This window comes from Actinoplanes sp. DH11 (genome assembly GCF_020873875.1).
Lineage (GTDB): Bacteria > Actinomycetota > Actinomycetes > Mycobacteriales > Micromonosporaceae > Actinoplanes.
In genome coordinates this window covers 1-40,580 of sequence record NZ_JAHWGU010000051.1, presented here as the reverse complement: position 1 = coordinate 40,580, position 40,580 = coordinate 1, and the positions used below count along the sequence as shown (strand labels likewise).

The following is a 40,580-nucleotide window of genomic DNA, read 5'->3' as shown; positions in this document are numbered from 1 at the left end:
GCCTCTACGCCTACTGGACCGGCCACCACCTCCAAACCCCACACACCAGCCACCTCGCACGCCTACAACCCACCCCCTAACCACAATGGGCAACAGAGTCGCTAGCGCTACGAAATCGCTGTGATCAAGGGGTCGAAACCGCGATTTCGCATCGCTAGCAGATCAACATCGCCGCGCGGACCCAACGCGGCCGACCGCGACTACTTGTCCAGGGACCGCAACAGACCGGGGGGTAAGCAACCACCACGCTGCGTTTCCTGCCTCGCCGGCCGCTTCAACATCCCGGGCACCAGGGTCCACACCGTCCCGCCCTGCGTACCAGCACAAACCAGCGGAAAGGCCCGTACCGCCTACTTGACAAAGACAATCAGGACGCCCACAGAATGTGATCAAATCGCCAGCGCCACGGGCCAGCGCCACCGGCCAGGGCGACCGGCCAGCGCGACCGGCCAGCGCGACCGGCCGGGGCGGCCAAAGGCGGCCCAGGGCGCCGCAGCCGTCACCGCGCCGCCGTGCCAGGCCCGACCCCGCTAGTACGGCCAGCTGCGCGAAACGCTTCGCAGCAACCGCACACACGAGCCGAATCCAACCAGCTGGTGATCGTGGCAACTGCCCGCCCGCCATCGGGGAGCACCGGCCGGATCGCGGACGATACCGGCCGCCCACGCCCGTTGAGGGGGATTGCCGCCGCCGCTGGGCCGGGAGCGGCTAGATGGCCATGTCCACGAAACGCGACAGGTGCAGCTGCGCGGCCACGGTGACGGTGTCGGTGGGGCCGTTACGGTGTTTTGCGACGATGAAGTCGGCCTCGCCGGCGCGCGGGGACTCCTTGTCGTAGTAGTCGTCGCGGTGCAGCAGGATCACCACGTCGGCGTCCTGCTCGATGGAGCCGGACTCACGCAGGTCGGACAGCTGGGGGCGTTTGTCGGTCCGCTGCTCGGGACCACGGTTCAGCTGGCTCACCGCGATCACCGGGCATTCGATCTCCTTCGCCAGCAGTTTGAGACCACGGGAGAGCTCGGAGACCTCCTGCTGACGGCTCTCGGTCTTCTTCGGCGAACTCATCAGCTGGAGGTAGTCGATCACAAGCAGCCGCAGGTTGTGCCGCTGCTTGAGCCGTCGCGCCTTGGCCCGGATCTCCATCAGGTTCATGTTGGGGGTGTCGTCCACGAAGATCGGCGCCTGGCTGATCTCGCCCATCCGCCGGGCGAGCTTGGTCCAGTCGTCGTCGGAGAGCTGCCCCGACCGGAGGGTGTGCAGTGGCACCCGCGCCTCGGCGGAGAGCAACCGCATCACCATCTCGATCTTGCTCATTTCCAGCGAGAAGATGGCACTCGCGTGGCCGCTCTGGATGGCCGCGTTGCGGGCGAAGTCCATGCTGACCGTCGACTTACCGAGACCGGGACGGCCGGCCACGATGATCAGCTGGCCGGCGTGCAGCCCGTTGAGCAGGCGGTCGAGATCTTGGAAGCCGGTCGGCACACCTGTCATCACGCCACCGGCGGCGCCGACCGCCTCGATCTCGTCGAGGGTGGGCTGGAGCATGTCGCCGAGGGCTGCGAAGTCCTCGCTGACCCGCTTCTCGGTCACGTCGTAGATGGCCTGCTGCGCAAGATCGACGATGTCGTCGACGTCGCGGCCACCGTTGCCACCGGTGCCGTACCCCAATTGCACGATCTTCGTCCCGGCCTCGACCAGGCGGCGCAGGATGGCGCGCTCCGAGACGATGCGGGCGTAGTAGGAGGCGTTGGCCGCGGTCGGCACGCTCTCGATGAGGGTGTGCAGGTAGGGCACGCCGCCGATCCGCTGCAGCTCGCCGGAGTCGGCGAGCGCCGCCGCCACGGTCAGGGCGTCGGCCGGCTCACCTCGCCCGTACAGATCGAGGATGACGTCGTAGATCGTCGCGTGCACCGGCCGGTAGAAGTCGCCGACCTTGAGGATCTCGACCACGTCGGCGATGGCGTCCTTGGAGAGCAGCATGCCGCCGAGCACGCCCTGCTCGGCCGCCACGTCCTGCGGCGGGGCCTTGTCGAAGCCGGCGCCACCGCCGCCACCGCCACCGCTGGAGCTGCCACCGCTCTTGAAGTTGCCGCCGGCCGGCTGAGACGGCGGACGAGACTCCGGCCTTGCGTCGTCGGTGATCGACACCGGGAGACTCCTTCCGCCGGTCATGCCCGCTGCCCCTGATCGAACAACCTGGGTACGACACTTTCGGTTGAACCTCGGGCCCAGTTCAGAAGAACTTTCCGATCAATTTCGGGACCCGGGGCTGGACCACTGTACGAACCCGGCCGCCACCTGCCCAACAAGCGGACGGGCGAGCCTTGGGACAACCTGTGGACAGCACCCCCTCTCCCTGTGGGTAGCCCTGTGCACAGCATGTGGACAACTCCTGGGGACAGCGCGGGTACCCGTACCTCAGCAGGGGTTTTGTCGTCCCCACCTGTGGAGGGCAGAAAAGGTTCCGGATCAGGGGAAATATCGTGCGGGGTGAGCAAACCGTCGCGCTGAGGCGTTGCGGTTCGGCCCTGAGCACGTCACCCTTTCCACGTGGACCAACGGGAGTGGGACTACGGCGCCCGCATGTCGCGCGATCGGCGCGCTGCGGAGGCTTGGCCCACCCGTGAGCCCGAACCCGAGCCTGAACCCCGCTGGGCCTCACTCACCGACACCGGCAGCATGGCCCCCAGCGACGAGGCGCTCACCTGGCAGCGCCGCGCCGACGACTGGGCGGAGAAGGCCGAACTCGAGGTCTACGGCGGTGGCGGGCACGCCGTCGAGCAGACCGGGAACCACTGGTCGGACGTCGCCGCCACCGGCCGCACCGCCCTACCGGCGGAAGGCACCGGCTGGCGCACCGAGACCGCCGAGTGGCGAGCCACCGGCGCGCGCTGGCGGCAGACCACCGAGTGGCGTTCGTCGACCGGTTCACACGTGTGGCGATCCACCACCGAGGCGTGGCAAGCCGAGCAGGAACTCGCCGACGAGCGGGCCGCCATCCCGGGTACCGCCTGGCCCACCCCCGAGGCGGAGGAGACCGGCGACGCGCCCGCCTCCTGGCAGCGCCGGGCCACCACGCCGGTCGAGCAGACCCCGTCCTGGCAGCGCCCTTCCACACAGACCCCGTCCTGGCAGCAGCCGTCCACGTCCACTCCCTCGTGGCAGCAGCCCTCGACGTCCACTCCCTCCTGGCAGCAGCCGTCCGCCTCCACTCCCTCCTGGCAGCAATCGTCCGCAACACCGTCCTGGCAGCAGTCCGGTTCGACGCCGTCGTGGCAGCAGTCCGGCTCCACCCCGGCCTGGCAGGCCGGCGACCCGGGTTCGTCCCGGCGCGGTCGCGCCGCCGACGATCCGCCGGGTGAGAACACCACCGGCCTGGCGCGCTGGGAACGCACCGACGCGCCCGGCTGGCAGACCTCGCCCGCCGAGGACGCACGCCACCTGGTCCGGGAGGACGATCGTGCGGCCTGGCGCCGCGATGCGGCGTACCAGGAAGGTCCTCGCCGCGGCCGCCGCCGCGCCCCCGAGCCGGACGCCGCACCCGCCGGTGGAACCGGCTGGTCAACAGGATCAGAATCGGACAACTGGGCCCGCCACACCGACACCGGAAGTATTTCCCCCTTCGGTGCGCCCGCACCTTCCGCAGCCTGGGACGACGCTTCAGGGTCCGGGTCGCGGCGCGGGCGCCGGGCGACAACCCCGGTGGAGTACGCGCAGACGCCCTCCGACACCGGCTACCTGGACGACGCGGGTCGTGCCGACGCGGCAGGTCCCGCCGGGTACGACCGCCCCGAGCCGACCCGCTCCGACACACAGGCCGGTACACCGCGCTCGGACACCCGGGCCGGTGCGCCCCGCTCGGACACGCAGGCCCGGGGCGGACGTCCGCGGCGGTACAACCAGGGCACCACCGACTGGCGCGAGGACACCGCTTCCTGGACCGCCGAGCCGGACACCAGCAACTGGACGCGCGACCCGGACACCGGCCAGTGGAGCCGCGCCGAGGACGATCCGCGCGTCCTCGCCTGGCGCGCCGAGGCAGCCCGCCGCGAAGCCATGAAAGGCGATGATCCGGAACCGGACACCGACGACGCCGCACCCACCCGGGCCGGCCGCCGGTCCCGGCGCGGTCGTGGCACTGCTCCGGACGGTCCGGCGGGCGGCGTACCGGGCGGTCCGCTCCCGAGCAGTGACGCACCCGGCCCAGCGTGGCCGACAAGTGCGGTTCCGGACGAACCGGCGCAGAGCGGCTCGCGGGGGATGGCCATGCTGCCGGCCCCGCGCAGCAGCATGCCCAGCGACCGCACCAGCAGCAGCGTCCCGAGCAGTCGCCCGCGCAGCGCAATGCCGGGCGACGTCCCGTGGAGCGGCGCCCCGGCACCGGAGGGCGACCCCGGCCGGTTCCGCTCCGGCGGCTCACCGGCGGCATCCGACGATCCGCCGGGCCGCCGGGCACGCCAGGAGGGGTACGCCGCCGCACCACCCACCGGCGGTCGCCGCCGCGCGTCCGAACCTGATCAGACCGGTCGCGACGCTGCTCAGCCCTATCCGGGTGCCGGTCGGCCCTATCCCGATGCCCGCCAGCCGTACCCCGACGCGTACCCGGGCGCCGCCGAGCCGTCGTACCCGGACATTCGCGATGCCCCGCCCGGCTCCCGCCAGGCCCGCCGCCGTGGCGCCGACCCTGCCGACACCTCCGCCGAAGGTTGGCGTCAGGGCCCGATGCCACCGCGCCGCGAGTTGCCGGCCGGCGGTCCGCAGCGACCCGAACCGGAGATTCCGGAACCGCGCCGCGAGTCCCCTTACGGATCGCCACGCGCCCTGCCCGCCGGCGGCTCCCCACGAGCCACGTCGCCCTCACCGGCGTCCGGGATGCCCGCTTCGGGCGCTTCCTACGGCAGCTCTGACTTCGGCCGCGGTTACAGCGGTAGCGGTTACGGCGGTACCGGCTCCGGTCTTGGTCATGGCAACTCTGACGACGGCGCTTTCGGGGCCGGTCCCGGCGCTTTCGGATCCGATCCGCGTGGCACCGGCACCGATCGCCGCCCCGACCCGGGCCCCCGCGATCTGCCCGCTCCGGACCGGGCCTGGCCGGGCACGACACGTCCGGACGCACGGGACTCCGCACGGGGGTACGGCGCCGCCCGGGCACTTCCCGCCGGCAACTCCTGGGACGAGCGGTCCCGCGAGGCCCCCGCTGAGGGAAACACCCCCCGCGACGATCGGCGCGGCCAGTCCTGGGACGACTCGCGTACGGGCTCGCGCGGCCCCGCCTGGCAGGACGACTCGCGCACGGCACCGGGCGGCGCTCCGTGGCAGGACGCCTCCCGTGCCGCCCGGCGCGACCCGGACGGCGGCACATCCTGGCAGGACGCCTCCCGGGGGAATCCCAGCCGACCGGTGAGCGGCCCGTCCTGGCGGGACACCACCGGCGGCATGCCGTCCTCGCGCGACGCCGGCGACCGCCCCGACGAGGCCTCCCGCGGCGGTCGCCGCAGCGCTGCCGACAGCCCGTCCTGGGCCGACACCTCTCGCGGCGGATCGACCCGCCCCGCGAGCGGCCCGGCCTGGCAGGACTCCTCGCGCAGCACCCCGGCCTGGCAGGACTCCTCGCGCAGCACCCCGGCCTGGCAGGACTCCTCGCGCAGCACCCCGGCCTGGCAGGACTCCTCACGCAGCACCGCGGCCTGGCGCGACGAGCCCGGTGGCGCCGGCGCTCGTCCTGACGACCAGCGTGGCCCCGCCCGGCAGGAGAGCCCAAGCACGCCGTCCTGGCAGGAGGGTTCGAGCGGCCCGTCCTGGCGCGACGGCTCTCGTGGGCCTTCCCGGGGGGACGAGCGCCGGCCCACCTACGGCGCTGCCCGCGAACTGCCCGCCGGTCCGGGTGCCCGCCCGGTCAGCGGGCCGGCCTGGCCGGACCCGATGGGCGACGAGGGCCGCCGGCCCGGCTACGGCGGTGCCCGCGAACTGCCCGCCGGCTCGTGGGACGGCGGCGCGCGTGATGCGGCGAGCCGATCCGCTCAGGGGACCTGGGATGACGGACGGAACCCGGGCTACGGCACGGCCGACCTCGATCCGGCCGCACCCTGGCAAGGTGCCGCGCGACCGGCATCCGGGGTGCCTGATGCCTATCGGGGCGGGGAACAGCGCAAACCGGCGTACGGATCCGGCGAGCTGACCGCGGGTGGTGCGGCCTGGCCGGACCCGCTGGGCGGAACGCCGCGCCGGCCGGGCGCTCCCGGATACGGTTCGGACGCCGGCAGCGACAGTCGTGACGAGCCGCCGGCCGGTGGCGCGTACGGCGTGAGCACCGACCCCGCCGACTGGCTCGCCACGGAGCGTGCCGGTCGCCGGGGTGGACCTGGGTACCGCGACGGCGCCGGGCAGGGTGGTGAGACCGACTGGCGCCAGTCACTCGCGCAGCAGAGTGACCTCGCGGAGGGCGAGTCCCGCCGCTACGACACGTCGGACTTTCCCCCCTTTCGGCCCAGCGGGTCCGCAACGGTCACCGGATCGTCGAATCTGGCCCTGAGCGCCACCTCGGTCATCTCGACAGCCCCGGACGACGCCGGCACATCCGGCCGGCCCGGCCCGGCCACGCAAACCGGTACCGGCACACGAATCGGTACCGAAGCACGAACTGGCACCGCCGCCCGGCCCGGCCCGGACACGCCGTCCTGGGCATCGGCAGGCCCGGAAGCCGACGTCGACACCTCGTGGCCGCCCCGGCGCAGCACCGGCGCGTTCCAGGGCACCGGCTCCTACGAACGGCGGCCGGTCACCACGGGCCTCGTCGCGAGCGGCGGCACCGACCTGCTCGACCCGGACGACGACGAGGAGGACGAGCAGGCTGCCGGTGGGCCACTTGCGGCTGTCGGTTACACGGTGGTGTGGTACGGCGTACCCGTCGTCCTCTTCGTCGTCGGCATGTTCCTGCTCAACAGCGGTCAGCGGAACCATGCCCTGGAGACGCTCGCCGACGCCGCACCGGAGTTCGCCATCTCGCTGGCGCTGAGCATCGTGGTCGCGATCGGCCTGCGCTGGGCCACCAGCGCCTGGAAGGCCGCAAGCGTGGGCCTGGCCGCGGCAGTCGTGGGTGGCGGCCTGGCCACCGTCCTGAGTTCCGCCATCACCGGCAACAGCCTGAGCTAGCCGCCCGGGACGAGGGCAGCAAAAAGCGCGCCGGGCCACAGCCCGGCGCGCTCTCGCAGTGCGGTGTGTTACTTGGCGGCGACGACGTTCACCGGGAACGTCGCGGTCACCTCGGGGTGCAGCTTGACCGACACGTTGTAAGCACCCGTGGTCTTGATGTGACCCGGGAGCTCGAGACGGCGACGGTCGAGAGCCGGACCGCCGGCGGCCTTGACCGCGTCGACGATCTCGGCCGGGGTGATCGAGCCGAACAGACGCCCGCCGTTGCCGGAACGCGCGCTCAGCGTGACCTTGAGGCCGGCCAGCTGGCCCTTGACCTCGTTGGCCTGGCCCAGGTCACGGATCTCACGGGCCTCACGAGCCCGCTTGATGACCACAACCTGCTTCTCAGCGCCCTTGGTCCACTGGATCGCGAAACCCTGAGGCAGCAGGTAGTTGCGGCCGTAACCGTTCTTCACCTCGACGATGTCGCCGGGGGTGCCGAGGCCGGAAACTTCCTGAGTGAGGATGATCTTCATCTCGGTGCCCCCTCTCAGCGCGCCGTAGCCGTGTACGGCAGGAGCGCCATCTCACGGGCGTTCTTGACCGCGCGGGCAATCTGCCGCTGCTGCTGGGAGGTCACACCGGTGACGCGGCGGGCACGAATCTTGCCGCGGTCGGAGATGAACTTCCGCAGAAGCGCGGTGTCCTTGTAGTCGATGTAGGTGATCCCGTCCTTGTCGAGCGGGTTCACCTTCTTCTTCGGCTTGCGAAGCGCAGCAGCCTTGGCCATTGCTCTTAACTCCTGAACTCAAGAAAGCCCGAGGGCTTAGAAGGGAGGCTCATCGTCGAACGAGGAGTTGCCGCCGCCGGAGCGGCCGCCACCACTGGAGGCGGGCGCAGCCGTGGCCCAGGGGTCGTCGAAGTCGCGGTTTCCGCCGCCGCCCCCGCCGGTGTTCCCACTGGGCTGCCGGTTGCCACCACCGGAGGCGCCGAAGCCGCCGCCCCCGCCGCCGCCGGACCGGCTTGCCTTCTGCACCTTCGCCGTGGCGTAGCGCAGAGACGGGCCGATCTCGTCGACCTCGAGCTCGTAGACGGTGCGCTTCTCGCCCTCACGCGTCTCGTACGACCTCTGGCGCAGGCGACCCTGCACGATCACCCGAGCGCCGCGCTGCAGCGACTCGGCGACGTGCTCGGCAGCGTCACGCCAGATGTTGCACGCGAGGAAGAGTGGCTCGCCGTCTTTCCATTCGCCCGATTGCCGGTCCAAGGTCCGCGGCGTCGAAGCGATGCGGAACTTGGCGACCGCCGCACCCGACGGGGTGAAGCGCAGCTCAGGGTCATCGGTGAGGTTCCCGATGACCGTGATGGTGGTTTCTCCTGCCATGACTTCTCCTCGCCGCTTTCAGTCGTTGCCGCAAAGGGTCTCAGGACCCTCTGACAAAAACGCCTCAGCGGGTCTCGGGACGGATGACCTTGGTACGCAGGATGGACTCGTTGAGCCGGAGCTGACGGTCCAGCTCGGCCACGGCCTCGGGGGTCGCCTGAAGGTCGACGACGGCGTAGATGCCCTCGGCCTTCTTGTTGATCTCAAACGAGAGCCGGCGACGGCCCCAGACGTCGAGCTTCTCCACCGAGCCACCCGCGGTCCTGATGACGTTCAGGTACTGGTCGAGCGACGGGGCGACGGTGCGCTCCTCGAGCGAAGGGTCGAGGATCACCATGAGTTCGTAATGACGCAAGACATTCACCTCCTGTGGGCTGAACGGCCACGGTCTCTCCGTGGCAGGAGGTCTTGTGTCGTACGCAGAAGAAAGCCGTGGGTGACTTGAGCGCCCACGGCGAACACACTGCGAACCGAGCCAGCATACCCACCGAAGGCGTCCGGCCCAAAAACGGACGACCCCGTCCGAGGACGGGGTCGTCTGCGAAGAGCCGCGGGGCGTCCGGTCCGATTCGTTGGGTGGGACCTGGGGAGGAACGACCACACCGATGAGGTTGGACGCGTACGCCCCGCGGAGCTTTCAAGAGGGAGCTTACGACATATTCGCGCGAGATGCACGTTGTGACACGATTGCCCGAATCGCGGCGATTGAGACGCCGAGAACGCAAGTGAGCGCGGTGAGGCCGAGCAGCCCGATCGGCCGGCCCTCGCGGATCGGGCCGACGGCGGCGACCGGCTCGGTACCGGGCGAGTTCGACGGCTCCTCGACCCCCTGCACCGGCACGCCGGCGTCCTCGTCGCCGAGTGGCGTCTCGGCCGGCCCGGCGGCGGGTGCCGAGGCCGCGGCGGTCACCGGCGCACCGGCAGCCGCCGAGCTGGGCACCAGCCGCTGCCGGTCGCCGAGCGGCATGCCGGCGAAGGTGGGCGCGCCGACTCCGCCCGTACCCTGCGCCGGAGCCTTCGCCTTGACACGCTGATCGGTGCCGCTCTGCCCCGCTGTGGCCGCGCGGCTCGCGGCGACGGCGGGCCGCGCCCCGGACGGCTCCCGGTTGCCGGGTCGCACGGATTTCGGGCCGGTCCGCGTCGTGCGCGAGGCGTCGGAGGCGGCGCCGGCCCTGGTCGATTTGGCAGTGGTACGGGCCGGCGCGCCGGGCCTGGCCGGCTTGGACAGCGTGGCGGCGTTGCCCCCGGGTGTCGCGGGCGCCGGATCGGGCCGGCCCGCGGCGGCCGACGGCGACGCCGTCACGATCATCGGAACCACGCCCTGGCCGTTGTCGCAATCCGGGGTGAGCACCACCGACGTCGTACCGCGCCGGAACACCAGATCGGCCGAGCCGTTCTCCGGGATCACGCCTTTCGGCGCGCCGCCGAGCTTCAGCTGTGCGTCGTGTCCGGTGCGGTTGCGCACCTGGATGACGCTGTCGGCCGGGACCGTCATCGACTCGACGGTCGGCCTGGACTCGCACGTCAGACCGAGGACGCCGGTCCCGGTGAAGCTGACCCGCCGGTCGCCCGGATCGAGCTGCTCGGCACTCGCGGTCCCGTTGGCGAGCAATGGTGCGCCGAAGATCAGCCCGCTCAGGACCACTGCCGCCACCCGGTATCGGACCTGCCGCGCCATGCACCATCTCCCGAGATCGCCAACGGACACGCCGGTATCCGTCAAAACGTAATCAATGGACACAACGAGGACAGAGCGGGCACGTGACGCGTGCGGAAAGCGTCGTACCGGCGTCGTAGGCTCGTCCCATGCGCATCGGAGCCCACGTCGATTCCGCCGAACCCCTGGTCGAGGCCGCTGCTCGCGGTGCCGACGCGGTGCAGTTCTTCCTGACCGACCCACAGGGCTACAAATCGCCCCAGCCGCGGGCGGACGCCGAGCAGCTGCGGGCGGCCGAGGTCGACGTCTACATCCACGCGCCCTACATCGTGAACGTCGCCTCGCCCAACAACCGGATCCGGATCCCCAGCCGCAAGCTGCTCATGGCACACGCCCGGGCCGCCGCCGAGCTCGGCGCGAAAGGCCTGATCGTGCACGGCGGGCACGTGGGCGCGGGCGCCGACCTCGCGGCCGGCTTCGCGAACTGGCGGAAGGCCTTCGAGTATGCGGAGAAGGACGGCGGCCTGCCGCTCCCGGTCCTGATCGAGAACACGGCCGGTGGCGACAACGCCTGCGCCCGCCGCTTCGACGACCTGGCCCGCCTCTGGGACGAGGTCGGCGCGTTCGGTGCCGGCTTCTGCCTCGACACCTGTCACGCGTTCGCCGGCGGGGAGGACCTGGTCGGCATCGTCGATCGGGTCAAGTCCATCACGGGCCGGATCGACCTGATCCACGCCAACGATTCGAAGGGCGGATTCGACTCGGGCCAGGACCGCCACGACAACCTGGGGAGTGGGAAGATCGACCCCGAGTTGGTGGTGGCCGCGATCCGCGCCGCCGGGGCGCCCGCCATCGTGGAGACCCCGGGTGGCACGGAGGGCCAGTCCGCCGACATCGCCCTTCTGCGCGAGCGCGCGGGCGGCTGAGTCACCGGCACGGGAGGGTCATGACCGAGCAGCAGCACCCGATCTCACCGGCACCCGCCGGAGAGAACGGGTTGCCCTCCACCGCACCGAGCCGGCCGGAGGCAAGCGCGCCGGCTCGGCCGCGGCGACGCTTCGGCTTCTTCCGCGCCAAGAAGGCCAAACCACCGACAGAGGCAAAACCAGCCCTCGAAGCGAAGCCTGATGTTGAGGTGAAGCCCGGGACTGAGGAGGCGCCGCGTATTCCGGCGCAGCGGACGGCCGCGTCCAGCGGTGATGCGGTCGCGGGGCAGGTGGAGGGCACTTCTGGCGGCAAGCCGGCGGGCTCGGGAACATCGGCCCCAGCGGCGCCGGACCCGGGCAAGCCATCTCCGGCCGCACCGGAACCAGGCAAGCCGTCCTCGGCCGCGTCGGAGCCGGGCAAGGAGCGCGCCGCGGCGGGCACGGCGACGAAGAAGAAGGTTCCCAAGCAGCGGGCGCAGCTTCCCACCAGCCGGCCGCCCGGTGCCCCGCCGGATCCCTGGACCGTCTTCGCCACCATCCCCGAGCAGCCGCCCAGCCGGGTCCGCCGCGCGCTGGCGCCCGTCGTCCGGGTGCTGAGCCACGAGTGGGCCCTGGCGCTGTACGCGAGCGTGCTCCTCGCCGTCCTCATGACGTGGCCGGTCCTGCGCCACCCGCTGGGCACCCTTCCGCAGGACCTGGGCGATCCGGCGCGGCAGGCGTGGCAACTCGCCTGGGCCGGACACATCCTGATCACCGATCCGGTGCGGCTGTGGCAGGCCAACGCCTACTTCCCGCTCGCCGACAGCTTCGCCTTCGGTGACAGCCTGCTCGGCTACGCGCCGCTCGCGATGATCGGCGCCGGCCCGGAAGCGGCGGTCCTCCGCTACAACGTGCTCTTCGTCGTCGCGCACGCGCTGCTCGCGTTCGGCGCCTACGCCCTGGTGCGGCAGCTCGGCGCCCGGCCCACCGGTGCGGCGGTTGCCGCGATCGCGTTCGCCTACGCGCCGTGGCGCCTCGCCCAGGAGGGCCACCTCGACATCATCTCGGCGGGCGGCATCCCGCTGGCCCTGGCAATGCTGGCACGCGGGCACGGCTGGTCCCTGCGGTACGGCCTGCGCCCGGACCGCCGCAGCGCCGGCTGGGCGGCCGCCGGCTGGGTGGTCGCGGCCTGGCAGGTCACGCTCGGTTTCTCCCTGGGCATCCCCTTCGCGTACGTGCTCGGCCTCATCCTGCTGACCCTGCTCGTCGGCTCGATTGTCCGCCGGCTCCGGCAATCCGGTCATCGGCCCCTGGTCCGACTCCTGCACCGGCCGGCGGTTCCGCTGCTCGGCTGGCGGCTGGCGGTCACCGACACCCTGGGTGCGCTGATCTTCGCCGGGGTGGCGCTGCTGATCGCGGTGCCCTATACGCGCGTTCCGGACAGTTCCACCCGTACCCAAGAGATCGATTTCTTCTCACCACCGCTGCACAGCCTCCTGATCGGGCCCGCCGAGTCGCGTGTCTGGGGCGCCGCCCACGAAACCACCCGCTCGTCGCTCGGCTGGGCCGCGGAGATGTCGCTGCTGCCCGGCGTCGTGCTCTACGCGCTGGCCCTGGCCGGGCTGGCGTTCTCGGTCTGGCACCTGAGGCACCGGATGGCTCTCATGGTCGCCGTCACGGTGGCCGTGGTCCTGACACTCGGCACCAACTACCTCGGCGGGCACTACACCTACCTGCCGTTGTTCGGCCACTACCCGGCGTCGTTCGACCAGCGCATCCCCGGCCGGCTGATGCTCTGGGTGACGCTGCTGCTGGTGATCCTGGCGGCCGGCGCCGTCGACGACTTCGTCCGCCGGGCCCTGCACCTGGCCGCCCAGCGCGTCCCGCCGTGGCCGGGGCCGTGGCTGCGTCTGGCCATGCTGACCCCGCTGATCCTGGTCGCCCTGGAAGGCTGGAACAGCACACCCCACCCGGCCGTCCCGGACCAGCCGGCGGCGATGCGCACGGTCACCGGCTCGATGCTGGTGCTGCCGACCACCGATCTCGGCGATCAGACGGTGCAGCTCTGGTCGACGTCGCGGTTCGAGCCGCTCGCCAACGGCGGCGGCACGTTCGCGGCGGTCCGGCAGAGCGAGTTGCGCAGCCGGGTCGCGTCGTTCCCGGACGAGGGCAGCATCCAGTACCTGCGCTCGATCGGCGTGACGAAGGTGGTGCTGCTGCGTGAGCAGGTGGTGGGTACGCCGTGGGAGCGGGCCGGCGACATCCCGGTGGACGCCCTCAACATCCGGCGTGAGGACCTGCCCGACGCGGTCGTCTTCCACCTGGACCCAGCCGCAGCCCCGCAGCAACCACCGCCGGGCCAGACCACCGTCCCGCAGCAGCCCGGGCAGACCCCGATCCCGCAGCAACAGCCCGGCCTGACCACGGCACCCCAGCAGCAGCCCGGCTTGACCACGGCACCGCAGCAACAGCCCGGCCTGACCACGGCACCGCAACAGCAGCCCGGGCTCGCCACAGTCCCGCAGCAACAGCCGGGCCTGACGACGGTTCCGCAGCAACCGCCGGCACTTGCCGCAGTCCCGCAGGAGACGCTGAGCTGACCTCGGGGATCAGCTCTTCAGAGCGAGCGGCGGCGGTGGTGTGGCGTCGGTATCGGTATCGGCATGGGCATCGTCCCCCGCCGCCACCGCCTCCTTGGACGGCCCCAGCCCGAACAAGCGCCGGAACCCGGTGACCCACGGCGCCTCCGGACCGTCCAGCGGCCCCGCCTCCGGGTCGAGCCCGTCGTAGGACTGCCGGACCACGTCCAGCTCCGGCCGCCAGATCTCCCGCGCCACGAGTCCGAAGAGGAGGGCCACGGTGACCAGCCGCGCGGTCGAGGCGAGCACGAACAAGCCCTCCGGGATGACCGTCTTGCCGCCGGCGCCGATCAGTTCGGCGTAGAAGGCCGCCAGGTAGCCCACCTCGGCGATGGTCCACGCGATGATCGCGCCCCACTTCGGCCGGGCCAGGACGATGAGAGGCAGGAGCCAGAGCACGTACTGCTGCGACCACACCTTGCTGAAGAGCAGGAACGCGGCGACGACCAGGAACGCGGTCTGTGCCAGCCGTGGCCGGCGCGGCGCGAGCAGGCCGAGGACCAGGATGCCGAGGCAGGCGAGACCGAAGAGGGCGTACGACACGTAGTTGAGCGTCGGGATGTTGTTGCTCAGCCACTGGAACGGGCCCTGATCGCCGGCGCCGCCGCTGGCCCATTTTCCGTCCAGGTACCGCCCGACATACCAGAACGTGCCCCAGTCGATCGGCCGTTCCGAGTTGAGCCGGAAGAAGCGCAGCCAGCTCTCGTGGTACCAGTAGAAGACCGGGAAGTTCGCCAGTGCCCAGGTGACGCCGGTCGCGAGGAACGCGCTCCAGAACGGCCGCAGCCGCCCGGTCCGCAGCGCCAGGATGAGGATCGGCCCGAGCAGGAACAGTGGCCAGAGTTTTGCCGCGGCGCCCAGCCCGAAGAAGATGCCGGCCCAGACCGGTTTGCGCTGCACCCACAGGTAGAGGCCGTAGACGGCGAGCCCGATCGCCAGGAAGTCCCAGTTGATCGTGGCGGTGAGCAGCAGGATCGGCGAGAGCGCGAAGATGGCCGCGTCCCAGGGGCGGCGCCGGCGCAGCGCCAGGATGATCGCCACGGTGGCGACCGCGAAGAGGGAGAGCACCAGGGCGTTCGCGTTGTAGAACCAGCTGCCCTGGTTGATGTCGGGGTGGCTTTCACCGTACGAGTGCACCGGCAGCCCCAGCGCACCCATGAAGTAACCGGTGACGACCGGGTATTCCACCGGGTGGTCCACGTAGGGCACTTTGCCCTCGTTGATGCCCTCGGCGTAGTAGAGCGCCAGCACGTCGGTGTAGCAGTACCGGGTGTACTGCATGTTCTTCTGCCAGTTCCCGTCCATGCAGGGTGACTTCTGCACCCAGGAGAGCGCGAGGACCAGGCAGGTCAGCGCCAGGACGATCCGTGGCGCGGTCCAGAACCGGCCGGGCCGCGACTCGGGTCGCACCGCGTGCGAGCCGAGCGGGCCACCGATCATCTGGGAGAGTCCCCGTACGAAACCGTCCGAGGTCGCTTTCGAGACGCCAGGCTGTTCGTCAGACGGTTTCGTGCTCATGACTTGGCATCATGCCGCATCTGGCGCCCGAAGCGGTGACGGGCCGCTGTGTCACACCGATCTCCAACGGCGAAGCGCCCCACCTCACGAGGAGATGGGGCGCTTGCGGTGAAGCCGTACGTCAGTCGCTTTCCTGGGTGGCCGGAGCCTCCGCGTTGCCCTGGCCTTGGCCTTGGCCTTGGCCTTGGCCCTGGCCGGGTTGCTGACCCTGACCCGGCTGCTGGCCCTGGCCGGGTTGCTGACCCTGACCCGGCTGCTGACCCTGGTCCGGCTGCTGGCCGCCCTGGCCCTGGCAGAGAACCGGGAACTGCTCGCAGACCTGGTTCTGGTTCGGGTCCTCGGTCTGGACCGGCGGGGGCGGCGGCGGCTCCTGGCCGTTCGCGTACTCGCTGTCCGGGTCACCCGTCTCGATCCGGTCCGGGAACTCTTCCTTGTCCCACTTGAGTTCGTCGACGACTGTCTCGATGAACTCTTCCCAGATCGCGGCCGGCGTGCCGGAACCGAACATCTTGCCGCCGTCGGCTTCCTTGAGCTGCACCTTGTTACCGGCGCCGCCGACCCAGACGGTCACCGCCATCTGCGGGATGCCGCCGACGTACCAGGTGTCGCCGTTGCCCTTCTTGAACTCCCAGGTACCCGACTTGGCGACCGACTGGCGACCGTCCGAGATCCGGTGGTCCTGCGACTTCGGGATCTCCGACATGACACCGAGCAGGTTGGACATCTGCGCGGCGTCGAAGACCTTCTTGCCCTTCAGGTTCTCGGTCTTGACGGTCGCCTCTTTGCCGGTGTTCGAGTCGCGCTTCTTCACCGTCTTGATGAAGTGCGCGTCGTGCCGGACACCGCCGTTGACGATGGTGGCGACACCCTGGGCGTGCTCGAGCGGAACCACGCGGTACTGACCGAAGGCGACCTCGTTGTCGAAGTAGCCGCCGCTCTTCCACTTGGCGGCGTTGGTCTTGGTCAGGTCGACCATCTCGCCGCCCGGGTGGCTGTCCTTGCCGTCGGTCCACATGTAACGGATACCGGCGTCACGGGCCGCCGCGATGACCTTGTCCCGGCCGATGTTGTTGGCGATCCAGTAGAACGGGAAGTTGTACGACTTGACGGTCGACGTCTCGAGGTCGCAGTACTTGATCTTGCCCTGACAGACGTTGCTGTCCTCGGCACCGGCGTTACTGATCTTGGTGCCGTTCGGGCGCAGCTTCGAGCCGTCCCACGTGGTCTTGAAGGAGATGTTCTCCTTCAGGCCCGCCGCCAGGGTGTAGATCTTGAACGTCGAGCCCGGGGACTGGCCGCCGTAGTCGACGATGCCGCTGCCGTCACCGGCCATGTAGCTGCCGTAGTCGGTGCCGTTGGGGTCGTCGCCGGCGTAGTAGCCGAGGACCTGACCGGTGTCCGGGTCGATGCCGATCACCGCGGACTGGTAGCCCTTCGGGCGCTTGTACAACGGCGACGACTTGCTCAGGCGCGATCCGGCCTGCTCGGCCGCCTTCTGCACCTTCGGGTTGATCGTCGTCGTGATCGTGTAGCCGCCCTTCTGCAACTCCTCCTCGGAGATGCCGAGCTCGCGAAGCTCGAACTTCACGTGCCGCATAATCATGCCGACCGGCTTGCCGTCCGCACAGGTCTTGCAGGTGGCGCCCTTGCTGGGCTTGTTGACCTTGGGGTACGCCCGCTTGTCGTACTGCTCCTGGGTCATCCAGCCCATCTTGAGCATGTTGTCGAGCGTGTACTCCCAGCGACCCTTGGCCTCTTCGAGGTTGTAGTTCGGGTCGTAGCCCTGGTGCGCGTCGTTCGGGTAGGGCTGCTTGATGATCGAGGCGAGAACCGCGGCCTGGTAGACGTTGATCTCGTTCTTCGCGCCCTTGACGACCGAGGCGTTGAAGTACCCGTTCGCAGCGGCCTCGGCGCCGTAACGGCCCTCACCGAGGTCGATGTAGTTCAGGTACATGCCCATGATCTGGTCTTTGTCGTACTTCGACTCGAGCTTGCGGGCGATGACGGCCTCACGCAGCTTCCGGCTGTAGCTGATCTCCTTGAGATCGGCGACGTGCCGTGCGTACTGCTGGGTGATCGTCGAGGCGCCCTGCTTGCTGCCGCCGGTGAAGTTGTTCCACGCGGCGCGGGCGATGCCCTTCATGTCGATGCCGTTGTGGTCGTAGAAGTTCTTGTCCTCGGCGGCCGCGACGGCGTTCTTCATCACGTCGCTGATGTTCTGGTAGGGGACGTTGATGCGCGGCGAGCCTTCCTTCGCCAGCACGTTCCCCTTGACATCGCGGATGACGTTCATCTGCTCCTCCGCCTGTGGCGTGGGGAGCTCGACGTCGTCGAAGAAGTAGGTGCCGCCGACGATGCCGACACCGAGCATGATCACCAGAACGGCGGCCATGGCGGTGAGGATGTTGGCGCGACGGTGCTTCTTGTCGGCCTTGCTGCGGCCGCCACCACGCCCGGGGCCGCTGCCACCCGGACCGCCGGGGCCGCCCGGCCCACCGGGACCGCCAGGGCCACCGGGACCACCCGGTGGGACCGGCCGCACCGCGGCCCGCGCCACCGAGGCCCGGCCACCGACCGGCGGGACCGAGGCCGCGCCGACCCGCGCCGAACCCACCGGGGCGCCACCGACGGCCGCGGAGCCCACCGAGGCACGCCCGGCCGGGCCACCGACCGAGGCGGAACCGACGGAAGCCGAGCCGACCGAGGCCGACCCCACCGACGCCCGGCCTGCTGAAGCGCCGCCCACCGACGCACGCCCGGCCGGACCGCCCACCGAGGCCGCCCCCGAGGGGCGGCCCGCTGGCTCGTCGTCAGGCGTGGAAGCAGCGGACGGCCCGGGCACTCGGGCCCGGGCTCGTGCGGACTGCGGATCGCCGTACGCGTTCATTTCTTCACACCTACCGGTCGCGGGGGCGCGGCCGGCCGGCCCGGCGGGGCCGTCCTGACAGTGCGCCTCGAGCGGACGTTGCCGACTGCCCCGCGGGCAGCCGTCGAGTCGAATCCTGGAAGTAACAGAACTTCGGTCCCAAACCTGTACACGGTAACGAGATCGAACCGGTTCACCGACGACCCTCCCCGCCATGTGACGACGAGCCTGCTGCGAGCGGCGTGTCGGCGTCCGATTCGGAGAGACCGTCCCGGCCGAGCACGTACCGCTCGATCAGGTGGTTCCAGGCGCAGGACCTGCACACCTCGACCACGAAGACCTGGAACTCACGCAGTGTCATCGCCAGCACGGGCAACTCGGCGAGTTTCCGGGCCTGGCCGGCGGATTGCTTGAGCTCTTCGCCATAGACGTAGTGCACAAGTGTCAGGTTGTCCCGGCGGCAGATCGGGCATCGTTCGTCGGTCGGCTCGCCGTGATATGTCGCCGCGTTTCTCAAGTAAGGAGACGCGTCACACACCTCAAGCGTGGGTACCCGGCCGTACCGGACGTCACGCAGGACTGCTCGCCTCTGTAGCGAGTAGTCGATGACCTGCCGCTGCGTGCGCATGGCGAAGAGAGTACGCGGTCGTCGCGAGCCCGGCGACCGTCATCACTCAGCGTGGCGTGGCGACTCCGGAGCATGTCCGAGTTGCGCGGGTGTCTGCGCCGATCTACGGTTGCGATGTATCGGACCGATACATCGGGCACAGACCTCAGGGAGGGACCGGGTGCTGGAACTGGCGATCCTCGGGCTCCTCCAGGAGACCCCGATGCACGGTTACGAGCTCCGCAAGGAGCTCGCCACCAAACTCGGCATGCTTCGCGCCGCCATCAGTTACGGCACGCTGTACCCGACGCTCAAGCGGCTGAAGCTGGCCGGATGGATCAGCGAAGCCGAGACGAACAGCGACATCATTCCCCCGATGACCAGCAAACGGGGCCGAGTTGTCTACAAGATCACGGCCGAGGGCAAGGAACGCTTCGCGGACCTGCTGACCCAGACCGGCCCGGAGACCTACGACGACACCGGCTTCGGCGTGCACTTCACGTTCTTCTCGCGTACCGACCAGGCGACCCGCCTGCGGATCCTGGAGGGTCGCCGGCGTCGCGTCGAGGAGCGCCGCGAGGGGCTGCGTGAGGTTCTCGCCCGTGCTGCCGACCGCCTCGACGCCTACACGCTGGAACTTCAGCGGCACGGGCTCGACGCGTGCGAGCGCGAGGTCCGCTGGCTGGAGGAACTGATCACCAACGAACGTTCGGGCCGCGCACCCAGCCGAGGCCGGACGTTGTCAAGCGAGGCGCCCGCCGTGACGGCGAGCGGCCCGGAAACCGCAACACCCCCGGAACTACCGCGTCCGCACCCGGACCGGCCGTGATGAACAACAAGGAGGCAAACGCGATGGGCTCCGTCCGCGTCGCCATCGTCGGTGTGGGTAACTGCGCCTCGTCCCTCGTGCAGGGCGTGGAGTACTACAAGAACGCCGACCCCAACGACCGCGTCCCGGGTCTCATGCACGTGACCTTCGGCGACTACCACGTCTCCGACGTGAAGTTCGTCGCGGCGTTCGATGTGGACGCCAAGAAGGTCGGCATGGACCTGAGCGAGGCGATCGTCGCCAGCGAGAACAACACCATCAAGCTGACCGACGTCCCGCCGGCCGGCGTGACCGTGCAGCGCGGCCCGACCTTCGACGGTCTGGGCACGTACTACCGCGAGATCATCGAGGAGTCCTCGGCCGAGGTCGTCGACGTGGCGCAGGCCCTGCGTGACGCCGAGGTCGACGTGGTCGTCTCCTACCTCCCGGTGGGTTCCGAGGAGGCCGACAAGTTCTACGCGCAGGCCGCGATCGACGCCGGTTGCGCGTTCGTCAACGCCCTGCCGGTCTTCATCGCCTCCGACCCGGTCTGGGCGCAGAAGTTCACCGACGCCGGTCTCCCGATCGTCGGCGACGACATCAAGAGCCAGGTCGGCGCGACCATCGTGCACCGCGCGCTGGCGAAGCTGTTCGAGGACCGCGGTGTCGAGCTGCTGCGCACCTACCAGCTCAACTTCGGCGGCAACATGGACTTCATGAACATGCTGGAGCGCAACCGCCTGGTCTCGAAGAAGATCTCGAAGACCCAGTCGGTCACCTCGCAGATCCCGCACGAGATGGTCAAGAGCGACGTGCACATCGGCCCGTCGGACCACGTGCCGTGGCTGGACGACCGCAAGTGGGCGTACATCCGCCTCGAAGGCCGCTCCTTCGGTGACACCCCGCTCAACGCCGAGCTCAAGCTCGAGGTGTGGGACTCGCCGAACTCGGCCGGCGTGATCATCGACGCGGTCCGCGCCGCGAAGATCGCCAAGGACCGCGGCGTGGGCGGCCCGATCCTCTCCGCCTCGTCGTACTTCATGAAGTCGCCGCCGGTGCAGTACAGCGACCACGACGCCCACGCGGCCGTCGAGGCCTTCATCAAGGGCGACATCGAGCGCTGAAACGCCCGATCCGAGCGAGGCGCAAGCTGAGCTGAAAGGCCGGTCCACGACGTGGACCGGCCTTTTTCCAACCCGGAGCGGTGTACGACCGGAGCACGGCACCAGTCCTGCCGCGGTGGACGACCGGAGTGCCGCACCAACCCGGAAGCGCCGTCCATGGCGAAATGTTGATCTGCTGGCGATGCGAAATCGCGGTCAAAACCCCATGATCACAGCGATTTCGCACCGCCAGCAGATCAACACCGCCACGCGGCCCGCACGCAGCGACCGCGCGGAAGCCGGACCATCGGGACAAGCCCCGCCGGGTCAGCTCCACGCCCGGGTCAGGGCCACCCGGGCCTCCAGTTCCAGGAGTCGTCTCTTGCGGTCGAGCCCGCCGCCGAAGCCGACCATCTTGCCGCCGGCACCGACCACCCGGTGACACGGCACGATCACCGGGACCGGGTTGTGGTTGCAGGCCGTCCCGACCGCCCGCGCGGCACCCGGATCACCCAGCGCGGTGGCGATCGCCCCATAAGTGATCATTTCGCCGTAGGGGATCCTGGCGATCTCGGCCCAGACCGCCCGCTCGAACGCCGAGCCACCACGCATCTCCACCGGCACCGTGAACTCGGTCAGCTCCCCCGCGAAGTAGGCCCGCAGCTCCGCCACGGCGGGGTGCCCGGTGTCCGCCGGGCCGGGACGCGCGCCGAAGCGCACGCCCACCACGACGCCGTCCTCGGCGACGACGCCGAGCGGCCCGATCGGTGAGTCCACGACGAACATGACCCGATTCTCCTCCGCGGGTGCGACAACGTCACCGGCCGCGTCGTGCAACGCCGCAGGGACGACAACGTCACCCGCCGCGTCGTGCAACGCCGCAGGGACGACAACGTCACCGGCCGCGTCGCGCGAAGCCGCAGGGACGGCAACGTCACCCGCCGCCTCGTGCAACGCCGCGCGGGCCGGGAGGCGTACTCCTTCGCGGAGGTGACCGTGACCCAGTCGATCGAGGCCGAGTTCACCGCGTTCGTCGTCGATCGCGGGCCGGCGCTGGTCCGTGTCGCGTACGCGCTGACCGGTGACCAGCAGACCGCGGAAGACCTGGTGCAGGTCGCGCTGGCGAAGGCGTACGCCCGGTGGTCGCGGATCAGCGGCGACCCCGAGCCGTATGTGCGCCGGATCCTCTACAACGACCGTGTCTCCTTCTGGCGCCGCCAGAGCCGCCGCCGTGAACTGCTGATGGCCGACCTGCCGGACCACGGCGGCCACGGCGGGCACGACCACGACACGGCACTGCGCCTGGCACTGCGGCAGGCCCTGCTCACTCTGCCGCCCCGGCAGCGGGCCGTGCTGGTCCTGCGTTACCTGGAGGACCGCTCGGTCGAGGAAACGGCCGCGGTGCTCGGCTGCCGTCCCGGGACCGTGGCGAGTCAGGCCGCCCGCGCGCTGGCCAAACTGCGCGTGCTGGTGCCCGAGTTGAACGACGTGACCGCCGCGGAGGTGCTGTGATGATCGACGACCTGCTCCGTGCCGCCGTCCGCGACCTGGCGGACGAATCCGGCACCCCGTCCGGCCTGGCCGCCGGCGCCCTGGCCCGGGGCCGCCGGATCCGCCGCAACCGGCGTGCCGCGACGGCGGCCGCCGCCCTGGCCGCGGTGCTGGCCGTGACCGTGCCGTTCGTCGCGCGCCACGACCGCGACGTCCGCCCGGAGCCGCTGCCGGCCGCCACCCCCACGGTCGTCCGCCCGAGCTTCGATCCGGCGGAGGTGTTCGTCGCGCCCGGCGGTGCCCGGCTGCTCAGCATCGAGGAGCGCCGCACGACTCGCGTCCTGGATCCGCACACCGGCCGGTACCGGGACCTGCCGGACCGGGACCTCGCTCCGGTGATGTCTCCCGACGAACGGCACGTCGCCGTGCACCGGGCCGGCGAGGAGGGCGTCCGGATCCTGGACCTCAAGACCGGCGACCACTGGCGGCCGCCGGTGTCCACGCCGGCGTACCTGACCTGGTCCGACGACGGCAGCCGGCTGTTGCTCTCGCACAACGACGGTTTCACGGTCCTCGACCCGGCCGCTCGCCGCTCACGCACCCACCAGGTCGATCTCGGGCGGTTGCCGTGCCTCGACCACTGCCGGTTCACCTGGCACGCCGGGAACACCCGGGTGGCGTTGCCGCAGGCCTGGGCACGTAACGACGAGGAGCAGCGGATCAGCGGCCTGGCCGTCTTCGACGCGGCGAGCGGGGAATTCCTGCGGAACGTGCCGATCAAAGGCATCCCCGCCGGGCCGAACGCCTGGTCACCGGACGGGCGCCTGGTCCTCGTCCGGCTGATGCCGCAGTCCGCGGACCAGGTGACGATCGTCGAGGCCGAGTCGGGCCGGGCAGTCGGGCACTTCACCGCGGTCTGGTCCCGCTTTCTCGGCGACAGCACCGTTCTTGCCCAGAACGCTGGCATCCTGACCAGGTACGACGGCGACGCGACAGTGCTCGACAAGGCGGAACTGCCGGCCGAGCTGACCGGCCGGCTCCTGACGTTCGGTTTCTGACCCGAGGCTCGTCCGGACGGCAAAGCCCCGGACGGCAAGCTCCGGAGGGCAAAGCCCCGACGGCAAGCCCCGGACGGCATGCAAGCTTTCCGACCGGCGCCGCGTCTGACCCGGTGGAGGTGACCGGTGAAGCAGTCGCTCGAGGACGAGTTCACCGCGTTCGTCGCGGAACGAGGGCAGTCGTTGCTCCGGATCGCGCACGCTATGACGGGGGATCGGGAAGCCGCGCAGGACCTGGTGCAGGGTGCGCTGGCGAAGGCGTACTCACGCTGGCCGCGCATACACGGCGACGCGGAGGCGTACGTCCGCAAGATCTTGTACAACGACCGCATCTCGGCCTGGCGCAGGCCGGGCAGCCGCAACGAGGTCTCGATGGCCGACGTGCCGGAGCGGGCCGGGCAGGACCGGCACGACGACGACGTCGCCGAGCGTCTCGCGCTGCGCGAGGCACTGCTGTCGCTGCCCGCACGGCAGCGTGCGGTGCTGGTGATGCGCTACCTCGAGGACCGTTCCGTCGAGGAGACCGCCGAGGCGCTCGGCTGCCGGCCCGGGACGGTGGCGAGCCAGTCCTCCCGCGCCCTGGCCAAGCTCCGCGAACTGGTCGGCCGAGTGACGCCGCTGGAGGCATCCCGATGAGGAACCTGGAGGACAACCTGCGCGACGCGGTTCACGACCTCGCCGGCGAGGCGCCCCCACCACTCGACCTGGCGGCCGCCGCGCGCACCCGTGGGCGCCGGATCCGCCGCCGTCGCCAGGCCACCCTCGCCGCCGTCGCGGCCGCCCTGATCGGCGTCACCGTGACCCCCTACGCGGTGCTCCGCGAGAGGGCCACCCCGCCGCCGGTCACCGACGTGACCCCGGCGCCGTCACCGTCGCCGTCGCCGTCGCGGTCCCCGGAACCGTCGCCGCGGATCCGGATGCTGTCCACTTTCGACGCCGACCGGCCGTACCGGCTGCTCGGTGGTGCCGTGGTCGTCGCGATGAGCCGCACCGAGCAGAACGAGGTCACCGAGGGCGACACCCACCACGTGCTGCTCGACCGGGCCACCGGGCGCTACCGGGAACTGGCCGGGAACTACCGCGAGGTGGTGCCGGGACCGGGAGAGCTGTTCGCGGTCCACGAGGGCCCGGATGCGGAGACCTCGGTGCACGTGGTCACCGCCGGCGGCGAGGTGCGCCGGCGGATCCCGCGCCAGGCGGTCGGCGACGCACCGCAGTGGTCCCCGGACGGCAGCCGGCTGCTCGTGCCGGTCTCCGACGGTTTCCTCGTCGCCGACCCGGATCGGTCCGGTGACCGCACCTTCCAGCCGGAGGGCGAGTGCCCGGACTACTGCTCCTACTCGTGGCTGCCGGACGGCACGGAGATCGCGGTGCCACGGCGTGACCCGGCCTGGACGCGTTCCGAGGCGCAACCGGACATGGCGAGGTGGCTCGACATCTACTCGGCGACCACCGGCAAGCTGGTCCGCAGTCAGGAGATGACCGGGCGGCCGATCGGCACCCGGGGCTGGGCACCCGACGGCCGGCACGTCCTGACCAGGACCGGCGGTTCCACCGGGACGATCACCCTCACCGACACGTCGAACGGCTCATCGGTCGCCGAGCTGAGCGGCTCGGACGCCGTCTACCTGGCGGACGGCCGGATACTCACCTACGACGACACGACGGTCACGCTCCACGACGCCCTGGGCCGCCCGATCGAGAAGGCCGGTCTGCCGACCGAGTTCCGCGGCCTGACACTTTTCGTGTCGGCCGGCTCCTGATCAGGAGATGTGGCCCTGCTCGCGGGCCCACTTGAAGAGCTCCGCCTCGGCCTCGTCGCGATCCAGCGGCCCCCGGTCGAGGCGGAGCTCCTTGAGGAAACGCCACGCCTGGCCGACGACCGGGCCGGGCGGCACGCCGAGCAGCTCCATGATCGCGTTGCCGTCCAGGTCGGGGCGGACCTTGGCCAGGTCCTCCTCGGCGGCGATCCGGGCGATCCGTTCCTCGAGCGCGTCGTAGTCGGCGGCCAGTTGGGCGGCCTTGCGGCGGTTACGGGTGGTGACGTCCGAACGGGTCAGCTTGTGCAGGCGGGACAGCAGCGGACCGGCGTCGGTGACGTAGCGGCGCACCGCCGAGTCCGTCCACTCGCCTCGCCCGTACCCGTAGAAGCGCAGATGCAGGCCGACCAGGCCGACCACGTCGGAGATCGTGTCCTTGGGGTATTTCATGGCCTTCATGCGCTGCTTGGTGAGCCGGGCGCCGACCACCTCGTGGTGGTGGAAGCTGACCCGGCCGTCGCGGCCGACGGCCTTGGTGGCCGGCTTGCCGACGTCGTGCATGAGCGAGGCCATCCGCAGCACGAAGTCCGGCCCGCCGTCGCCTTCGAGCCGCATCGCGTTCATCACGACGATGAGCGTGTGCTCGTAGACGTCCTTGTGCTGCGCGTGCTCGTCGATCTCGAGCTTGAGGCCGGACACCTCCGGGATGAAGCGGTCGGCCAGCCCGGTGTCGACGAGCAGGCGCAGGCCGGCGATCGGGTCGGCGGCCGTCATCAGCTTGGTGAACTCGTCCCGGACCCGTTCCGCGGTGATCCGGTCGAGGTCGGCCGCCATGTCCCGCATCGCCGCGACGACCGGCTCGTCCACAGTGAACCGCAGCTTCGCGGCGAACCGGGCGGCCCGGAGCATCCGAAGTGGATCGTCACCGAAGGAGCTCTCCGGCGCGCCGGGCGTCCGGATCAGTTTGCGCGCGAGGTCCTGGAGCCCGCCGAACGGGTCGGTGAACTCGTGACCCGGCAAGGACACGGCCATCGCGTTGATCGTGAAGTCGCGCCGGGACAGGTCCGCCAGCAGCGAATCGCCGTAGGAGACCACCGGATTGCGGGTCACCCCGTCGTACGCCTCGGCCCGGAACGTGGTGATCTCGATCCGCACGCCGTCCTTCTGGATCCCGATCGTGCCGAACTCGCGGCCGGTCTCCCAGATCGCGTCCGCCCAGCCCTTGACCACGTCGAGGGTCTGCTCCGGTCGCGCGTCGGTGCAGAAGTCGAGGTCGTCGTTGAGGCTGCCGAGCAGCGCATCACGGACCGACCCGCCGACCAGGTGCAGCTCATGGCCCGCGGCGGTGAAGCGGCGGCCGAGCTCGTCGGCGAGGGGGGACACGCGGAGCAGCTCGGCTACCGCTTTCTGCTGGGCGGAATTCAGAACAGACATGGGATGACCAGCCTATCTTTTCCGCCTCCTGGGTGCGGTCGGCGGGGCGGCCGCGTGGCAGGCGCGAAGATTGCCGGGCAGGATGGCGGGGTGCCCCTTTCCGAGGCGCTGCTACCCCTCACCCAGGACCCCGGTTTCTGGACGGGCCAGATCAGCGACACCGAACACCTCCCGCCGCAGCTGCGCGTGTCGTTCCCCGTGGTGGACGGCTACGCCCTGGTCCTCGAGATCGAGCTGCCGTCCGGCGAGCGGACCCTCGGCCTGCGCCGGCCGGCGTCGAGCGAGCCGGTCCAGCTGGGCTGGGCGCCGGCCGACGGGCCGTTCCCGGCGGCGCTGCACTGGTGGGAGCTGGAGTCCTTCGCCCGGGTGATCGCCCTGGACGACCCGCTGCTGCCGCACCCCGGTCTGGTGGTGGCGCTGCTGTCCCCGTTCGCGCCGGCCACCGCGGACGACGACGCCACGGCGATCGCGGCGGTGCGCGAGGCAGCGTACCGATCACTGCGCCGCGAGGTTCCCGCCGCCGCGCCGTCCGGTCCGGAGCAGGCGCCCCTGCCGCTCTTCACCGATGAGCACTGGTGGCCGGCCCCGCCCTCGCCCTCACCGCAGGTGCTCGACGAGGCGGCTGTCGCGGCACTCAGCGCACCGGCCCCGGCGACCCTCCAGGTGCGTGCCGGGAGCCGCTTTCCCCACGAAGACCTTCTCGATCTGGTACGCCGGACGGGCGCACGCCTGAGCCGCCTGCCCGGCCAGGAGTGGTACGCGGAGACCCGCCCGCTGGCCCGCCGGATCACCGACTCGGGTGACCTGGCGCTGGTGCCCGCTCTGCTCGGTGCGCTGACCGAGGCCGGCTGCGACCATCCGACAGTTCTGGATGCGCTGAGTGAGCCTCTGGTGCCGCTTGAGGCGTGCTGGATGGTGGAGACGCTGGCCGGCGCGGAGCCCGGCACCCTCCTGCGTCACCACGTGTGACCTTTGCGCTTATGGTGGCTTCGACATCGGCACCCTTGAGAAGGAGGCCCGGGTGAACGGCGGCCTGTACCGCAGCACGCACGCGACGCCGGACCGGCAGCCCTTGGCGGAGGAGGGCGTCACCGTGGTCTCGGTGGATGCCGAGGCTCCGGCCGCACCCGCGGGGGACGGCGGCACCACCGGGCAGAGCGCGATCATGGCGATCGGCAGCCTGGTCAGCCGGATCATCGGGTTCGTCCGGAACGCGTTGATCGGCATGACGCTCGGTTACGGTGTCGGTGACGCGTACACCAGCGCCCAGTTCCTGCCCGGCCAGATCTACGAGCTGCTGCTCGGCGGCATTCTCTCCAGCGTGCTGATCCCGCTGCTGGTCCGGCGGCGCAAGGCCGACCCGGACGGCGGCCAGGAGTTCACCCAGAAACTGCTCACCTTCGCGGTCACGTCGCTGGGCATCGCGACGGTGCTGGTGGTGTTCGCCGCGCCGCTGATCACCTATCTGCAGGCCAGTGACGGCAACACCAAGGCGTACCGGGATCTGGTCACCAGCTTCGCGTACCTGATCCTGCCGGTCATCTTCTTCACCGGTCTCTCCGCGATGATCGCCGCGGTGCTCAACGTGCGCGGCCACTTCGCGGCGCCGATGTGGGCGCCGATCCTGAACAACATCGTCGTGATCGCGACCTGCGGTGTGTTCCTGTTCGTCTTCGGCACCGACGACGGCCTCAGCCCGGAAACCATCACCGCCGGTCAGATCGCGCTGATCGGCGGCGGCACCCTGCTCGGCATCGTGGTGCAGGCGGCCGGTCTGCTGCCGGCCCTGCGCAAGGTCGGTTTCCGCTGGCGGTGGCGCTGGGACCCGCGGTCGCTGGGCCTGCGCGAGATCGGCAACCTGGCCGGCTGGATGCTCTGCTACGTCGCGGCGAACCAGGTCGCGGTCTTCGTCGTGGTGCGCATCCTCAACGAGGTGGCCGGCGACGGCAACGCCAGCGTGCTCGCCTTCAACAACGTCTTCCTGCTGACCATGATGGCGCACGGCATCATCGGCGTGTCGGTGATGACGGCGCTGCTGCCGAAGATGAGCGCGGCCGCCGCCGACGGGCGCTACGAGGAGGTCAGCGCCGATCTGACCCGCGGTATCAAGCTGGTCAGTGCGGCGCTCGCCCCGATCGCGGTGGTCTACGGCGTGCTCGGCACCCCGCTGTCGGTCTTCCTCTTCCAGGGCGGCAACTTCGGCAACGACGCGGCTCTCGATACCGGTACGGTGCTGACCGTCTCGGCGTTCGCGGTGCTGCCGCTCTCGATCAGCTACCTCTGCACGTACGCCTTCTACTCCCTGCAGGCCAACAAGACGGTCGCGCTCATCAACCTGCCCGTGGTGGCGGTCCGGATCGGGGCCTACTTCCTGCTCGCCGCCGTGCTCAGCGAGTCGCTGTCGGCGGCCGGCATGACCGCGGCCAACGCCGTCTCCTACGTGGTGTCCGCGGTCGTCTCGCTGGCCGTGCTGCGCCGCCGGATCGGCCGGCTCAACCTCGGTTCGGTCGCGGTGTCACTGGCCAAAGTGGCGTTCGCGGCCGCGGTGGCCGCCGCCATCGGCGTGCTGGTGGTGCGCCTGCTGCCCGGCGGGAGCGAGCCGTCCGGCCGGATCGAGGCCGTGGTGCAGCTGTTCACCGGCGGTGCGGTGATCCTCGTCGCCTACCTGGGGGTAGCCCTGCTGCTCCGGGTTCAGGAGATCAGCCAGGTGGTCGGGATGGTGCGCCGCAAGATCGGTCGTTGATCTCGGCACGGACGTCCTGATCAGGGCTTTCCACGGCGAGTCCGTCCCGATTCCGCCGATCGCCCGCCGCGACCGGCGGTGCCGCGCCGGGGGGACGACCTGCCCGACAGTGGCCCTGTACGGGTATGGTCGGTGTCGGCATGTGCGCGGGAGCACGTTTGGTCCTTAGCACCCAGGCATGCACCACCGAGGGAGGACTGGTGACCCAGGTCGGCGAAGGCCACGAGACCGCGGCCGACGAGGCCGGACCGGTCTTGACCTTCGGTGCGCCCACCGCCGGTGAGATTCTGGCCGAGCGTTACCAGCTGGAACAGCACGTCAACAACGACAGTGCCGGCCGGCAGGTGTGGCGCGGCATCGATGTGATCCTGCGGCGCCCGGTCGCCGTCGTTCTGCGGCACCCCGGTGGCGACTCCGCCACCGAGATGCTCCAGGCCGCGGTCGCTGCGAGCCGGGTGATCCACCCCAATCTGGTCGGCGTCTACGACGCGATCGACGAGCAGGAACGGGCCTACGTGGTCCGCGAGTGGGTCGACGGCGAGTCGTTGCGCGACCTGATCGCCGCCGAGGGTCCGCTGGACCCGGCGCGCGCCATCGCCATCGCGCACGCGGTCGCCGACGCGCTGACCGCGGTGCACGCCACCGGCATGGTGCACGGCAACGTGCACCCCGGCACCACCCTGATCGCCGACGACGGCCGGGTCGTGCTCGCCGACGCCCGGGCCGACTCGGCGGACAGCGTGGAGTCGGACATCCGCGCGGTCGGCGGCCTGCTCTACTTCGCGCTCACCGCGCACTGGCCCCACGACGAGGTCGGTCGTTCGGCACTGAGCGACGCCAACCGGGACAGCGCCGGCAACCCGGCGGCGCCGCGGCAGGTGCGGGCCGGCGTTCCGGCCTACCTCGACGACCTCACCATGGACCTGCTCGACCGGCGGGTCGCCCCACCGGCCGCCGACGCGCTCACCGCGGAGCTCGGCCGGCTGGACGCCGCTTCCGAGGACGAGGAGTTCGAGGACGTCGGCCCGCTGCGCTTCGTGCAGGGCACCTCGTCGTCCGCCGAGCCGATCAAGACGACGCCGAAGATCCTGCTCGGCGTCGGCGCGCTTGTCGTGATCGCGATCATCGGCCTGATCTTCGGCATCCGCGCGATCAACGACACCAGCAAGACCGAGACCGGCGCCAACCCGCCCGTCACGGCGGGCACCGGTCAGGAGGGCACCGGGACCGGCGACGCCGCGGCACCGGCCCCCGACCCGAAGAAGATCGCGCTCACCGCCGACCAGGTCCGCATCGTCGACCCGCCGCCGGGCGACCGCGACGACAGCGACGAGGCGAAGTTCGTCGTCGACGGCGACTCCGAGACCTCGTGGAGCCTCGCCTGGTACAAGTCGCCCAAGTTCGGCAACCTGAAGGACGGCATGGGCGTCCTGATCAACCTGGGCAGCCCACGGGCCCTCGCCGAGATCCAGGTCGCGACGTCGGCCCCCGGCGTGGCGATGGACGTGCGCTACGGAGCGAACGATCCCGGCGACACCTCGAACGGCGACGAGAAGCTGCTCAAGGAGTACAAGAAGCTCGGCGACGGCGACGCGGAGAAGAGCACCGGCACCAACTGGGCGTTCTCCGGCTTCGAGCCCGACCAGAAATACCAGTACGTGCTGGTCTTCCTGACCGAGCTGCCGACCAACGAGGACGGCCCCGGCTACAAGGTCAACGTCAACGAGATCCAGCTGTACGGGTACTGACAGGCCCTCCCGGGAGCCGCGGTGGACTACATTGCTGGCGTGAGTTCCCGGGACGTATCCGCCGGTTCGCCCGGTGCGGGCGAATCCGCACCGAGTGACGCCGAGCTGATCCGTGCGCACGTCGCCGGCGAGCCCGATGCTTTCGCCGAGCTGGTCCGCCGCCATCGGGACCGGCTCTGGGCAGTCGCGCTGCGCACCGTCGGCGACCGTGAGGAGGCCGCCGACGCCCTCCAGGACGCCCTGCTGAACGCGCACCGCAACGCGGCCCGCTTCCGTGGCGACTCGGCTGTGACGACGTGGCTGCACCGGATCGTGGTGAACGCCTGCCTGGACCGGCTGCGCCGCCGCCAGGCCCACCCGACCGTCCCGCTGCCCGACGGCAACCGTGACGACGACCGCCCGTCCGCGCCGGAACCCGTCGCGCCGGCGCCGGACCAGGACACCGTGCTCGTGGTCCGGGATGCGCTGGCCGCATTGCCGGTCGAGCAGCGGTCCGCGATCATCCTGGTCGACGTGCAGGGATACCCGGTCACCGAGGCGGCCGAGATGCTCGGTGTCGCGGAGGGCACGGTCAAGAGCCGGTGCGCTCGCGGCCGGGCCCGCATGGCTGTCACGCTGGGATTCCTGCGTGGCGAGGCAGGTGGGGCAGCGCGTGGTGGGCCCGGTGGGGCCGTCCAAGGCGGGAACCGGACGGGCGTCGGCGACGTCCCATCCGAGTCGGCGCCGGCGACTTCCCTGCCGGCGGGACACGATCGGAGGGATCAGCGGTGACGGGCGCCGAGTTCGACGGGGTCGACCTCGATCTGCTTGCCGACTACATCGGCGGCGCCCTCATCGGCACGCCCGACGACGAACGGGTCGGTGCCCTGGTCGCCGAGGATCCGGTGTGGCGGGAGGCCTACGAACGGCTGGCCCCGGGCATGGCCACCGTCGGCGCGATGCTGCGTGACCTGCCCGCCGAGCGGATGCCGGCCGACCTCGCCGACCGGCTGGACGCGCTGTTCAGCACGCCGGCCGACGCACCCGTCGACGCGCCGGCCGCGGTGACGCTGCCCGCACGGGTGACGGCGACCGAGGCGGCCGGCGAATCGGGCACGCACCGCGGCGACCGACTTCACCCACCAGCCGGCCCCGGTGCCGCCGGTTCCCCCAGTGCCGCCGGTTCCCCCAGTGCCGCCGGTTCCCCCAGTGCCGCCGGTTCCCCCAGTGCGGCCGGTGCTGCCGGGATATCAGCAGGTGCGGACGGGGAGTCCGCCGAGCCCGTACCCGCGAAGGTCCTGGACCTTGCCGAAGCGCAGCGGAAGCGCGCCGCCGGTGCGCGCCCCCGACGCAGGGTGCGCTGGGCCGCGCCGATCTCGATCGCCGCCGGAGTCCTCGCCTTCGCCGGTTTCGGCCTGAGCCAGCTCTCCGGTGACGACGCCTCCGACGCGGGTTCGTCGGAGAGCGCCGCCGGCGCCGCGCCGATGATCGCGGACGCACCCCAGGTGGGTGAGGTCCTGCGCACCGGCACCGACTACGCCCCCGAGACACTGGCCCAGGCGCCGATCTCAGCCGGTGGCACCGAGCCGTTCGGCGCGACCGACGGGCCCACCGCCGCCGACTCCCAGCCGGACGCGACCACCGCCGTCAAGTCGCCCCTGGGCCGGCTGCTCGCACCGCAGGCGCTGCTGGACTGCCTGGACGCGATCGCCCGGGAGAACGCCGGCGGGCCGATCTCGGTGGGCTCGGTGGATTACGCGTTCTTCACCGGCACACCGGCACTGATCGTGCACTTCACGGCGGCCAACGGCGGGTGGGCCTGGGCGGTCGGCGAGGGTTGTGGCACGCCCGGCAGTGACGCCGCCGCGCTGGAGAAAGTGCCGGTACGCTGACCGCACTCCTTGCGTGAGGTCCGACACGGGCCCCGGTGAGGGAATGGCGGATGCCTAGCATGACGTTCTAGCGTGCAGAGTCGCCGCCCGATGCGTGCGGCGAAAACAGACTGAGGAGTCGGCAGTGGACGAGGTCCGCAATCTGATCATCATCGGTTCGGGGCCGTCCGGCTACACCGCGGCGCTCTATGCGGCCCGGGCGAACCTGAACCCGCTGGTGATCGAGGGCGTGCAGTCCGGCGGCGCTCTGATGACCACCACCGAGGTGGAGAACTTCCCCGGTCACCGGGACGGCATCATGGGCCCCGAGCTGATGGACAACATGCGGGCGCAGGCCGAGAAGTTCGGCGCCGAGTTCATCACCGACGACGTCACCCGGGTCGAGCTCGGCGACAAGCCGACCGAGCCGGGCACCGAGGGCCTCAAGACCGTCTGGGTGGGTGAGCAGCAGTTCTTCGCCCGCGCGGTGATCCTGGCGACCGGTTCGGCGTGGCGCCCGATCGGCGTGCCCGGCGAGCAGGAGCTGCTCGGTCACGGCGTCTCGTCGTGTGCCACCTGTGACGGCTTCTTCTTCCGCAACCAGCACATCGTGGTGGTCGGCGGCGGCGACTCGGCGATGGAGGAGGCGACGTTCCTCACCCGCTTCGCCGAGACGGTGACGATCGTGCACCGGCGCGACTCCTTCCGGGCCAGCAAGGTCATGCAGAAGCGTGCGCTGGACAACCCGAAGATCAAGGTCGAGTGGAACACGGTCGTCGAGGAGATCCTCGGCACCGACGGCAAGGTCGTCGGCGTCCGGCTCCGCGACGTCAACTCGGGCGAGACGAAGGTTCTCGACGTCACCGGCGTCTTCGTGGCGATCGGCCACGACCCGCGCAGCGAGCTGTTCAAGGGTCAGGTCGAGCTGGACGACGAGGGCTACGTCAAGGTCGACGCACCCAGCACCCGGACCAACGTCCCCGGCGTGTTCGCCGCCGGTGACCTGGTCGACCACACGTACCGGCAGGCCATCACCGCGTCCGGCACCGGCTGTGCCGCGGCGCTGGACGCCGAGCGCTTCATCGCTTCATTCGTAGAGCTGTAAGACCGGGAGGTCCTCGTGGGAGCAACCAAGGTGGTCACCGACGCCACCTTCGCCAGCGACGTGCTGCAGTCCGACAAGCCGGTGCTTGTCGATTTCTGGGCTGAGTGGTGCGTCCCGTGCAAGAAGGTCGACCCGCTGCTGGCCGAGATCGCCGCGGAGATGGGCGACAAGGTGGAGATCGTCAAGGTGAACATCGACGAGAACCCGCAGACCGCCATGGCCTACCAGGTGATGTCGGTACCGACCCTGACGATCTTCAAGGGTGGCGAGCGGGTCAACTCGGTCGCCGGTGCGAAGCCGAAGAGCTTCCTGGTCAACTTCATCGAGTCGGCGCTCTGACGTCCTCTTCTACGCCCCGCGTCCGTTCTGGGACGCGGGGCGTACGCTCGTCAAGGTCGTCCTTCCTCGCCCCTAGGGAGTTCTGAGTGCGGTCCATCCGACGCGGGGACACCGGCCCCGCCGTGTCCGAGATCCGGTCGATCCTGGTCGGCCTGGAGTTGCTCGACAACGCCGAGCCGGACACCTTCGACGAGGCGCTGGTGGACGCGGTCCGCGCGTTCCAGCAGAGTCGCGGGCTCGGCATCGACGGCATGGTCGGTGACGAGACGTGGCGAGCGCTCGACGCGGCGCGCTGGCGGCTCGGTTCTCGGACCCTCTTCCACTCCGTGCCCGACGCGCTCGTCGGCGAGGATGTGCGCACCCTCCAGGAGCGCCTGCTGGAGATGGGGTACGACACCGGTCGCCCCGACGCCATCTACGGTGCCCGCACCGCCCGCGCGGTGGCCCAGTTCCAGCGTGAGGTCGGCCTCGCCCCGGACGGCTCCTGCGGCCCGCAGACCATGAAGGCGCTGCGCCGGCTCGGCCGCAAGGTGGTGGGTGGCCGCCCGCAGTGGCTGCGCGAGGCCGAGGCGTTCCGCCAGTCCGGTCCCAACCTGGTCGGCAAGACGATCGTGATCGACCCCGGCCACGGCGGCGGTGACGACACCGGCGTGGTGGTGCCCGACGGGCCGCTGCGCTGGACCGAGGCCGACCTGGTGTTCGACCTCGCGACCCGGCTCGAGGGCCGGCTCGCCGCGGCCGGCATGCGGGTGCACCTGACCCGCGGGCCGGCGCCGACCGCGCCGATGAGTGGCGCCGATCGGGCCGCCCTGGCCAACAGCCTCGGCGCCGACCTGCTGATCTCGCTGCACCTGGACGGCGTCTCCGCGGAGAGTGCCGAGGGTGTCGCGACCTACCACTACGGCACCGGCAACGGGCTCAGCTCCACGGTCGGCGAGCGGCTGGCCAACCTGGTGCAGCGCGAAATCGTCGTGCGCACCGGGCTGCACGACTGCCGCACCCACGCGAAGAGCTGGGACCTGCTGCGCCTGACCCGCATGCCGACGGTCCGGGTCGACCTCGGTTACCTCACGTCGCCGCGGGACCGGGAGCGCCTGATCGACCCGTCGTTCCGGGAGCAGATCGTGGAGGCGCTGCTCGCCGCCGTGCAGCGGATGTACTTCCCGGTGGAACGGGACGTGCCGACCGGCTCGATCGACGTACGCCAGTTGCGTCTCGCTCTCGCCGACCGCGGCTGAGCCAAGCCCTAGTTCTCCAGGCTGCTGGTGGCCGGCATCGGCCGCAGCAGCTTCTCCGGGCTCATCGAGCCGAGCAGTTTCTCCAGCGCGTACTCCACGTCGGACTTCCATGACAGGGCCGTCCGCAGCTCCAGCCGCAACCGCGGGTAACGGGGGTGCGGGCGGACCGTCTTGAAGCCGACGGACAGGAAGAAGTCGACGGGCGCCACGCAGGCGCCGTCGCGCTCCTCCTCGTCGTCGGCCTCGCCGGCTTTCGCGTCACCGAACGCCTCGATCGCCTTGATGCCGCGCTTGGTGAGATCCCGGGCGACACCCTGCACCAGCATCCGGCCCAGGCCGCCGCCGGCGAACGCGGGCACCACCTTGGCCGTGGTGAGCAGGGCGGCGTCGGCGCTGACCGGTGACGTGGGGAACGCCATCGACCGCGGCACGTAGGCGGGTGGCGCATACATCACGAAGCCGGCCGGCATGCCGTCGACGTAGGCCAGCTTGCCGCAGGACCCCCACTCGAGCAGCGTCTGCGAGACCCAGGCCTCCTTCTCCAGCCCGGTGTCGCCGCTGGCGCAGGCCCGTTCGGCGGAAACCGGGTCGAGTTCCCAGTAGACACACTGCCGGCACGGCCGGGGGAGATCCTCAAGAGTGTCGAGGGTGAGGTTGACCAGGCGTCGCGACATGGCGAACTCCCTGCGCAGACACGGGACGGACCGGAAATGAAGCACGGTCGTCAAGTCACGTGCCTCGTCCGCGCCCCCCGGCGAATCCTACGCCGGAATCACCATGAACGGGAGCAGGTCGGGCAGAGGCCGAATGGGACGACCGGGCTCAGTACGGGTTTCCCCGTTTAGTATCGAGGACGTCTCGACCACCGAATCAACGAGGTGAGAGCCGAATGACCGGCACAACTCAGGACGATTACACCGATCGGTACGCGCGACGGGTGCGCGGGATGACCACATCCGAGATCCGCGCCCTCTTCGCCGTCACCAGCCGACCCGAGGTGGTGTCGCTGGCCGGCGGCTCGCCGTACATCGCGGCCCTCCCCCTGGACGCGGTCGGCGAGATGCTGAACCGTCTCGGATCCGAGCAGGGCGCCACCAGCCTTCAGTACGGCATCGGCCAGGGCACGATCGACCTGCGCGAGCGCATCTGTGACGTGATGACCCTGTCCGGCATCACCAACGCCTCCCCCGACGACGTGGTGGTCACCGTCGGCGGGCAGCAGGCCCTCGACCTCCTGGCCCGACTCTTCCTGGACCCGGGCGACGTGGTGCTCGCCGAGGGGCCGACCTACGTCGGCGCACTCGGCGTCTTCCAGGCCGCCCAGGCACAGGTGCAGCACGTGGCAATGGACGCCGACGGCCTGATCCCGGCAGCCCTCGAGGAAGCCATCGAGGCGACCGCGAGAGCCGGCCGGCGGGCCAAGTTCCTCTACACGATCCCGACCTTCCAGAACCCGGCCGGCGTCACCCTCTCCGAGGAGCGGCGCGAACAGGTGCTCGACATCTGCGAACGGGCCGGTCTCCTGGTGATCGAGGACGACCCGTACGGCCTGCTCTCCTTCGAGGGTGAGGCCCCGCTGCCGTTGCGGTCCCGCCGCCGGGACGGCGTCTTCTACGTCAGCACGTTCTCCAAGACGTTCGCGCCGGGCCTGCGCGTCGGCTGGATCCTGGCGCCGCACGCCGTCCGGGAGAAGCTGGTCATGATGAGCGAGGCGAACGTGCTCTGCCCGAGCGCTTTCGCGCAGGGCGCCGTCACGCAATACCTGACGGCCATGCCCTGGCAGGAACAGATCAAGGTGTACCGGGAGATCTACCGCGAACGCCGCGACGCCCTGCTCGACGCCCTCGACGACCTGATGCCGGAGGGCACCACCTGGACCCGCCCGTCCGGCGGCCTCTTCGTCTGGACCACCCTGCCCGACGGCCTCGACTCGAAGGCGATGATGCCGCGGGCGATCGCCGCCCGCGTCGCGTACGTCCCCGGTACGGGCTTCTACGCCGACGGGACCGGGCGGGGCAACATGCGCCTGAACTTCTCGTTCTCGTCGCCGGAACGGCTTCGTGAGGGCGTGCGGCGCCTGTCCGGGGTGATGGAGCGGGAACTGGAGATGCGCGCCGTCTTCGGTGGCTCGGCCGCCCTGGGTCCGTCCCAGCACCGTCGGGGTCCGGCCACTGCCGACACCCCCGGCCACGAGTTGGCATGATCACCCCCATGGGTACGCGTGACGAGTTGCGGATTTTGGTGCTGGCCGGTGGGCTCTCCTACGAACGGGACGTGTCCCTGCGGTCCGGCCGCCGGGTGCTGGACGCGCTGCGTTCCGCCGGCCTGACCGCCGAACTGCACGACGCCGACGTCTCCCTGCTGCCGACGTTGCAGGCCGACCCGCCGGACGCGGTCGTCATCGCGCTGCACGGCGCCACCGGCGAGGACGGCTCCCTGCGCGGCGTCCTCGACCTGTGCGGCATTCCCTACGTGGGCGCCGACGCCCGGGCGGCCCGGCTCGCCTGGGACAAGCCGTCCGCGAAGTCGATGCTGCGCGAAGCCGGCATCCCCACCCCGGACTGGGTGGCCCTGCCCCACGACCGTTTCTCCGAGTTGGGCGCGGTCGCCGTTCTCGACCGGATCGTCGCCCGGCTCGGCCTCCCCCTGATGGTGAAGCCCGCACAGGGCGGCTCCGGCCTGGGCGCCGCGGTGGTGCGTGACGCCGCCGACCTGCCGGCGGCGATGGTGGGCTGCTTCGCGTACGACTCGACGGCCCTGGTCGAACAATTCGTCGCCGGCACCAACGTCACCGTCTCCATCATCGACCGGGGCGACGGCCCGACCGCCCTCCCCATCGTCGAGATAGTCCCGCGCGACGGGGTGTACGACTACGCCGCCCGCTACACCGCCGGCCTGACCACCTGGCACGTCCCGGCCCGCCTGTCCCCGGACGTCGCCGGCCGGGTCACCGAGGTGGCCTTGGCGGCGTACAAGGCCCTCGGCCTCCGCGACCTCTCCCGCATCGACGTGATCGTCGACCCGGCCGGCGAGCCGTCGGTCCTGGGCTGCAACGTGTCGCCCGGCCTGACGGAGACGTCGCTGCTGCCGCTCGCGGTGCAGGCGGCCGGGGTCGATCTGGGCGAGATGCTGAGGTCGTTGGTGGAGAGGGCTGTGGCCCGGGCGGCCTGAGGTTCTTCTCTGGATGAGGGCGCACCTGGTGTGCCCTCATCCTTGCTTTTCCCAGCAGAACGCTTCGCCTTTGCCCACGCCGCCGTCCTGGCTGTGGCATTCGCCTGTGGCCCGCCCCACCCCGGCCGGGCTTGCTCTGCGGTGATCAGTGACGCCTTCCCTTGCCCTGGTGCCGGCCGCGTCCCGATCCGCACCGGTCGACGGTCCACAGTGTGCGCTCGGCCGCATCCCATGCTTATCGCAGCTAGGTCCATGCCGCACCGCGCGCCTTGTTCCAGCCCTGTGGCGCCGTACTGTGCGCCCCATCCAGGCCGCCGTCCGTCGCGATGTCCAGCCCACTCCGGCGCCCCGTGTTCCGCACGCCGCGCCCCGGAGCACCCCTCACGGATTGCGCACACCCAAGTCCCGACACCGATCCGCCGCTCCACCTAGCCGCCTAGCCGCCGCTCCACCGAGCCGCCGCTCCACCGCTCCCCGGTCGAACCGCATCCAACGCCGGGCTGGCCGGCCATCGAATCGGCCACCGCACCAGGGCACACCATCACGACCCGGCAGCCGCGCCGCCCACGGTCCGCTTGGACGAGCTGCGATCAAGCGGACTGGTTGTGTGCCGGATCGACCGCCGCCGCCGTAGTCGTCGCTGCCGACCCGGGACCCGCCTCCGGGCCGGACTCCGGAAAATTCAGCGGGCGGCCGGGCTCGGCGATGTCGTGGGGGCCGGTCACCCGTACATCTGAATCAGCCGCCGCCGAAGCGGCCTGCACGTCGTCCAGGGTTTTCGGCCGCTGACTGTCGTCGGCCTCCGGGGTGGTGGTGGCGAACGTCGGCACCGTGAACGTCGCCGGCGACTCCCACTGGATGTGGGCGGGCTCGGCGATGGCGCGGCCGCCGAAATCGGCCAGCCAAGCGGCGACGTGGGCCAGGTTCTCGCTCCATTGATGCTCGGGGATGACAGGGAGGATGTCGTCCCAGAGCGTCAGGAAGGTACCGCGCAGTTGGAGGCGCCCATAGGGCCTCGCGAGGAACCACATGTGCAGATGCGCAGAACCATCACCCCATCGGTTGACGTGCACGCGCGCCACGCCATCGAGGGAACGTACCGCCCGCTCCAGCCGAACCGTCATGACGCCGAGCTCGGCAGCGAGCAGGTTCGGGAGATCGCCGAGGTCGAGATGGGACCGGCATTCGAGGATCAGGACCATCGGAAGGCCCGTGGGACGGTCCATCGAGCGGACCCGCCAACGCTCACTGACCCAGATGTACGCGTCGTCGGGCGTGCCGCAGGCCACACAGTCGGATGCGTCCTCGCCGCTTCGGGGCGGCTCCACTTCGACAGGCGGCGCAAGTTTCTTGACCCGCATGTCCCCCTCAAAGGGGAACGAAGGCCAACGCGTGAAGTCGGGCAGGGGGGCGGTGTTCTCGGACACGACGTGACCTTAGCCCAGCTCAGGAGGGGCTGTCCTGGGTCAATTTCGCACGACCGAGGTACGCCTTTCCACCCACCCGAGCGGGCTCGCCACGTAGACGCCCGTGAAGCTGTCACGTTGTCCACACCAGCCCCAAAGTTATCCACAGAAGTTATCCACAGGCAGCCGTGTTTCACGTGAAACGCGACGTAGAACGCTTGTAGCCCCTGTGGATAGAGCGGTGGACGAAGCCCAGCGCATCGGCGATGTTTCACGTGAAACGGGGCTCGGAAGTTTTTCAACAGGCTGTGCGCACAGGTTGTGGATAGTGGCGCAGGCACATGTACGGGTAGGGATTGTCGTCGTTGCCAGCATCGGCTACGGAGCGTGTTAGCTGAGTGGATCTCGGGTCAAGCTCTTCCACCGATCGGTGGTCGCTCGTTGGTGGTCGCCCGTTTCACGTGAAACGGGGAGGGGCATAGACGCCTGCTGTTCCGAACTCGCCATGCCTCGCTCGCGCGAGCGTCGCTCGCCCACAGGCCGTTTCACGTGAAACGCGAGAGTGACTTGCGTCACCCCGCACCCCGCACCCCGCACCCCGCACCCCGCACCCCGC

General features: G+C 70.6%; 32 protein-coding genes. 19 read left to right on the top strand and 13 right to left on the bottom strand.

Features of this window, described 5'->3' with window-relative positions:
* Window positions 1–708: 708 nt before the first annotated feature.
* Window positions 709–2,172, bottom strand: coding sequence for a replicative DNA helicase (gene dnaB, locus LPA41_RS39815; protein WP_255691723.1), 1,464 nt, complete (start codon window positions 2,170–2,172; stop codon window positions 709–711).
* Between the two features lie 378 nt (window positions 2,173–2,550).
* On the opposite strand from dnaB, the gene LPA41_RS39810 reads away from it, so the two are divergent.
* Window positions 2,551–7,152, top strand: coding sequence for a hypothetical protein (locus LPA41_RS39810; protein WP_229076679.1), 4,602 nt, complete (start codon window positions 2,551–2,553; stop codon window positions 7,150–7,152).
* A gap of 68 nt (window positions 7,153–7,220) precedes the next feature.
* Here the strand turns inward: LPA41_RS39810 and rplI are convergent, their stop codons facing one another.
* The 5 genes from rplI to LPA41_RS39785 form a co-directional block, all read right to left on the bottom strand.
* On the bottom strand, window positions 7,221–7,670 hold the full coding sequence (gene rplI / locus LPA41_RS39805; protein ID WP_229076678.1) for a 50S ribosomal protein L9: 450 nt from the start codon (window positions 7,668–7,670) through the stop codon (window positions 7,221–7,223).
* A gap of 14 nt (window positions 7,671–7,684) precedes the next feature.
* Window positions 7,685–7,924, bottom strand: coding sequence for a 30S ribosomal protein S18 (gene rpsR / locus LPA41_RS39800; RefSeq protein WP_007073789.1), 240 nt, complete (start codon window positions 7,922–7,924; stop codon window positions 7,685–7,687).
* Window positions 7,925–7,960: 36 nt separating this feature from the next.
* Window positions 7,961–8,518: a single-stranded DNA-binding protein gene (locus tag LPA41_RS39795; protein ID WP_229076677.1), complete on the bottom strand. Its 558-nt coding sequence runs from the start codon at window positions 8,516–8,518 to the stop codon at window positions 7,961–7,963.
* Between the two features lie 64 nt (window positions 8,519–8,582).
* Window positions 8,583–8,873 carry a 30S ribosomal protein S6 gene (rpsF, locus tag LPA41_RS39790; RefSeq protein ID WP_014448192.1) on the bottom strand — a complete coding sequence of 97 codons (291 nt, stop codon included), beginning with the start codon at window positions 8,871–8,873 and terminating at the stop codon, window positions 8,583–8,585.
* A gap of 294 nt (window positions 8,874–9,167) precedes the next feature.
* Window positions 9,168–10,196, bottom strand: coding sequence for a hypothetical protein (locus LPA41_RS39785; RefSeq protein ID WP_229076676.1), 1,029 nt, complete (start codon window positions 10,194–10,196; stop codon window positions 9,168–9,170).
* Window positions 10,197–10,324: 128 nt separating this feature from the next.
* On the opposite strand from LPA41_RS39785, the gene LPA41_RS39780 reads away from it, so the two are divergent.
* Window positions 10,325–11,101: a deoxyribonuclease IV gene (locus LPA41_RS39780; RefSeq protein ID WP_229076675.1), complete on the top strand. Its 777-nt coding sequence runs from the start codon at window positions 10,325–10,327 to the stop codon at window positions 11,099–11,101.
* Window positions 11,102–11,121: 20 nt separating this feature from the next.
* Complete coding sequence (locus LPA41_RS39775; protein WP_374238277.1) at window positions 11,122–13,680, top strand: hypothetical protein; 2,559 nt, start codon at window positions 11,122–11,124, stop codon at window positions 13,678–13,680.
* A 9-nt stretch (window positions 13,681–13,689) separates the two neighbouring features.
* On the opposite strand, the gene LPA41_RS39770 is transcribed toward LPA41_RS39775, so the two are convergent.
* From LPA41_RS39770 to LPA41_RS39760, 3 genes are all read right to left on the bottom strand, one after another.
* Complete coding sequence (locus LPA41_RS39770) at window positions 13,690–15,237, bottom strand: glycosyltransferase family 87 protein (RefSeq protein WP_229076674.1); 1,548 nt, start codon at window positions 15,235–15,237, stop codon at window positions 13,690–13,692.
* A gap of 121 nt (window positions 15,238–15,358) precedes the next feature.
* The gene (locus LPA41_RS39765; protein WP_308036671.1) at window positions 15,359–17,953 is read right to left on the bottom strand and encodes a transglycosylase domain-containing protein; all 2,595 of its coding nucleotides are present in this window, start codon (window positions 17,951–17,953) and stop codon (window positions 15,359–15,361) included.
* A gap of 343 nt (window positions 17,954–18,296) precedes the next feature.
* Window positions 18,297–18,731, bottom strand: coding sequence for a DUF5318 domain-containing protein (locus LPA41_RS39760; protein WP_229076672.1), 435 nt, complete (start codon window positions 18,729–18,731; stop codon window positions 18,297–18,299).
* A 160-nt stretch (window positions 18,732–18,891) separates the two neighbouring features.
* Here LPA41_RS39760 and LPA41_RS39755 point away from each other — a divergent pair, with 160 nt between their 5' ends.
* Entirely contained in the window at window positions 18,892–19,539 is a 648-nt protein-coding gene (locus LPA41_RS39755) for a PadR family transcriptional regulator (RefSeq protein WP_229076671.1), read from the top strand.
* 23 nt (window positions 19,540–19,562) lie between these two features.
* Window positions 19,563–20,642, top strand: coding sequence for an inositol-3-phosphate synthase (locus LPA41_RS39750; RefSeq protein WP_229076670.1), 1,080 nt, complete (start codon window positions 19,563–19,565; stop codon window positions 20,640–20,642).
* 306 nt (window positions 20,643–20,948) lie between these two features.
* On the opposite strand, the gene LPA41_RS39745 is transcribed toward LPA41_RS39750, so the two are convergent.
* The gene (locus LPA41_RS39745) at window positions 20,949–21,407 is read right to left on the bottom strand and encodes a methylated-DNA--[protein]-cysteine S-methyltransferase (RefSeq protein ID WP_229076669.1); all 459 of its coding nucleotides are present in this window, start codon (window positions 21,405–21,407) and stop codon (window positions 20,949–20,951) included.
* Between the two features lie 210 nt (window positions 21,408–21,617).
* On the opposite strand from LPA41_RS39745, the gene LPA41_RS39740 reads away from it, so the two are divergent.
* The 4 genes from LPA41_RS39740 to LPA41_RS39725 all read left to right on the top strand — a co-directional run bounded on the left by LPA41_RS39740 (window position 21,618) and on the right by LPA41_RS39725 (window position 24,933).
* Window positions 21,618–22,133 carry a SigE family RNA polymerase sigma factor gene (locus LPA41_RS39740; RefSeq protein ID WP_229076682.1) on the top strand — a complete coding sequence of 172 codons (516 nt, stop codon included), beginning with the start codon at window positions 21,618–21,620 and terminating at the stop codon, window positions 22,131–22,133.
* A complete protein-coding gene (locus tag LPA41_RS39735) occupies window positions 22,133–23,170 on the top strand; it encodes a YncE family protein (RefSeq protein ID WP_229076668.1) in 1,038 nt (345 codons plus the stop codon). Before LPA41_RS39740 ends, LPA41_RS39735 begins: the two co-directional genes overlap by 1 nt.
* Window positions 23,171–23,296: 126 nt before the next feature.
* A complete protein-coding gene (locus LPA41_RS39730; RefSeq protein ID WP_229076667.1) occupies window positions 23,297–23,806 on the top strand; it encodes a SigE family RNA polymerase sigma factor in 510 nt (169 codons plus the stop codon).
* Entirely contained in the window at window positions 23,803–24,933 is a 1,131-nt protein-coding gene (locus LPA41_RS39725; protein ID WP_229076666.1) for a WD40 repeat domain-containing protein, read from the top strand. The genes LPA41_RS39730 and LPA41_RS39725 overlap by 4 nt, the downstream gene beginning before the upstream one ends.
* Here the strand turns inward: LPA41_RS39725 and LPA41_RS39720 are convergent, their stop codons facing one another.
* Entirely contained in the window at window positions 24,934–26,364 is a 1,431-nt protein-coding gene (locus LPA41_RS39720; protein WP_229076665.1) for a CCA tRNA nucleotidyltransferase, read from the bottom strand.
* A 90-nt stretch (window positions 26,365–26,454) separates the two neighbouring features.
* Here LPA41_RS39720 and LPA41_RS39715 point away from each other — a divergent pair, with 90 nt between their 5' ends.
* The 8 genes from LPA41_RS39715 to LPA41_RS39680 all read left to right on the top strand — a co-directional run bounded on the left by LPA41_RS39715 (window position 26,455) and on the right by LPA41_RS39680 (window position 35,387).
* Window positions 26,455–27,333 (top strand): hypothetical protein, encoded by an 879-nt coding sequence (locus LPA41_RS39715; protein WP_229076664.1) that lies wholly within the window; start codon window positions 26,455–26,457, stop codon window positions 27,331–27,333.
* A 52-nt stretch (window positions 27,334–27,385) separates the two neighbouring features.
* A complete protein-coding gene (gene murJ / locus LPA41_RS39710; RefSeq protein ID WP_229076663.1) occupies window positions 27,386–29,107 on the top strand; it encodes a murein biosynthesis integral membrane protein MurJ in 1,722 nt (573 codons plus the stop codon).
* A 140-nt stretch (window positions 29,108–29,247) separates the two neighbouring features.
* Window positions 29,248–30,855, top strand: coding sequence for a protein kinase family protein (locus LPA41_RS39705; protein WP_229076662.1), 1,608 nt, complete (start codon window positions 29,248–29,250; stop codon window positions 30,853–30,855).
* Between the two features lie 30 nt (window positions 30,856–30,885).
* A complete protein-coding gene (sigM, locus tag LPA41_RS39700; protein ID WP_374238278.1) occupies window positions 30,886–31,626 on the top strand; it encodes an RNA polymerase sigma factor SigM in 741 nt (246 codons plus the stop codon).
* Window positions 31,623–32,726, top strand: a complete 1,104-nt coding sequence (locus LPA41_RS39695) for a hypothetical protein (protein WP_229076660.1) — start codon at window positions 31,623–31,625, stop codon at window positions 32,724–32,726. The genes sigM and LPA41_RS39695 overlap by 4 nt, the downstream gene beginning before the upstream one ends.
* A 124-nt stretch (window positions 32,727–32,850) precedes the next feature.
* The gene (gene trxB, locus LPA41_RS39690; protein WP_229076659.1) at window positions 32,851–33,810 is read left to right on the top strand and encodes a thioredoxin-disulfide reductase; all 960 of its coding nucleotides are present in this window, start codon (window positions 32,851–32,853) and stop codon (window positions 33,808–33,810) included.
* A gap of 15 nt (window positions 33,811–33,825) precedes the next feature.
* Window positions 33,826–34,149, top strand: coding sequence for a thioredoxin (trxA, locus tag LPA41_RS39685; protein ID WP_229076658.1), 324 nt, complete (start codon window positions 33,826–33,828; stop codon window positions 34,147–34,149).
* Window positions 34,150–34,235: 86 nt separating this feature from the next.
* Window positions 34,236–35,387: an N-acetylmuramoyl-L-alanine amidase gene (locus tag LPA41_RS39680; protein ID WP_229076657.1), complete on the top strand. Its 1,152-nt coding sequence runs from the start codon at window positions 34,236–34,238 to the stop codon at window positions 35,385–35,387.
* Window positions 35,388–35,395: 8 nt separating this feature from the next.
* On the opposite strand, the gene LPA41_RS39675 is transcribed toward LPA41_RS39680, so the two are convergent.
* The gene (locus LPA41_RS39675) at window positions 35,396–36,061 is read right to left on the bottom strand and encodes a GNAT family N-acetyltransferase (RefSeq protein ID WP_229076656.1); all 666 of its coding nucleotides are present in this window, start codon (window positions 36,059–36,061) and stop codon (window positions 35,396–35,398) included.
* Window positions 36,062–36,276: 215 nt separating this feature from the next.
* On the opposite strand from LPA41_RS39675, the gene LPA41_RS39670 reads away from it, so the two are divergent.
* Both LPA41_RS39670 and LPA41_RS39665 read left to right on the top strand, forming a co-directional pair.
* On the top strand, window positions 36,277–37,590 hold the full coding sequence (locus LPA41_RS39670) for a PLP-dependent aminotransferase family protein (RefSeq protein WP_229076655.1): 1,314 nt from the start codon (window positions 36,277–36,279) through the stop codon (window positions 37,588–37,590).
* 8 nt (window positions 37,591–37,598) lie between these two features.
* Window positions 37,599–38,558, top strand: coding sequence for a D-alanine--D-alanine ligase (locus LPA41_RS39665; RefSeq protein WP_374238276.1), 960 nt, complete (start codon window positions 37,599–37,601; stop codon window positions 38,556–38,558).
* A gap of 590 nt (window positions 38,559–39,148) precedes the next feature.
* Here LPA41_RS39665 and LPA41_RS39660 read toward each other — a convergent pair.
* Window positions 39,149–39,964, bottom strand: coding sequence for a hypothetical protein (locus tag LPA41_RS39660; protein ID WP_229076681.1), 816 nt, complete (start codon window positions 39,962–39,964; stop codon window positions 39,149–39,151).
* Window positions 39,965–40,580 lie beyond the last annotated feature (616 nt).

Bases quoted from the DNA above. Each gene is read 5' to 3' on its own strand.
- LPA41_RS39785 (WP_229076676.1), bottom strand. From the start codon at position 10,196: ATGGCGCGGCAGGTCCGATACCGGGTGGCGGCAGTGGTCCTGAGCGGG.
- LPA41_RS39760 (WP_229076672.1), bottom strand. From the start codon at position 18,731: ATGCGCACGCAGCGGCAGGTCATCGACTACTCGCTACAGAGGCGAGCA.
- dnaB (WP_255691723.1), bottom strand. From the start codon at position 2,172: ATGACCGGCGGAAGGAGTCTCCCGGTGTCGATCACCGACGACGCAAGG.
- LPA41_RS39770 (WP_229076674.1), bottom strand. From the start codon at position 15,237: ATGAGCACGAAACCGTCTGACGAACAGCCTGGCGTCTCGAAAGCGACC.
- LPA41_RS39665 (WP_374238276.1), top strand. From the start codon at position 37,599: ATGGGTACGCGTGACGAGTTGCGGATTTTGGTGCTGGCCGGTGGGCTC.
- LPA41_RS39675 (WP_229076656.1), bottom strand. From the start codon at position 36,061: ATGTCGCGACGCCTGGTCAACCTCACCCTCGACACTCTTGAGGATCTC.
- rpsR (WP_007073789.1), bottom strand. From the start codon at position 7,924: ATGGCCAAGGCTGCTGCGCTTCGCAAGCCGAAGAAGAAGGTGAACCCG.
- LPA41_RS39745 (WP_229076669.1), bottom strand. From the start codon at position 21,407: ATGTTCGTCGTGGACTCACCGATCGGGCCGCTCGGCGTCGTCGCCGAG.
- LPA41_RS39780 (WP_229076675.1), top strand. From the start codon at position 10,325: ATGCGCATCGGAGCCCACGTCGATTCCGCCGAACCCCTGGTCGAGGCC.
- rplI (WP_229076678.1), bottom strand. From the start codon at position 7,670: ATGAAGATCATCCTCACTCAGGAAGTTTCCGGCCTCGGCACCCCCGGC.
- LPA41_RS39670 (WP_229076655.1), top strand. From the start codon at position 36,277: ATGACCGGCACAACTCAGGACGATTACACCGATCGGTACGCGCGACGG.
- LPA41_RS39795 (WP_229076677.1), bottom strand. From the start codon at position 8,518: ATGGCAGGAGAAACCACCATCACGGTCATCGGGAACCTCACCGATGAC.
- LPA41_RS39735 (WP_229076668.1), top strand. From the start codon at position 22,133: ATGATCGACGACCTGCTCCGTGCCGCCGTCCGCGACCTGGCGGACGAA.
- LPA41_RS39720 (WP_229076665.1), bottom strand. From the start codon at position 26,364: ATGTCTGTTCTGAATTCCGCCCAGCAGAAAGCGGTAGCCGAGCTGCTC.
- LPA41_RS39725 (WP_229076666.1), top strand. From the start codon at position 23,803: ATGAGGAACCTGGAGGACAACCTGCGCGACGCGGTTCACGACCTCGCC.
- LPA41_RS39775 (WP_374238277.1), top strand. From the start codon at position 11,122: ATGACCGAGCAGCAGCACCCGATCTCACCGGCACCCGCCGGAGAGAAC.
- LPA41_RS39750 (WP_229076670.1), top strand. From the start codon at position 19,563: ATGGGCTCCGTCCGCGTCGCCATCGTCGGTGTGGGTAACTGCGCCTCG.
- LPA41_RS39705 (WP_229076662.1), top strand. From the start codon at position 29,248: ATGTGCGCGGGAGCACGTTTGGTCCTTAGCACCCAGGCATGCACCACC.